We start from the raw sequence: 57671 nt of genomic DNA, 5'->3' as shown, positions 1-57671 counted from the left end.
TTGATTTTACTATTACTAGCAGGTGTCATTGGTTTGAAATTAGTAACAAAGGATAACGATCGGAAAGGGGCTGAATCCTAATGGCATGGTTTTCTTTAGTCTTGGCAGGGTTATTTGAAATGTTTGGTGTCGCTATGATAAATAAACTTCACAAGGACCGTAATTGGAAATCCCTTGCTCTATTAGTACTTGGATTTGGAGCAAGTTTCATATTTCTATCTCATGCAATGGAAACACTCCCTATGGGGACAGCTTATGCGGTATGGACAGGAATTGGCGCTTCTGGTGGAGCAATATTGGGAATGCTTTTATATGGTGAATCAAAAGATTGGAAAAGAATTGTTTTTATAGCGATGGTGTTAGGGGCTGCTATTGGTTTAAAGATAGTCTCATAATTAAGTGATGTAAGATTATCTTCAATAATAATTAAAGGTTTTTGTAATATAAGGTGAAATTAAAGGGAATATATCCAATGTAACAAACGATAACTTACCTAGACAGGAGGACAAGCATGCCGAAGGATATTTCTTATGGTGATGATTACAAATATATCCCTGCAACTTCAGTAAGTAGCGGGTTGGGTGTGGAAATGCTACCTGATTTATATTGCCACACGATTCAAATTGTTAATATTTGCCTAGTCGGAAATCCAGAAAATAATGATTTTGTTTTAGTAGACGCTGGGATGCCAGATTCGGCAAATAAAATTATTTCTGTTACCGAAGAACGCTTTGGCCCTAACAGTCGACCTAAAGCAATTATCTTAACTCATGGTCATTTTGATCATGTGGGAGCGATTGTTGAATTAGTTAAACATTGGGACGTCCCTGTGTATGCTCATGAGCTGGAGTTGCCTTTCTTAACTGGAATAAAGAATTATCCTGAGCCAGATTCAAGTGTTGAAGGCGGCTTAATTGCTAAGATATCTCCAATGTTCCCTAATGAACCGGTTAATTTGGGAGGTAATGTCAAGGCTCTTCCCGCTGACGGAAGTATCCCTGCTATGCCTGGTTGGCGCTGGATTCACACACCTGGACATGCACCTGGCCATATTTCATTATTCAGGGATGAAGATCATTCCCTTATTGCGGGAGATGCATTTGTTACCGTAAGACAAGACTCCCTTTATAAGGTTGTTACACAGCAAGAGGAAATCAATGGGCCACCAAGATATCTGACAACCGATTGGGATGCAGCCTGGGAGTCTGTTAAAAAGTTGCATAATCTTAAACCTAGTGTTGCTGTAACAGGTCATGGAATGCCAGTATATGGTCAAGAGCTTTCGAACGGCCTAGAGAAGCTAGTAAATGAGTTTGAGGAGATTGCTATTCCAGATTACGGAAAGTATGTAAATAAAAATAAACATACAAACTAATTCTCTTTGATAAATTTCCAGCTTTTTGCCAGTGATATAAATCTTTATTTACTACTGGTAATAAATGATAGGGGAAATCAATCTAGTCGGTCGTCACCGCCCAAGATTAATTTTCCCTATTTTTTTAATAGCAATGGAATGAGTACACAAATTTAATTATTTAAAAAAGGGGGCATTATATAATTTAAGGTAGGGTTATAAATTGCTTACCAATAAGGACCCATTTGAACAGCGTTTCATCGGTATTAAGATAATTGGGAAGTTATTGGTTTATGGTTTCCTTCGATTAGAATGAATAACAGTATTCATATTCTATCCCAAAAGCGATGTTGGGCGATGGCAGAGACAAATTCTTCTCCAAAGTTCGGATTGTCTATGGAAAATATGACACCAGCTAAATTATTATTCTGTGTCGGCTGAATAAAAGACTGTCCTGTTGAGGCTATGCCAATTGGTTTATAATGTGCATAGGCATTTTGTACAAAATTTGTTATGTCTTGATTGAATTTCCCCTGATTCTTAGAACTTCCACCAACGACGTAGAGTGAGTCAACGAGGTAAGGGCTTGAGGTAAGAAAGGTTTTGTCCACGTTGAGTACACTGCCATCATTACCGGTAACCGTACCAAGCTTATCACTTATAATGACAATAAAAACTCCATAATGCTGTAAGATGTTAAGGGCATTTATCACCTCATTACTGTAAAAACCATCGCCAATTAATACGCCTACTTTTTGCGTATAGGCATATTTAGGTGTATTTGCCTGGCTAAGAGAAGGATAGCTTATAGAAATGGGAACATGAGACCCACTCGGGGGATTGACACCAATATTGTCCGCAACCATATATGCCATTTCTGTATCAACGTTGACAAGTATATCCACTACTTGCTGCCGAACGGACTCACTCTTTACACTTCCTAGTTGATAGCTGAGTGCCTCGATAGTATGCTGTTTTTCTACAGGGTTCAAACTATTCCAAAAGATCCTTGGTTGGGAGAAATAATCTTTAAAAGAATCGCTCCTGGCTCTTATTTTATAGCCATCTACTTTCCCTGGATAATCTTTATAGCCGCCTTCTTCTGGAGGTACCGTATATGGTGTGTTACCTGCTAGTGAATTTTGATGATAGTTTACTTTGTCAATATCGATTCGTTGTCTCATAAAACCTCGTCGCTGATTATTATGAAACGGACACAATGGCTGATTAATAGGTAATTCAACGTAATTGGCGCTGCCAAGTCGATGTTGTTGGGTATCTCTATACGCCAATAATCTCCCCTGCAAAACGGGATCATTGGAAAAATCTATTCCTGGAACGACATTTGCAGGGTTAAATGCGACTTGTTCGGATTCGGTAAAGTAATTATCTATGTTCCTATTTAAAGTCAATTTACCTATCATTTGGGGAGGGATGAGCTCTTCTGGCCAGAATTTTGAAGGGTCAAGTATGTCGAAATCATATATAAATTCATCTTCCATTGGAATCAACTGAACGCCTAGTTCATATTCAGGATAAGCACCATTATCAATGGCCTCCCTGAGATCCCTTCTGTGAAAGTCAGGGTCGATTCCGCCTAATTTCAATGCCTCATCCTGCAGCAGGGAATGAACACCAAGGATAGGCTTCCAAACATACCTTACAAAGGTAGCTACATCGTGTTCATTAACAAATAGGTACGTATTTATAGACCATGATTCCATCATTCGATAGCTTCTTATTATACCTCGGTCAGACATAATCCACAGCACCATATGAAGTGCTTCATCGTTATTAGCCACATAATCCCAAAAACGATCATGAGCGCCGCTAGCTGTTGGTATATCATCCGCTTGCTTTGCTTGGTATGCATGCATTACATCTGGAAACTTCATCGCATCTTGATTAATTAAAACAGGCATTGCTATCGTCGTGAGGTCGACATTTCCTTCTTCTGTATAAAGCTTAACTCCTTTACAACGTAAGTCTCTTGCTGTATCGTAGGAGCCTTTAGCCCCTTGTACAGTAGAAAATCGGACAGTTAATGGCGTCTTTTTGCCTGCTTCCTGTAAAAACCCCGCTTTTGTCACATGTCTCATAGACTGATAACATTCAAACTCACCATGCGCGCTATAACCTCTTGCGTGAACCACTCTTTCTGGTATCTCTTCATGGACAAAATGCGACATCTTTTCAAAAAACTCATAATCTTGACGTAATGTAGGACCGCGCACACCGGCTTTTAATTGGTCTTGATCTTGTGATCTTTTTTTCCCCTCTTGTGTCGTCATTGGCTTCCCGCTATTTTGTACACGGTATTGATCCAATTGCTCCTGCTTAACATCTGGGTTAATAGGCTTTTGGTTTCTTGATGATTTCTTATCCATGTAATCACCTCTTTCCAGCGATCAGATTTAAGCTTTCATTTACATACTATGAATCTATTCTCTAGCTAGAACAAGACATTACCTGAAGCACTTCTTCCACAAAAAGTTGCCCAAAAAACTTCTCTTAATTGCTTTAGATCCTCGGTAAGCTACCCAGTCTTTCCTTAGTTGCCTGATATCCTAGATAGTTGGCTCTTTCCTTTTTACGCCGAACAACTGATCATATGAAACAAACGTTTGTTTGAACCTATTTAAGGCTTTACTGACTGAGTTATTATGGCTTTTCAAAAAGTGCACCGGTTAAAAGATCCCATTCAGAGCATAATTGTTTAAATTACCTCCCTATTGTTCTTAAATATTGATAAAATGTAAAATGGTGTTTCTAAAATACCACATAAAAAAGAGAAAGGTGGTATTTACGATGAATGGTACAGCTCACGTTTCAATTGGGGCAGCAACTGGATTTATTGTTGCTAATAGTGTTAATGCTTCCCCTGCTACGATGCTTATTCTAGTTGGTCTTGGAGGTGTCTCGGGATTGATGCCAGACCTTGATGTGGATGGAAAGTTACGTAGTAAGGTTACATTTTCACATAAGGTTATCAAAATGACTGCGCAGTTAATTGGTGTATTAATGATTATTTATAGTATTTATGAAGGAATGAGGGCAGATCGTTTTTTGGGAATAGGTATTGGTGTTGCCATGCTTATTATTTCATCGTTCCTTAAGCAAAAGCATATGTTAATCATTACTGGAATTGGAGTCATTGCAGGAGCATTGACATTAAAAGAAATGTGGTTACTTTTACTGGGAATTTATATTATAGTCGCATCGTTTGTTTCCCATCGAAGCTACACTCATTCTATTTTAGGAGTCATTTATTTTGGAGTCATTGCAGCAAAATTAGAGACATCGCTTGCAATAGATGGGGCGTTTGCAGCCTGTCTCGCTGGATATATTGGCCACCTTATTGCAGACAGCAAATTTTTACCAGTTAATAAACGCGGAGTTAAGATCTTTCTTCCCTTTTCATCAAAAGACTTTTAACAGAATTAGTCACTTCTTATTCTCAAGCAGAATAGGGAGTGACTTTTCTATTTATATGGGAATAGCAATTCCCTTGTTTATTTTGATAGAAGAAAATATATTTTCTTCTTGAAAAGTATTGCAAATTGTATATCATGCACGTATAGTGTGTATATACCGTATATATAGTATATATACTATTTCTAAAAGAGTATTCCGCATGCAAATTATTATTTTAGTTTACTGTATTATTTGTTTGATAAATACTAGAGAAAGAGTTGATCAAATGGGGGTTAAGATGAAGAAGGAGAATCAACATGTTCGATTTATAGGCTTTATTACGGCACTTGGGACTTTTCTAATAACGCAATTAGTGTTAATTTTTTTTAGTAATGTTTGGTCACCAAACTTTAGGGATTTGGACGGTACGTTGTTCGGCAGAATTGCCAATTCAAGCTTGTTTACCGAATGGTTTGCTCCCTATGACATGCCACTATATAACATGTTAACAGCCTTCTTTGCTATTACACTTATTCCAAGTGCACTCTTAAGTTTGTTTGGAAAAAAAGACCGATAATCACCATAGTCGTTTACAATCGAGAAACCAATACTTATTTACAAGGACAGAAAATGATGCGGGTAGTGTGGAATATGTGCTGTCTTTCAGTCCATGATATAATGAATCTACTTTAGTAACGTGCGAGGTGAAATTATAATGGCAAAGAAAAAATTTTATGTTGTCTGGGTTGGTAGAAAGCCAGGTGTTTATTCAAACTGGGCAGACTGCCAAGCACAGACGAATGGCTTCGACCAAGCAAAATTTAAATCCTTTGAAAGTCGCGAACAGGCAGAAAAAGCTTATCGTGAAGGATGGAAATTCCATTGGGGTAAAGGAAACGGAAAAAAGGGCATAGAAGGCCAAAAGAATAAAAAGCCAAATAGTGCAAGCGGTGTAACTTCAGATGAAATCGATTATAACAGCATTTCCGTTGATGTTGGTACACGCGGAAACCCTGGACCTGTTGAATATCAAGGTGTAGATACAAAAACAGGAGAAGTAATCTTCTCAAAAGGACCTATTAGTAAGGGTACCAATAATTTAGGCGAATTTCTTGCAATCGTACATGCGTTAGCGTACTTGAAGAAGATCGGCAGTAATAAAACAGTTTACACCGATTCGCGAAATGCTATGAAATGGATAAGAGAAAAGGCCGTTTCGACAACCCTTAAAAGAGATGCGTCCACCGCTGAAATATGGGACTTGATTGACCGTGCTGAACACTGGCTCAGAAATAATACTTATCAGAATAAAATACTTAAATGGGATACGAAAAAGTGGGGAGAAATAAAAGCAGATTATGGACGGAAAAATTAAGTGGGGCAGGATACAACTTATCTTCATAACTAATTAAATCTACTGAATCTCCGCCATCTTTTTTTAAGAACTAAAGGAAATCACAAAGGCATCGAATGGAGAAAGCAAAATGGATCATCAACTAACAGATTTTACTATTAACCTACAAGAAATTGAGTTACTGGCTCCTAAGTTGAATCGGGGTATCCAGGTCATTTTTGTTATCCACGGGGAGTTAACGATTGAAACAAATAGCCGTTATTATCACTTAAAAGAAAAAGATGTGCTGGTTATTAATCGGAATCAATTATACCAAGCGAAGGGAAGTAAGCAAAATCATGTTTTGCTGCTGCAAATTTCAGATCAATATATGCAACAAAATTATGAAGAATATTCAATGAGTCGTTTTGAATGCTTTTCTGGCGAAGTAGATTTGGGGAGAGAATCTGTTATCAATCGGATTCGCAGGCTTGTTGCGGAATTAATGATTACTTTCTTTCGCAGGGATTTGGGGTATCGGATTGAGATACAATCCTATATTAGCGATATCCTCCTTATTTTGATTCGCCGCTTCAAACAGGAGGGGACTATTCAAGAGAAAGTGGAGACTGGTGACCGACGCCTGATGCAAATTATTGACTACATGGAAAGAAACTATCAGCAGACATTGACATTGGACGATGTTGCGAAGAAATTTTATTTATCGCCCAGTTACTTTTCGCGATACTTTAAAAACAAAGTGGGAATTGGCTTCAATCGCTATTTAATGAAGGTACGACTGGAGCATGCTATGAAGGACTTACTATATACGCCGGATTCTATTTCAAATATTGCGATGAATAATGGCTTTCCGAATGTGAAATCGTTTGTGCAGTATTTTAAAGAAGTATATAAACAGACACCTAAATTATATCGAGAGGCAAACCAGGAAATCAGCATAGATTATACAAAAACATATGACTTACAGGATGCAGCGCATATCATACAATCATCCGATGTTTTAGAGGAGATAGGTGGACTGTTAACGGATACGGATGAAGGATACAGTAACACAGAAACGCAGTATACAGAATTGAATCTCGATATAAGGAAAGCTGCTGTTTCTAAACTGCATAGACCAAAACATAATCTTGCAATTGGGGAACTAAGTGAGCTCCTTAAGGAAGGAGTAAGACGGCAAATTTTAATGGCTAAAAAGGAACTGCGGTTAGAATATATTGGGGTACGTAAACTAATTGGAGGCTCCACATTTATGCCACCAGTGGAAACGGATGAGATTATTGCAACTACCTCGCCATATTATAATGCAGATTTTGCGTTGAACTTCTTAAGAAAATATCATTTATCCCTCTTTATTCGTGTAGATTATAAGGAAGTTTCTAATGATGAAGTGAACTTTTTTAATGGGATGGACGATTTCATCAAGCATTGTCTAAATGTATATGGAATTCCATTTGTTGAAAAATGGTATGTTATGTTTTATGAATCGTCTACTACTGTATCTGGAAGTGAGCTGGAACGGATTTATACGAAATTGTATCAATCACTAAAGAAAAGAGTACCCTCCATCAAAGTTGGAGCTTTTTTGCCATTTTCCTTTAAGGATGGAAAGACGGATAAAAATCATACGTGGCTTGTAGAGAAAAACCTTCCGATAGATTTCTTCGGTTATGAAGCAAACCAAAATGAGATCATTGACTTTGAAGAACTTGGAGATGATCGTATATCTATAGCGGAAGGTTATATAAAAGAAAAAACAGTTAAAGTAAAGGCTTATCTCAAAAAGCATGCAAAGAATCAGCATGTCAGTTTAGTAAGCTGGAATACACTTTCTGGAAACACCAGACATACGAATGGAACTTTCTTCCGAGGTGCGTTAATTTTACAGAACGCATTAGAAATAGCAGATGAAGTAGATTCGTTGGGCTTTTGGATTAATACGGAACAACATGAAAAGTCGGTCCGTGACAGAAAGATTCGCATGGAAGGTCTTGAGCTTTACCATTATTTTAATGGTAAGCGTCCTGCCTATTTTGCAATGCAATTTTTAGAAAGGCTAAATGGCAGCATTATTTGTCAAGACAGAGAGTATGTTATGACGAAAAATGAGCGTGGATATCAGCTCATACTAATGAATATTAATAATGTAAATCCGTATTTTACGGTGGAAGAAACCTTTTTGAAAAAATTAAACAAAGAGGTTCGGGTCACTATTTCAGGTTTACAGAATGGAGAATATCAGATTCGCAAACGAGTTTTTGATAAGGATTACGGAGCATTATATACAAAATGGTGGGAATTGAATAGTAAGTATGGAATGGATGAAGAAGTTATTCATTATATCAATGAAACGAGTAAGCCATCATTGGAATTATTTGATGAGAAGATTGAAGGCGATTGGTCATTTTACTCTTACATGACATTAAATGCGATTCATTTCTTTGATATTCGAAGGGCTTTTCACTAAATAAATAGGTAATATATTAAAGAAGTAAAAAATTAACGGTAAATTATTTACCGTTAATTTTTTATGTGAGATTATGAACATACTTTTTGGAAAATCATAGCAATGAAAGACTTATTGGAAAAACAAGTATCTTCTATAATAAACGTGTGAATAAGATGAGCTCAGGATAACATCACAACAATAGCAATATTATCCAGTTTCTATTTAAGTTTATGATTCATTAAAGATTGGTAACAATAAGTTGTAAGATTTTCTGAAAAGGAGATATTAAAAATGGATACAGCGTACAAAGGTACGAACAAATTGATTACAGGGATTGTATTTGGAGTCATTACATTTTGGTTATTTGCACAATCAATGGTAAATATTGTACCCGCCGTTCAGTCCGATTTAGGGGTTTCTTTAGGGACGATTAACGTGGCAATTAGTTTAACTGCGTTATTCTCGGGTATGTTTATTGTAGTAGCTGGTGGATTAGCAGATAGAATCGGGCGAAAGAAAATAACGTATGTTGGTTTAATTTTAAGCGTCCTCGGTTCTTTATTGCTTGTCTTAGCAAATGGTTCTATCTTACTTATTATAGGTCGTGTCCTGCAAGGGCTATCTGCAGCAGCTATTATGCCGGCAACCATTGCATTAATGAAGGAGTACTTTGAAGGTGCAGACCGCCAACGTGCACTTAGTTATTGGTCAATTGGTTCATGGGGTGGTTCTGGTATATGCTCTTTCTTCGGTGGTGCAGTAGCAACTTCGCTGGGATGGAAATGGATCTTTATCTTCTCCATCATCTTCGCTATTTTAGCAATGTGGTTAATTAAAGATACACCTGAAAGCAAAGCGGAATCAACTGGAACATTTAATTTTGATTTCGGTGGCTTAGGAATATTTATTGTAACAATGCTTGCTTTAAATATTCTCATAACGCAAGGTGCGAGCTTTGGATGGACTAGTCCGATAACGATAGGCTTGGCAGTAGTAACAGTCGTTGGGATTATTTTCTTTATTAAATATGAAGCAAAACGAAAAAATGCACTAATTGATTTTAAAATGTTTAAAAGCAGACCATATACTGGTGCAACTATATCGAATTTCTTGTTAAATGCAGTTGCCGGTACATTAATTGTAGCGAATACGTATGTACAGGTTGGACGAGGATTCTCGTCATTTCAGTCAGGAATGCTATCTCTTGGTTATCTTGTAGCAGTGCTTGCAATGATTCGTGTTGGTGAAAAGATAATGCAACGAACCGGAGCTAGAAAGCCTATGGTTTGGGGGACCATTTTAACTTTAATTGGTGTAGGTGTGATGGGACTTACTTTCTTGCCGGATCTGATGTATACCATTACCGTTTTTGTTGGATTCATCCTTTTTGGGATAGGGTTAGGAATGTATGCAACACCTTCAACAGACACAGCAGTAAGTTATGCACCAGAAAATAAAATTGGAGAAGCTTCCGGTGTATATAAGATGGCAAGCTCCCTTGGAAATGCATTTGGTGTAGCAATTTCGGCAACCGTGTATAGTACGATAACCGTATTTAGTAGCGTAGAAGTGGCAGCAACATCAGGAATTATAGTCAATGTCATCTTTGCAGTATTGTCTTTAATCTCAATCATCATGTTAGTACCACATAGTACTGGGGATATCGGTGACTCGCCGACGCCAGCATCTAGTTCACGACCAGCAAAGGCATAGAGCATTAAAAAAGGTAAGAAATGCTTTGAAAAAGGAGACGGTAGTAAATGAGAAGTGAATTAATGCAAATGTTAGAATCTCGTAAGGAAGAAATGATTGAAATTCGCCGATATTTGCATGAAAATCCTGAGCTTTCTTTTAAAGAAGAGAAAACTGCTAAGTACATTGCTGATTTCTACAAAGGTAAAGATGTAGAAGTAGAAACAAATGTCGGTAATGGGTATGGCATCATTGTTACAATAACTGGAGGAAAGCCAGGAAAAACAATTGGACTCCGGGCGGACTTTGATGCACTACCAATAACGGAAGAAGCAGATGTCCCATTTAAGTCTAAAAATGAAGGAGTCATGCATGCATGTGGACATGATGCCCATACTGCATACTTACTTGTACTCGCTGATTGTTTAATACAGCTAAAAGCAGAATTGAATGGTACGATTAAAATTATTCATCAGCATGCAGAAGAGGTGCCACCAGGCGGAGCTAAAAGTATTGTGGAATCCGGCAAGCTAGACGATTTAGATGCTATATTCGGTATTCATATACTCCCCATGGATCCAGCTGGTATCGTTGGATATCGCAGTGGTTATGCATTTAATGGCAGATCATTCTTTAAACTGAAAATACAAGGAACAGGTGGTCACGGTTCCTCACCGCATAAAGCGAATGATTCCATCGTAGCTGGTGCCCACTTTGTAACGGTTGTTCAAACAATTATTAGTCGCCGACTCAACCCAATGGATGCGGGTGTTGTTACAATTGGTTCCTTTGACGGTAAAGGCACATTTAATGTAATTAAAGACAGCGTAGAACTTGAAGGCGACATTCGCTACATGAGCACAGAAAGTCAACAGGTTATTGAAAAAGAATTCAAGCGGATTGTAAAAGGTCTTGAAGTGGAGTTTGGAGTCACATGTACATTAGAATATACTGCAGACTATCCGCCTCTGTACAATGATCCGGAACACACAGAACTGGTTGCGGAAAGCTTGAAAAATGCAAATGATAAAGATATTAAAGCAGTGAGAGAATATCCTGCGTTATCACCATCTGAAGACTTTGCTTATTATTTAGAAAAAATCCCTGGCAGCTATTTCTTTATTGGATGTACACCAAAAGGTGTTGAGCAGCCTTATTTCAATCACCATCCAAAATTTGATATCGATGAGGATGCAATCCTTGTCGCAGCAAAAGCAGTTGGTCATGTTGTTTGTGGTTATTTTGAAAAGAATTAAGCTCACTAAGTTAGAGCAATAGAAAGTAAAGCGAACCGATGTAATATGTTATTACATCGGTTTTTTATATGCAGAATAAATCTGAAACGTTCTCATAAGAGAATCGTATTACATCTTAAAAAGAAGGAGGTAAATCAATGAGTATCGCGACAAATCAAGGAGATTCAGTAACAGTAGTTTTTGTTTATCAGAAGGATGAACAATTTGAGGAAGTTAACCTTAATTCTGCGCAATTAACGGCATTATTAAATTCCAAGCAGGTATGGATTGAAAAATTCAGTAATAATCTAAAGATAGAGAATACCATTTGGTCATATGGAAAACATAAAATTACAGTACAGATATATTTGAAATAACAATTTCTAAAAAAATGCTACGGCTTCCCCACTAGGAAAGGGGAAGTCTTTTCTTTTGTTTAGAACCCTTTAAGTAGGGTATAACAATAGTAGGTTAAAAAAATGAACTGACTATTTAAAATGAACCAAAAGAGAAAGGGGAGAGCTTATGTTAAAGTATGATGCTATTATTATTGGATTTGGGAAAGCTGGGAAAACATTAGCAGGGGAACTTGGCAATAGAGGCTGGAAGGTAGCCATGATTGAAAAGGATCCAAAAATGTATGGTGGAACCTGTATTAATATTGCTTGCATTCCTACAAAGGTACTTGTTCATGATGGATTACATAACGTTCCATATAGTGAGGCAATTAATAGAAAAGATAGCGTGGTCGAGAAACTGCGGAAAAAGAATTATAAAAAGCTTGCTGATCATGATAATGTGGTGATATATGAGTCGGCGGCTAAATTCATTTCTGATAAAGAAGTGGAAATAGAGATAGCTGGCAAAAAGGAAGTCTTAACTGCAGAGCATATCTTTATTAATACAGGTGCACAAAGCAATATACCACCGTTGGAGGGCGATATAAAATCTGATAAGGTGTATACAAGTACAACCTTAATAGATAGGAAAGAGCTGCCAGAACAATTAGCAATTGTTGGTGCTGGTTATATAGGATTGGAATACGCCTCCATGTATCAGAGCTACGGTTCTAAGGTGACTGTGATTAGTCCCGATGAAGAGCTTATACCACAAGAAGATCAAGAAATCCGAACAGAAGTAAAGAAAGTTTTAGAAGAAAAGGGAATCCGATTTATCTTAGGTGCAAAAGCGGAAAAAATTAAGGAAGCAGATCATGACAAGGTTACGCTTACGTTATCCAATGAGGAGCAATTAGATGCTAATGCTGTGTTGCTGGCGACAGGAAGAAAACCGAATGTGGAAAATCTAGGGCTAGAAAATACGGCTATTAAGCTCACAGAAGATGGAGCCATTAAGGTAGATGAACATTTAGAAACAACAGTAGGCAATGTCTTTGCCTTAGGAGATGTGAAGGGTGGTATGCAATTCACCTATATTTCTTTAGATGATTACCGGATTGTAGTTGATTATTTATTTGGCAATAAAGAATATTCATTAAAGACACGCAAGAATGTACCGTATTCAGTCTTTATCGACCCTCCTTTATCAAGAGTTGGATTGACAGCAAAAGAGGCGAAAGAAAAGGGCTATGAAATTGCTGAAGGCAAATTAGCAGTAGCATCCCATCCTCGTGCACATGTAATTAATGACCTTCGTGGTCTTTTTAAAGTAGTGATTGATAAAAGGACAAATCAAATATTAGGTGCGAGCTTATTTGGACCTGAATCTCCGGAGCTTATTAATTTAGTAAAATTAGCAATGGATTTAGAAGCACCTTATACTTATTTACGCGACCAAATTTATAATCATCCAGTTATGAGTGAATCCTTTAATAATCTATTTGCTATTGATAAATAGAAATAGAATGGGGCTAGGACATAACTAAATGTTTTAATCCAAAAGACGAACGAAGCACCAAGTTAGTGGAGGAAATATACGTAGACTCCTGCGGGAAAAGCAACAAGCGAAGACCCCGCAGGAAGTGCCCTTCTTCCGAGGAGGCTGAGACGTTGCCCGCGGAAAGCGAAGTATATTTCCGGAACGGTATTTCTCCACTAAGCATTGTTCGGATTTTTCTTTTGATAAGACACTTTTGTCCCAGCCTCAGGGCAAAACAAGGCTGATAAACGTTCGTTTATCAGCCTTCTATGTTCTATTTAAAATAATTTCTTAAATATTTTATTAGCATAATTCGAAAAGGCTCGATGTTTAAACGTTTTTTTGCCCTTTAATAATAATTCTAGCTTTCGCTCTTCTTTTGATGTATCTTTATGCTGTCCATCTGTTGCGTAGTGCATCATATCGTGGAATTGGATCTTTTCTTTTTGTTTATCTGCTTCTTCGGGGATATAACCGGCATTTTTTAATATTTTATAGGCACTTCGTATTTCCGGAGAAAGACCCTGAAGTTCCTCCCTAAGTTGTAGACGCTTGCCCTTTCCAGGGAGATTATCAAAATCGCCATTATCCATAGATTCTTTAATTCTATCTTCTACGAAACGGTACATATCCAATCTCCTTTTTTAAAAATCTTAACATGATGGCTGCGGGGCTTTCACTTTATATTTTACATGCCTTTGTAAGCAATGTGAATAACATATTATAAGGAAAGACCATATAGCAAGTATTTTATTTTGTATATCGGTTAGCATAGCAGCTGGCAACAAAGGAGTCTGGTTTAATTTTTGGTTCAATTCCTAAAGATTCCATTCTTGCTACCATTTCATTAACAAAAATCCTTGTGCGATTTCGCTGTCCTGATCCAATATCTATATGTCCTTCAATAGTAAAGGATGCTCCTTTATAGATGTTTGGCAAAACAATATCAATAAGCTGATTCTTCCTTTCCTCTGTGAACATCGATACCACTTCTTCGGTTAGAGTCGTTTCATAAGAAATTCGCTCATGCAGGTTTGTCATCTTTCTGGGGACGACAATTTTCCGTATGCAAGCCCATGCGCCTTTGCTTTCCCGTTGAATAACAATACCTGTAATAAATTTTGTATAGTAGCTGTGAACCTGTGAGTCTGTACCGAACATGAGACGGTAATTACCATTAGGATCTTGTTTCATGAAATGAACAATATGCTCAAAGACGCTCTCAAATGACATCTGCTTTTGACTAAGGTTTTGAAATGAATAATTGTATACTTTAAGTTTTGACATTGTTCCCTTCCTTTTATAGAGAGTATGAAAGCGGGATGTACAATAAATATCTGTATAACAAACATTGAAAAGGGAAGAAAAGTGTCCCCAGTCAATGAAGTTTCACTTTATTAAAGTATATTCACTACTATTAACTTACGATTGAATGGATATAACATTCCTAATAATTTATTAAATTAGGTGCTTAGCTAATTTGACTAAGATATCGACCGGTTAAGTTATTTACTATATGCTCTTATGCCGACGCTGTCATCCAATTCCAAAAGCCATTTTTGGTATGTAACTCCAACATAATAGAGCTCCTTTACATACATGGTTTCTACTATATTTTTCGCTTTTTGTTGAAAAAAATACCCTTGTCCTGTTAAATCCCTCATACTTGAAGGGATTTTAACTGGATTAGACGAATATAGAATTGAAAATAAAAGGGGGTTAATATCTTGAATAGTCCAATCCAAAATCGGATGAATACTGTATTCGTGCATGTTAAAAATCTTAAGGATTCTGTAAAATGGTATACTAATCTGTTAGGTCAGCAGTACGTTGAGAGTGAGGTAAGTCTCCCTGTCTATAATATTCAAATCAATCACCATACCGGCTTAACCCTGGATGCTGGTCCTACTTCAGGTAAAAAAGTTACACCTCAAGAATATCCACTATTTAACTTTCATACAGACGATATCAAAGCGGCATATCACTATGTGCAAACTTTAAACTATGATATTACATCCGAAATCACTGAATTTGATGATTTTTCCTTTTTCACTATCGGCGACCCTGATGGCCACCAGATAATGATTTGCACAGGTTAAATACTTAAAACAACAATAGAGAGAACTTCAGAAATAAGTGGCTTATCTCTGCGTGTTCTCTCTATGTATTAAACGGGCTGTGACTGTTTGTGTTTTTCCATTTCCTCTAAAATATGAATTATTTTATAAAGCTGATCATTAACTGGCGTAGGAATATTATATTTTTGTCCTAATTCACATACCTTCCCAGCAAAATATTCAACTTCGGTTTTCCGGCCTGCAAGTATGTCTTGCAGCATAGAAGTTTGCCCATCTGGAGATAATTTTTGCAAAATCGGGCGATACTGTTTGACATCTTCTTCTGTTAAATGAACGCCAACGTGCTCTGAGATGCGAACAACTTCATACATTGCCGATTCCATCCACTCATGAAGAGCAGGGATATTTTGAAAATAGTCGTACGGTGCTTTTAAAACAGCAGAAGTTTGGTTGATTCCCACATTGAACATGAACTTAGCCCATAGTGTATGCCAAATATCCTCTGAAATTTCACAAGGAACTCCTGCTGTATCAAATAGCTCCTTTACACGTAGGACATCTTCCGAGACGGATTTATCACGTTCACCATAACATATCTTTCCAAGACTTGAATAACGGATGGCAGTATTGTTCCTTACTGCATCTATCCCAACACACATGCTGTAAAGAATATGTTTATTATTTGTTGCCTCATAGATTTCCTCTTCACTAGAAATTCCATTTAGCAGGGATAGAATAATCGTGTCTTCTCCAATATGGTATTGTGCTTCTTCCATTGCGTTCCTTAATTCTGCATTCTTGGTGGCAAAGATAACTAAATCAGCAGGTTCCACTTTTGTCTCAGGTGTGACATAATGGAAAGCTGGCTGTTCTTCCCCATTAATAGTAAAACGGCTCTCTCTGTAACGATGAATACGTTCTTGATTGGCAATCACACGAAACTGATCGCCTAATAACTGGTTTAACTTGCTGCCATATGAGGCCCCGATGGCTCCCAGCCCAATCAACGATACGGTTTGAATTTTTTGCATTGCATCCACCACACTTATATTGTTTTAGTATATAATAACATAAAACACTAATTATCTGACAATACAAAGTAAAGAGGAAGCTTATGCAGGAATATTATTACGACAAATTACTAAATATTAAAACGAGGGAAGACAGGAATCAGCCTTCTGGCCATTCTATTCATTATCACCCATATGAACCGACACCTTATCAGGCGCTGGAAGTATTTTGCAAACAGTATGACGTGAAAGCAACCGACCATATTGTTGATTTTGGAAGCGGTAAAGGAAGATTGAACTTCTTTATGCATTATTTCCATCAGGCAACGGTTACTGGAGTAGAGAAAGATGAACGTCTTTATCGGGAGGCCCTTAAAAATCTTGAAAACTACCATAAGAAAACAAGAGTAGAAGGGCATGAGCTGCATTTTCATTGCTGTTTAGCAGAAGAATATGAAATTAACCCTACAGATAATCGTTTTTATTTCTTTCATCCGTTTTCTATTCAGATTTTCCGTAAGATTGTTGATCGGATTATCCAATCCACTGAAGAAAAGATGCGCGACGTGGAGATTATCCTTTACTATCCGCATGAAGAATATATTTATTTTCTGGAGCATGAAACGGTATTTAATCTTATAAAGGAGATCAAACTTCCGGGACTGTATGAACGAAATTCTTATGAGCGTTTTCTGGTTTACCGTTTAGGTCCATCAGCATAACGGTTGTAAAGAAACAGCGTAAGAAGGACAGAAATAAGCAGGTGCAGTTATAGATATTAGAGCAAGAGAAATAGTACATGAAGGAATACAGAAGGAGTACATAATGGAAAATATAACGTTCAAGAATATAAATGTCATTGGGAATGTCGCCATAGAGAATGATTTATATGCTATATTGCATTATCCAGAGATGCTTAATCGTTACGATAGCAATTTTATGCAATTTAAAAAATCACCGAGTTTCGCTGAATTCCGAGAAGCTGAAATTGCATTAAAGGAGTTTCATGTGAAGAATGGGCAAAATCACTTGAAATTCTGTTTTGTAGAAAATGAGAAATTAGCGACAGAGGTAGAGGAATACCTGAAAGAAAATAAGTATGATATAGGGTTTCTAGAGCTCTATGCGATAAAACCGGAGTGCTTTCCTATCACAGCCTCCACAGGTAGTATCGAAATAAAAGTGGTAACCGAGGATACGTTGGAAGATTATTTATCGTTAAATTTTGAACATGATTTAGAGTATGGAGAGAGCTTTGCTAAGAAGAAAATCGACCTAAATAAAAATCACTTTCGAGATGCTGGTATCGTGCAGCTCTTAGCGTTTAAGCAGGGAAGTGCTGTAGGATATGTGGATGTTATTCTTGCAGATAAGACAGTTGAAATCGATGGCCTGCAGGTGAAGAAGGAATTCCAAAGGGAAGGAATTGGTACAGAGCTTCAAAAGTTTGTTATGGAGACTTTTCCGGAGCACACGGTGATTCTTGTAGCAGATGGAGAGGATACTCCACGTGAAATGTATCAAAAGCAAAACTATCAGATGCTAGGTTTTAGATATGAAGCATTAAAGGTAGAATAATAAAGAGGCTGGACAAATGTGTTTGCTTTAAAGAAAAAACTAACAAAATAGCGGAGGTAACCGCTACGGAAATATACTTCGCTTTCCACGGGCGGCTGCTGAGCCTCCTCGTGCTAACGCACTGCGGGGTCTCACCTAGGCCTATCCTCCCGTAGGAGTCTACGTATATTTCCTCCGCTAAAATAGCACAATGTTCGTCTTTTTTGTTAAGCAGTTTAATTGTGTCCCAGCCACTTTATGGTTTAAGAAGGAATCATGGTCGCGCTATAATCTGCTTCAACTGTATCAGGGATTCCTTCTGGCATGTGGAGAAAGTCTTGAAGTTCTGCTGCTTTACTCTTTGCTTCCTGGTATCCCTCTTCATATAAATAGATTAATTTATCAATGCTCTTTTCGAAGCGTCCGGCTTGTAATGGTAACTCAGGCTGTATGATAAATACCTCGTTGCGCTTTTCCATTTCATATAGTAACTCCATCGTATGATTATAAGTTAGATGGCGTTCGCGTAATAATTTTATCAGTGCGGGTTTTTCTCTAAAGTGTCGCTTGAAAAACCAATTAAGCTTTGTGCCCTTCTTAATATACCCTCGGTTTCGTGTGAGGACTACAACGTGTTTTTTCAGGCCTGACTTTATAAGAGGTTGAATTGGAATTGGATCAGAAACACCGCCATCTACTAATTCATAGCCCTTATATAACATACTAGGTGCCAATACAGGCAAGGAACAGGAAGCTCTAGTAATGGTGAAGAGGTCATCCGTTGTATCGTAGTGATCAAAGTAGACAGGCTTCCCTGTGTTTACATCTGTTGTACCAATAATCAGCTTTGTTGAGGATTCGGAGAACGTTTCAAAGTCTAATGGAACAATTTCACGAGGAAGCTTGTCAAAAATATAATCCATTCCGAAGATTTCTTTTTCTCGTATCATTCTCTTTAAAGAAACCGTTTCTGGATTACTCCCTAATTCTTCTATTAGTTTAAAATTACGCTCTCGTTGATTGGATAAGTAGGAGCTTCCAATCAACGTTCCAGCTGATGCTGTTGCAATCACAGGAAAATAAATGTTACTGTCTAAAAAGAAGTCCATAACGCCTGCAGTGTAAGCACATCTCATGCCACCGCCTTCTAGTAAAAGGCTTGCGCTGTCTGTCAATTTCGTACACTTCCCTTACTATTCCCGTCATTGCCTGCAGTATATTCATCTCTTAAAGAAAGGATATACTGCCTTTTAAATGGCGAGTTTTAACTCCAATAAGAGAACGGGCATTTATAATCAAATTATAAATCTAGTATAGCATATTTGAATTAATTAAGAACAACGGCAAGGCAAGGTGAAGGCTTTTCATTCAAACAAACGTTTGTTTACAGATAAGAAAGTATAAAAACATTCTTATATGGATAAGTGTAACTAAGGCATTTACCCAAAGGTATGACGAGTGGCAAGTTATCTAATAGATTCAATCTTCTCTTAGTTAACGGGCATGTAAAATTCCTGTTGATTCGAGTTTCTCTTTAGGATCTACTTTTTTACGATTTTTTACAAATACAATTAATTCAAGGGCATTGATATCTGTATATTCACCTAGGATTAATGGCTTTGTATGGCGTTTTGCAATATCGTTGGAGACTGCGACCTGCCAGATGCCAGGAGATGGAAGGTGCAGGGAATAGCTGTTCTTGGTTGGATTAATATAAATGGAAAAGTCCTCTTCTACCCCTAATAAGGTAAAACCAAATACAGGATTCTTGGTGTCTAAAATATGCAGTCTTCTTTGGATGCTTTCTTTAGATGCTAATCGGAATACATGGTATTGCTTTCTTAATTGGATTAGCTCCCTCACAAAGTCGATATTCTCTGCTTCTTCTTCTCTTTTCTTCCAATCTAACTGATTTATTTCATCATCGGAAATGTAGCTGTTTTCCACTCCTTGTTTCGTTCTAAACCATTCTTGACCAGCATGAATAAAAGGAACCCCCTGGCTTAATAAGGTTATCCCAGTAGCCAGCTGATGCATTTTCTTTCTTGTTTGTTCACTATCATCCGGATTCGTAAGCATTAGTCTATCCCAAAGAGTATGGTTATCATGGCATTCCACATAATTAATGGTTTGGGAAACATCAGATACAATAGGAATTCCATATTGCTCTAAAGAAGAACCAGAAACTAGATGTGGCAACCTTTCTATAAACTTGCCATTACCATTTACAAATCCAGTATCCTCGTTGTAAAATAGATTTCCTTTTAATGTATCTCTGAAGAAGTCATTAAAGAAATGGATCTCTCTTAGCTGACTGGAATTTCGATTTGTTGCTTTTTGATTTGATGCCAAGGCAGTGTTAAGCTCCCAACCTTCCCCAAGAAGCATAATGGGTATGGGCTCTTTTCTGCAGCGCTCTGCAATTTGAGACATCGTTTCGATATCCATTGCTCCCATTAGGTCGAACCGAAATCCATCCACTTTATATTCGCGGAGCCATAAGTCAATGGTATCTAAGATAAATTTCCTAACCATTCTTCTTTCTGTCGCAATATCATTTCCAACTCCAGTTCCATTGCTAGGTATTCCATCTAAGTGATACCTGAAATAATACCCAGGAACGAGTTGCTCAAACGGCGATTCTTCCATAATAAAAACATGATTATAAACAACATCCAGTATGACGGATAAACCTTCTTGATGGAAAGCTTGAATCATTTCCTTACACTCATTTACTCTCACAATTGGATCCTCTGGAGTGGTAACATAGCTTCCTTCGGGTACTTGAAAGTATAAAGGGTCATATCCCCAATTATAGGATGGTTTTTTGGAAAGCTCATCTACACGGCCGAAATCATTAATAGGAAGCAACTGTACATGGGTGCAGCCTAACTCTTTAATATAAGACAGGGCTGTTGAGTATCCATTCTCAGTTGTGGTCTCCCTTTCTGTCAATCCAATAAATTTCCCCTTGTTTTTCACACCAGCATAAGCCTGAATCGTAGCATCTCTTACATGTAGTTCATAGATAATCGCATCTTGTAAGTTTTTAACAGATGGGCGATGATATGGCTCATTGAATTGTTTTGTTTTTGCGAAATTAAGAACGACAGCTTTTTTACTGTTAGCTAATAATGATTTTGCATAAGGATCATTTATAATTCTCGTCTCTCCATTAATCTGAGCTTCATACTGATAGGTGTATCCATGCCAGTCTCCTTCCAGAGTCAGCTCCCATAACCCTTTATCCTTCTTCACAAGGAAATGGCTCTTATTTTCTCCAATCAAAAGCTTGATGGAGGTTGCTGTAGGTGCCCAAATAGAGAAGATGGTTGAGGAGGGCAGACATGTTGCTCCTAATACTGCATCTATATTGGAATATTTCTCATCAAACCATTGGGTTCGCACAATTGCTCCAGGGTAGATTGGTATTTTAATGTCATCCCATATGAGAGCTAATTCCTCTCCTATTGGAAGTTCATCGTGATAGCGAATCTTTATTGTCGATTCATTTATCTTCTCATCTACATGTGCCTGGTAATATCTATTCTGTCCTTTAAAATAAATGACTGGATTATCCTGTTTATGATTCAGTGTTACTAAATCACCAATAACCGTTAACTCATGGATGTCATCTATCCATGCAATATGAGTGTTCACAGAAAGCAACTCCTTTGGGGTAGGTAATGTAATCAATATCAAATTAAAAGTGATTTTAATGGAATGGTAGGGACTTAAGTTTCAATATTCTCCTATCCCTGGAGCTCTTCGCCCTACCCTCTGTAGTATAGTATATGTTCCTGTTTAAATAATGGAAATATAATGAATTTGATATGTGTGAAAAAATGGCTTTTGAGCGAAACCTAAATTTTAATTAGGCAAAAAGATAGATTGCCTGCCTAAAAGAATGATAGCCGAATTTTCACTCTTTTAAACAAATATTGTTTGTAAAGAAATCTTTAAACGATTCGACAGAAAAGGTGTAAATTTGGAGAAAAGTGTAAGAATTGTCGAAAAAATTAGTACGATTCCGTATTGAAGTGAATAATTATTCAGATTATAATTAATTTATCTTGATTAAATTTATCTTGATTCAATATACATATATTTTGTTTACCCCACGAAAGGCAGGATGGATTAATAAAGGATAAACACTATGTTCGTTCCATGAAAATGGTTGGTAAGATCTTCACTTAATAGATAATGAAGGAGGTATGTCGCTAAGTGGCTTATCAAATTTCGGAGCAGGATATATATTTATTTCACCAAGGGACGAATTATCGCAGCCACCAGATGTTAGGGTGTCATTCCATTGAATATCAAGGCGTTAAAGGATTTCGTTTTGCTGTATGGGCACCAAATGCAAAAGAGGTATTCGTTGCAGGTGATTTTAATAACTGGGATGGTTGCATGCATGCTCTCGAGCGAATCACAAATGAAGGGCTTTGGGTGGGGTTCTTTACAGATATCGCTCCCAATATGCCTTATAAATACAGGATAATCTCCAAATCCGGAGAAGTAAGGATGAAGGCAGACCCTTATGCCAAACAAAGTGAGTTAAGACCGAAGTCAGCGTCGCTTACTCCAGAATTCTCTACTTATAAATGGGAGGATTCCGATTGGCAGGTAAGGAAAAAGCAATATAATCCGTATGAATCTCCTATTAATATCTATGAAGTTCATTTAGGTTCTTGGAAGAAAAAAGAAGATGGAGCTTACTATACTTATCGTGAATTAGCTGATGAGTTAATTCCTTATGTCCAAACACTAGGGTTTACGCATATAGAACTCTTACCTCTAGCGGAGCATCCTTTTGATCTTTCATGGGGTTATCAAATTACAGGTTATTTTTCCGTGACTTCGAGATATGGGAAACGAGAAGATTTTAAATATTTTATTGACCAATGTCATAAGCATGATATAGGTGTCATCATGGACTGGGTTCCAGGGCACTTCTGTAAAGATGATTTTGCACTTAGAGAATTTGATGGTGAGCCTCTGTATGAGTATGCAGATCCAAAAAAGGCAGAAAAAAGATCATGGGGAACATTAACCTTTGATTTTGGCAGGCCGGAGGTGCAAAGCTTTTTAATATCCAATGCTTTATTTTGGATAGAAGAATATCATGTAGACGGAATAAGAGTTGATGCAGTTGCAAGTATGCTCTATCTTAATTTTGATCGCCCTGACTTCGAAGAGAAGATATATAACTCATATGGCGGAGAAGAGAATTTAGAAGCAATCGCATTTATTCGTAAATTGAATGAAGTTGTGTTCTCCTATCATCCGAAAACCTTAATGATGGCAGAAGATAGTTCAGATGTTCCATTGGTAACCGCACCAACTTATTCAGGCGGTTTAGGGTTCAATTATAAATGGAATATGGGCTGGATGAACGATATGTTGAAATATATGAAGAAAGACCCTGTTCATCGTAAATGGCATCATAACTTACTTACATTCTCTTATATGTATACTTATTCAGAAAACTTTCTATTACCACTTTCACATGATGAAGTGGTGCACGGGAAGAAGTCTCTTCTCGATAAAATGCCAGGTGACCAATGGCAGCAATTTGCCAATTTAAGATTGCTGTTAGGATATATGATTGCACATCCTGGTAAGAAGTTATTATTTATGGGAGGTGAAGTGGGACAATACGCAGAGTGGAAAGACAAGGAACAAATTGATTGGCATCTTTTAGAATATCCTCTTCATCATGGAATCTACACTTATATAAAAACAATAAATCATTTCTATTTAGAGCATCCAGCATTATTTGAATTGGATCATGATCCCAACGGATTTGAATGGATAGATCCTCATAATGTAGATCAAAGTATCATTGCGTTTAGAAGAAAAAGTAATAAATCAAAAGAAGAACTTATTATAGTCTGTAACTTTACACCAAATGTTTACTATGACTATAAAATCGGTGTTCCAGAATCTGGATTATATCAAGAAATATTTAACTCTGATAAAGAGCAATATGGGGGATCAGGACAAGTAAATAAAGATCGTCATTTCAGTTTCCCGGAGAAATGGCATGGATTAGCCCAGCATATCAAAATAATGGTACCCCCATTGGCAATTACTATATTTAAAAAAATGAATGAGGAGGAGTCAATAGATTGAAGGAATGTGTAGGTATGTTGTTAGCAGGCGGAGAGGGAAAAAGATTAGGAGCATTAACACATCATATTGCAAAACCAGCGGTCCCCTTTGGTGGGCAATATCGAATTATCGATTTTACATTGAGTAATTGTGCGAATTCTAATATAGAAACACTAGGAGTTTTAACACAATACTCACCGCTTGAACTTAACAAGCACATCGGAAACGGGAAACCATGGGATATGGATCGCAGAAATGGTGGAGTGACTGTCCTTTCCCCATATACAGCTAAGAATGGCGGGGATTGGTACTCTGGTACAGCGGACGCTATTTATCAGAACATTCATTTTATCAATCAATATAATCCTAGATATGTTCTGGTCATATCAGGAGATCATATTTATAACATGGACTATCAAAAGCTATTGGAACAACATAAGCAAACAAAAGCAGATGCAACGATATCTGTCATTGAGGTGCCTTGGGCTGAAGCATCTCGCTTTGGGATTTTAAATACTTCGGATAGCTTGCGTATATATGAGTTTGAAGAGAAACCTGCCATCCCACAAAACAATCTAGCATCAATGGGAATTTATATCTTTACATGGGAGACGTTGAAGGCATATCTACTAATAGATGCGAAGAAAAAATCTTCTAGTCATGATTTTGGTAAGGACATCATTCCAGCTATGCTGGCAGATGAACTTCGTTTATTTGCCTACCAGTTTGAAGGATACTGGAAGGATGTAGGTACGATTCAAAGCTACTGGGAAGCAAATATGGATTTACTTGATGAAAATTGGGGACTAGCTTTGAATACGAATTGGAGAGTCTTTACAAAGGATTCGAATTATCCTCCACAACATATTAGTCAAAGTGCAGTTGTAAATGATTCACTCGTGAATTCCGGTTGTTTTGTTTATGGAACGGTGAATCGATCGGTCTTATTCCATAACGTGTTAGTGGAGAGAGACTGTCTGATTAACCAATCTATCTTGCATCCCAATGTGAAAGTAGGGAGAAACTCTGTGCTTGAGCGAGTAATCGTCATGGAAAATACAGAAATACCTGAGGGAACGAATATACGAATCAATGAGAAGGATGATCCTGTCGTACTAAATCAGGAAATTCTGGATGGAATGCTGGCAATGACTGGAGGCGGGAAGTGATGAACACGATGATGGGATTGATTAATCTTGAACATGAGCACCACATATTCAATGAGCTGACTTATTTTCGCAACAGTGCCTCGCTACCATTTGCAGGCAGATATCGATTAATTGACTTTACTTTAACAAATATGGTTAATTCCAATGTTCGTGAGGTTGCTATCTTCGCCCGTTCTAAATATCGATCCTTATTGGACCATCTCGGTACAGGAGAGAATTGGGATCTCGATCGCAGAAATGGTGGTTTGTTTATTCTTCCCCCTGATTGGAACGACCCGAGTGATGTGTCAAAGGGGGATTTACAATTCTTTCACAATAATCGTGACTACTTTCATAGGGGAAAATCAAATTATGTTCTTATTAGCGGCAGTCAATTTATTGCTAATACAGACTATAAAGAAGCCTTTCAAATGCATATAGATAGACAGGCAGATATAACGCTGGTTTCTACTAGAGTTGAAGAACAGAAGGATGAGCATACCCCCTATTTCCGTATTGAAGCGGACGATTTAGGTTGGGTGGAGAATATAACTAACGACAGAAAGAATCCAAATATCTTTACCGGAGTATATATTATAAATAAAGATTTACTCTTAGAGTTAGTAGATTACTGTATTGCGTATCACCATCCCCATTTCTTTGCTCATGGCATCAAAGAAAAATTAGGAGATTTAAAAGTTCAAACCTATCGTTATGGTGGATACAGTGCCTTTATCAATACAATTGAAAGCTATTATCACCATAATATGAAACTATTATCAGAAGATAATTATAGGGAATTATTTTTAAAACAAAACTTTGTAAGAACAAAGGTATCTAATAATCCTCCTGTTAAATATCATGGCAATGCCGAAGTAAATAACTCGCTGCTTGCAAATGGCTGCAGAGTTCAAGGAGAAGTAGATGGAAGTATCTTATTTCGGGGGGTGACGGTAAAAGGAGGTGCAAAGATAAAGAATTCTATTATCATGCAAAGATGTGAGATTGATGAGAATGTGTATTTGGAGAATGTGATTTTAGATAAGGATGTACACGTAACCAAGGGTCAAACGATTATTGGTACAAAGGATAAACCATATGTCGTCGCGAAAAGACAAACGATTTAAACCTTTAGAGGAAAGGGGAGATATGAGATGGAGAACGTATTGTTTGTGGCTTCAGAGTGTGCACCTTTTATCAAAACTGGAGGCTTAGCAGATGTGGTAGGGTCTCTTCCACAAGCTTTGAAACAGAATGATGGATTAGAAGTACGTGTTATCCTTCCATTATATGATGAAATATCTGAAGAATGGAAAAACCGAATGGAATATCTCACCTCTTTCGATGTAGAACTTGGTTGGCGTACACAGGAGACATCCATATACACGTTAAAATATAATCAGATTCTTTATTACTTTGTTTCCAATGACTATTATTTTACACGAAAGGGCATTTATGGTTATTACGATGATGGGGAACGCTTTGTATATTTCTCTCATGCGGTGGTGGAAGGGCTAAAGCATATCGACTTTAAACCGGATATACTTCATGCACATGATTGGCAGGCTGGAGTAAGTGTGATGCTTGCAAATATTTTAAAACCGATTGATGAAATGAAAACTGTTTTTACGATTCATAACATTAAATATCAAGGAATAATGCCACTAGACACTTTTGAAGACTTTTTTAATTTGGATAGAGAGCATATGGGTGGAATGGAATGGAACAGGATGCTGAATTGCTTAAAAGCTGCACTGTTTCATGCGGATAAGATTACCACTGTAAGTCCGACCTATGCGGAGGAGATTAAATACCCGTTTTATAGTGAAGGATTAGAGCCAATTCTATATCAAAGAAAAGCAGACATTGTAGGTATTCTAAATGGGATAGATACAAAGGATTACAATCCATTAACAGATCCCTATATTGCTGTGAATTATCGCTCAGCCCGATCCAAAAAGATAGAAAACAGGTTGGCTCTAGGAGAAAAATTATTATTTGATATGGATTTGGGTAAGCCTCTTTATATTATTGTATCGAGATTAGTAGAGCAAAAAGGATTACATCTTGTTCAGCATATATTGGATGAATTTCTCCAGAAAGAGGTACAGTTTATTATTCTGGGGACTGGGGAGCAAGAATTTGAAGCATACTTTTCGGATATAGCAAGTCGTTATCCAGACAAAGTAGCAGCGCTTTTAACGTTTGATGAGGGCTTGGCTCGTCAGTTATACGCAAGTGCAGATTTCTTTGTAATGCCCTCTAAATTTGAGCCTTGTGGACTTTCACAATTAATTGCCCTGCAGTATAAAACAGTGCCAATTGTAAGAGAAACAGGAGGATTAAAAGATACCGTAACTTCCTATAATGAATTAACAGGAGAAGGAAATGGGTTTACCTTTACTAACTATAATGCCCATGACTTACTTCATGTATTGAACTACTCTTTAAGAATTTATCATGAGCCAATTCATTGGCAGCAACTAATTAAAAATGTGAATAAGGGTCAGTTTAGTTGGAAGGATTCAGCTGCTCAGTACAGAGATCTATATGAACAATTAGTACCCACTCCAATATACGGATAAGGAGAGATGGTTCCTTGCAACAATTAACTAGTGAACGTTTAAAAGAGAAAATAGTTAATCGCTTAATCATTGAAAATGGAATAGATGTAAATGATGCAACAAATAAGCAAATTTTCTATGCTCTATCTTCCGTTGTTAACGAAGAAATTCTACCTAACTGGTTTAATACGAACAAGCATTATGAGAAGACGGGCTACAAACAAGTCTATTATCTATCAATGGAATTTTTGATTGGCAGACTGCTGGAAAGCAATTTACTAAACTGCGGAATGTTAGCTTCTGCAAAAGAAGCAATAAACGAATTGGGTTTCTCGCCGGAGGAAATATTTGCGGAAGAACATGATGCAGGATTAGGGAACGGGGGATTAGGGAGATTAGCAGCATGCTTTCTAGACTCCTTAGCCTCCCTGCGTTATCCTGGTCATGGTTATGGTATAAGGTACCGCTATGGTTTATTTGAGCAACGAATTATCCATGGAAACCAGGTAGAACTTCCTGATTATTGGCTTAAAGAACCATATCCATGGGAAATACGCAAAGAAGAAGAAGCGGTTGTAATCCAGTATCATGGAAAAGTACATATGTTTAAACGAAATGACGGCACGCTTGAATTTAAATATGAAAATACGGATAAGGTTATGGCAGTTCCCTATGATGTGCCAGTGGTTGGGTACAATAATGAAGTAGTGAATACGTTGCGTCTTTGGAGTGCGGAGCCCGCTTTTCAAGATGATGCAAGGTCGCAAGGTGACCAAAGTGCCTTTTACCATGACCTTGATCATCACCATTCTATCGAGCAGATTTCAGGATTCCTTTATCCTGATGATTCAAGCTACGAGGGTAAGGAACTAAGGTTAAAGCAACAGTATTTTCTCGTATCCTCCAGTATCCAAAACATTATTAAGCAATTTAAAAAGACAAACAAAATGCCAGTTAGTCGATTACCAGAGAAAGTCGTTATTCAAATCAATGACACCCACCCAAGTTTAGCAATCCCTGAGATGATGCGGATTTTAATGGATGAGGAACGTATGAGTTGGGATTCGGCTTGGGAGGTAACTACGAGAACCTTTGCTTACACAAACCACACTACACTAAGTGAAGCATTGGAAACCTGGCCTAAGGATATGATTCAAAATCTCATGCCCCGTATTTATATGATCATTGATGAAATAAACGAACGTTTTTGTAAAAAGATATGGTTTGATTATGAGGAGCTTCGTGATAAAATCCCTGAACTTGCTATAATTGCATATGATAGAATACATATGGCAAGATTAGCTATTGTTGGAAGTTTTAGTGTGAATGGTGTTGCTAGAATTCATACTGAAATTCTAAAGAAAAAAGAAATGAAGGATTTCTATACACTTTACCCGAAAAAATTCAACAACAAGACAAATGGAATTACACATCGCAGGTGGTTACTTCAAGCCAATCCACACCTTGCCGGCTTAATAACGGATGTGATTGGTCCGCAATGGATTAATCGGCCGAAACAGTTAATTCGCTTATTAAAGCATTCCAACGACAAGGCTTTATTAGAGAAATTTGATGAAGTGAAACGCAATAATAAAATCGCTTTAGCAAATTATATTCATCATCAAACAGGTATTCTAGTTGATGAGAAGTCGATTTTCGACGTACAAATTAAACGCCTTCATGAATATAAGCGCCAATTGCTAAATATCTTTCATGTTATCTATCTATACAATGAATTAAAGGATAATCCTAATCAAGATTTGACCCCGAGAACGTTTATCTTTGCAGCAAAGGCTGCTCCTAGTTACTATTTAGCAAAAGAAGTGATTAAGTTAATCAATACCGTTGCTTCGATTGTAAATTATGATAAAGAAATACAAGGCAAACTTAAAGTTATATTCTTAGAAAATTATAATGTTAGTCTTGCTGAGAAAATTATTCCTGCTTCCGATATTAGTGAGCAGATTTCCACGGCAAGTAAAGAGGCGTCGGGAACTGGTAATATGAAGATGATGATGAATGGAGCGCTTACGCTGGGAACTATGGATGGAGCAAATATAGAAATCCATGATTTAGTTGGACCAGAAAATATCTTTATCTTTGGGTTAACAGCTGATGAAGTATTGGATTATTATCAAAATGGGGGATATAATGCCCGCGATATTTATAATAAAGATGATCGTGTGAAGCGGATTTTAGATCAGTTGAACCAAGGAGAGTTTGGAATTCACGATATCGAATTTAAGGATATTTATTATAATATTCTCTTCCATAATGATTCTTATTTTGTACTAAAGGATTTTGAGCCATACCTAGAAACGCATGAGCTTGTTGATAGAGCCTATCGAGATCGATTACACTGGCTAAATATGAGTGTTATCAATATTGCACATTCCGGTAAGTTCTCGAGTGATCAGACAATAAAAGAGTATGCTACTGATATATGGAAGATTAATCAAGTGTAATAGAAGGAAGGAACAGCGAATAGCTGTTCCTTTTCTGTTTTATATACTTTCTAATAAATATAACTAGTAGAAGATTCGCTCTATTATTAAATTAATAAAAGATTTACACTAATATATTGCATTTTATTTGGGAAAATAGTATTATTGAACTCATCTAATATATTGCGTATTGCTTTTGGGAAAATTAATTGAATCAGGGGGAACTCAACATGAAGGACAAACTATCCTTTTCTTCATATTTGGCTATAGGCCTAATGTTATTCGCATTATTCTTTGGAGCGGGAAACTTAATCTTCCCGGCACAACTTGGTCAATATGCTGGAACAAATATAGTGCCAGCAGCATTTGGTTTTCTAGTAACTGGTGTGGGATTGCCATTGCTTGGAATTTTGGCAATCGGATTCTCTGGAAGTCGTGATCTTCAAGATTTATCCAGTCGTGTCCATCCAGCGTATGGAATCTTTTTTACTTCGTTACTATATTTAACAATTGGACCATTCTTTGCTATTCCACGTACTGCAACGGTAGGATTTGAGGTAGGGATTGCGCCAATGATACCTGGAGCGTCTTTACAGTGGTCCCTATTACTTTTTTCATTTTTGTTTTTTGCACTTGTTCTAGTATTTTCACTTTATCCTACGAAACTCGTTGATAACATAGGAAAAATCCTAGCACCAGCACTCGTATTGTTACTAGCAATTCTCTTAATTACAGCATTTGTAAATCCAATGGGAGTTATCCAAGCGCCAGAGGAAGGGTATACAAGCGGAGCTTTTATGAAGGGGTTCATTGAAGGATATAATACAATGGATGCACTAGCTTCCTTAGTATTTGCTATTATTGTGATTAACATCGTGAAATCCTACGGAGTTACTTCTAAAGGTGAAATTCTTAGAGCTACAGCGAAGACTGGGGTTATTGCAATTGTTATACTCGGTGCTCTGTATGTTGGTATTGCTTATTTAGGAGCTACAAGCACTGGTGTACTCGGATTATTTGATACTGGTGGTCCTGTATTAAGTGGTGCAGCTTCCCATTATTTTGGTAACTTAGGGTTGGTTCTGTTAGCAGTTGCCATTATCCTGGCATGTTTGACAACTGGGATTGGTTTGATTACAGCTTGTGGAGAATACTTCCATAAACTTTTACCTCAACTTGGTTATAAAACATGGGTTGTTATCTTTACAACATTTTCATTTGTGATTGCAAACTTTGGACTTGCTAATATTATTACTTTCTCTATTCCGGTATTAATGTTCTTATATCCATTAGCTATTGTTATTATGCTGCTTGCATTTCTTTCACCACTATTTAACCATGCACGTATGGTATATGTAGCAACGACTATTGTGACACTCTTAATCAGTATTGTCGATGGGCTGAAAGCATTATGTGATTCACTAGAAATCGCCTACTTTGGTTGGTTGGATTCAATCCTTACTTTCTATGGACAAGTATTACCGCTTTATAATCAAGGTTTAGGATGGCTAGCACCTGCATTAATAGTGATTGTTATTACTGGTATAGTAGCACGTATTCAAAAAGCCTTCTCAGTGCAAGAAGCATAGTTAAGAAAAACCCGGTCTCTAAAATGGAGACCGGGTTTTTCTTATGTAGTTCATTTTTAGTTAGCTCTAGGGAAAAATTCGATTGTCCGCAGCCAGTTATGCTTCATCGTATCTTGTAATTTCTTGGCATCTCCAGCTTGCATAAGCTCAATTATTTCCTGATGATCATCAATTGATTTATCTGTTAATACGATAGAGTTATGGAAGAACAATCGTCTAACATGCGCTTGTAACGATTCTATCATACGCTTGATGTATCTATTATTAGCGGTATCTACAATAAGCTGGTGAAACTGTTCGTCTATTTTTAATGCAGAATAATAATTTTCGGTGCGAATGGCTTCGGCAAATCGCTGGTTGATGCCTTCTAATACATTAATAGTTTCATCGTTAAGATTGGGGATAGCTAATTCCGCCGATAATGCTTGCAGGGCAGCAAGAGGGGGCAGAAGATCCTTAATGGCATCTTTCTCTACATCTGTTACCTGTGTCGCTTTACCTGGATACATTTTAACAAATCCCTGTACCTCTAATAATTGTAGTGATTCTCTAACAGGTGTTCTACTTACGCCAAGTGCTTCAGCAAGCTCTGTGTCGTTTAGTTTTTCACCTGGCAATAATGTACCATCAATAATCCACTGTTGAAGCTGGTTGAATGCGCTTTCTTTAGCTGATTTCCTAGTTGGTCTTGCATGATTTATTGGTACCGGCATAATGTTCACGCTCCCAGATAAGTTTACATCAATATGGCTTTTAAAATTATATAATAAGATGGCTAAATTTTAGCAATGAATATCCTAATATATATTATACTATAAAACTACTGGCAATGAAATATGCAATATATTAGTATATTATATTATTTTTAAAAACTTGGAAGACATTCTTCCTGCATTTATTGAAGATGCGTAATATTTACTTTCTAAATAAAAAGGAAAAACGTAGGTGATCGTTTTTCCTTTTCCCATTCTTTTATGCATGATTTTCGATAAGATTCATAAAATCCTTCCAGTTTGTCAAGCGGTGATGATGTGTGATTGACTGGTTATATGGCTGGTCCATCATGAAAAGGGTGATAGGTTCTTGTTCCAGTGTTTGTAAAACAGCTGGCTTGTCATCAATATAGAAATCAAGATGCAACGTTTTAATGGTGTGTATTTTTTCGTTATCTTTCATCCCATAGTAAAACCTGGCGTCATCAATAGGGAAACCTAGATTCTTCATCCATTTCTTTGTTCTCTCCCCGTGTTCTTTTGGTCTGGCGGTAATATAATAAATTTCATGGTCTGCCTTAGCTAGTTCTTGTAGTGTTTCCACCGCATCAGGATAAGGGGGACAGTTTGTGAAGTAAATTTCCTCTAGTGAACGATTCCACATATCATTACCTTCTTTATCGGTAAGACCAAACGGCTCGTGAATCTCAACTCGATCAATAAGCTTAAATTGCTCTAGACTTACTTGCTTATTTAATTTTTTATTATAAATATGAAAGGCATGTTCTCTTAAGTTTATTAATGTATCATCAATATCAAAGCCGAATCTCATTTTAACTCCCCGATATCACTTTTCTTAACATAACCAGTAAATTTAAAGTCTTTACCAATTGGCTCCATGCTTGTATTTATCAGTTCAACAGCGTCCGCCATCTCGGAAATTCCAGCTCCTTCTAAAAAGGTTGGAGCTTCTTTGCCGCCGACTAATTTTGGAGCAATGTATAGTATAACTTTATCAATTAGTTTCTTCTCAAGGAAAGAAGCATTGATATTTCCTCCTCCCTCAATAAAGAGAGAAGATATGCCTAATTCACCTAATTTCTCAATCACTTCTTCAGGGTCAACCCGCTGTTCTGAATTGGTTACGAAAATAGTGATTCCCATTTCCTTTAGTGTATTTAGCTTGATTGGATCAGCATTTTTGGTCGTAAATATCCAAGTTTCTGCTAAATTATCCGTGATAACCTGATAGTCAAGCGGAATTCGTAATTGGGAATCCATAATAACTCGGATAGGGTTACGACCATCCTGGATTCTGGATGTTAGAGCAGGGTCATCTTTCATAACTGTATTGATTCCCGCTAAAATCGCCATATTCTCACTTCTTAGTTTATGAACATCGTATCTTGCTTCTTCAGAAGTAATCCACTTGCTGCTTAGCGTATGGGTAGCAACTTTTCCGTCAAGAGTAATTCCTGCTTTCAGAGTAACAAAGGGCTTCTTTTCAATAATATATTTATTGAATACCTCATTCATGTCAATGGATTGCTGCTCTAACACACCCGTAACAACCTCAATACCGGCCTTTTGCAAAATCTTTACACCGTTTCCAGCAACCATTGGATTCGGATCCAGAGTTGCAATGACCACCTTTTTAATACCGGCTTTTACAATGGCTTCTGCGCAAGGGCCTGTCCTTCCATGATGGGAGCAAGGTTCTAATGTAACGTAAATCGTTCCCCCTTTAGCTTTATCTTCAGCCATTCTAAGGGCATGAATTTCGGCGTGGGGTTCACCAGCCTTCAGATGTGTGCCAACACCGACAATGCGATTATCATTAACAATAACCGAACCAACTAGTGGATTCGGTTCGGTTTGTCCTTTCATCGCTCGAGCATTATTCAGGGCCAAATCCATATAAAACTCATCCTTAGTCATTGTGGCAGGCTCCTTCTTCCTCGCGAATATGGCCAGATTTCGTGATTTTTGTTTCTAGATATTTCTTATTATATTCCGAAACATCACCCCATAATGGAACGCGGCCAGAAACATAAAGCCCTGATTCAATTAAGGCATCTAATTTCTGTGGATTATTCGTAATAAGTGTCACTGGTTTTGCGCGTAATACCTTTAGAACTGCGATGGCATCGCTATAATCCCTTGAATCATTCACAAACCCAAGAGCTTCATTAGCCTCTACTGTATCATAGCCATTCTCTTGAAGAAGATATGCCATTGCTTTTGAAAACAAGCCGATTCCTCTTCCTTCATGATTTGCCAGGTAAAATAATGCACCAGTTCCATTCTCTACAATTTTCTTCATGGATTGCTTCAATTGGAAGCCACAATCACAACGTTTACTTCCAAAAATATCTCCAGTATGACAAATGGAATGCATCCGAATGAAAGCCTCATCTGCATTTTCAAAATCACCGTAAACTAGCACGCTGGATTGCTGTAATTCCGCAAGGTTCTCTGAGTTTAATTTTTCAATAATGTGTTCATAATCCTCTGTAACTTCCTCGCAATTTAACCAGCAATACCATTTGAATTCAACGGTTTCTCCATACAAATTAACTGGCAGTCGAATGGGGCCGACTAAATATATTGCACGACCTGTTGTAGTAGGTACAAGTTGTATTTTATCTTTTAGAATAGAGAAGATTTTTGACTCAAGCTTCATTTGTTCCATCTATAATGAGCTCCTTTCAATCTTGCTTCTACTTAGTATAGTTAAAAATCGGATGTTCATCAATCTTATTTACTCAAATGATGTAATGATTTCTTCGCAGGTTAACTAGCTGTAAACACCTTAACGAGAAATTATAAGTAGGGGCGGGAAGTAAACAAACCCCGATCCGTACACCATTCTCATACCCTTGTGGTACTTATGTGGTACTATCAATCAGCGGGGAGGAAGGAACCCCTACTAATTGAAGTTGCACTTTATAAATAGTATGAACTATAAATATGCTTTATATCACGATTTGGTGTGGGCAACCAATAGGCTCGTATCTGATTATTTCAAATGGGTCCTAGTGAAATTTAAAAAATTTTACTTGCTCCTTACGTAACGTTAGGTTATATGATAGAGAAGAAATATAACTATTAAAGTAAAGGAATGATAGCATAATGGTGGGACGTTTTTCCATTGGGGAATTTTCTAAGCATACGAAGGTGTCAATACGTACATTACACTATTATGATGAGATTAGTTTAATAAAGCCTGTAAAGGATGTGCGTACTGGTCATCGAATATATTCTGAAGAAAATATTCAAACACTTCATAAGGTAATGACACTAAAAAGCCTCGGTTACTCGCTAGAGCAAATTAAAGAACTGATTTACCGTTCCAGTATGGATATGACTATAATTGAATCACTGCGTATGCAAAAGGAGAAGCTGGAAATGGATAGAGAAAAAATAGATACTTCTCTATCCACGTTAAGGAGAACAATTGCTATATTGGAAGAAGTAGGCGAAGTTGACAGTACTATCCTGATGAGTATTATCGCGGGGATGCAAACGGAGAAAGAGCAGCGAAGCTACGCAGAAAAACTAGTGGATAAGGATATTGTTGACCAATATTACGATGTGTCCGAAGATATTAAACTGGAATTAGAGAAAGCGTCCCTTAAGTTTTATGAAAGAGTGAAACAGTTAGCAGAAAAACCGATACATCACGAAGAAGTTCATGAGATGCTTCATGATTATTTTTCCCTGATATTTAAATTAACCGGAAAGGACGAATTTCAAGAGGCGCTTGCAGATGTTGTGTCAAAGATAGAAGATAAAGATGACGATTATCTAAATGAGATAGCAGATGAGTTGGAGCGTACTTTTCCATCTCCATTAACAAAAGAAGAGGAATCTTGGCTAGAACAGGCCATGTTGCACTACTTAAAATCAATAGATATTTTTTCTGAAGGAGAAGAGGAATGAAGGAAAAGCAAAGTGAATTAGGTGCATTTATATCTTTACTTCGGTCGGCGAATATACCGAAGTTGGCATTAATAGTTGGGTTAATTGGAAGCATTATTACCATGCTGGTAGGATTATCTATCCCCTTACTTACAAGGGAGTTGGTGGATGGGTTTGAGGTTGAGGCATTAAGTGCCACATTAATTATCATTATTGTCATTGTATTTATTTTACAGGCAGTTGTCGATGGGGCTTCCACTTATTTGTTAGCAGCTGTTGGTCAACGGATTGTTGCCCGTCTGCGAGAAATGATGTGGTTCAAGTTGCTCCGCTTACCGGTTAGCTACTTTGATAAACGTGCAAGTGGTGAATCGGTAAGCAGGGTTGTTAATGATACAGGTATTGTAAAAGATTTAATATCACAGCATTTTCCACAATTTATTACTGGACTAATTACTATCTTCGGTGCGATTATCATTCTCTTAATTATGGATTGGAAAATGACTTTACTTATGCTGGTTGCTGTCCCGGTTACCTTTGCGATTATGATGCCATTAGGAACTAGGATGGCTAAGGTTTCCAAAGGACTTCAAGATGAAACTGCTGCTTTTACAGGTGAGATTCAACAAACCTTAAGTGAAATACGGCTGATGAAAGCATCAACCGCAGAGCGGGTTGAGGAAGAAAAAGGAAAGGAGGGGATTAAAAACCTATTTGGCTTCGGTCTAAAAGAAGCCCGGATATTTGCATTGATTGGTCCACTAATATACACGATAATGATGCTAGTTATTGTTATTATTATTGGTTATGGCGGAATTCGGGTAGCGGAAGGGTCAATGTCAACTGGATCCCTTGTTGCTTTCTTACTGTACTTGTTTCAAATCATCTACCCTATCACCTCCTTTGCAATGTTCTTTACGGAGTTGCAAAAGGCGAAGGGTGCAACTACTCGAATTATTGAAATCCTGAATGTGCCAGAAGAAAGCGGTCAGGAAGGATTAGAGATGGATATAACGAATAAACAAGTACAGGTATCTCATGTATCCTTTTCCTATGGCGAGGAGCAGAAGGTACTTGAAGATATTACATTTGATGCAAGACCTGGAGAAATGATTGCCTTTGCCGGACCTAGTGGAGGAGGTAAGACAACATTATTTGGATTAATCGAACGCTACTATGAGCCGACAAAAGGAGAAATTAAAATAGGAGAAACTTCTATTCAGCAGCTTTCCCTTCGCTCATGGCGAAGTCAAATAGGTTATGTATCACAGGAAAGTGCGATGATGGCTGGTACGATTCGAGAGAATTTGACATACGGGCTGCCAGAATCAGAGAAGATTACGGATGAACAATTATGGAAGGTTGCGGAAATGGCCTATGCCGATACGTTTATCAGGACTTTTTCAGATGGATTAGATACAGAGGTAGGAGAAAGAGGGGTCAAACTATCTGGTGGACAGAGACAGCGAATCAATATTGCACGTGCTTTTTTGCGTAATCCTAAGATATTAATGCTGGATGAAGCAACTGCAAGTTTGGATAGTCAATCAGAGCATGCGGTTCAAGAGGCGTTATCCCGTTTAATGGAAGGAAGAACCACCTTTGTAATTGCCCATAGATTATCAACCATTGTTGATGCAGATAATATTATTTTCATTGAAAAAGGCAGAATCACTGGAATAGGAACACACCAGGAATTAATCCAGTCGCATGAATTATATCGCCAATTTGCAGAGCAACAGCTAACATAAAAGTAATATACAAGAGAAAGCCATTGAGATATTCCAATGGCTTTTCTTGTAATTACGTTAAACAACCGAAAAAATAGAGTCTTTGATATAATTAAATAAGGATCCTATCTTTAAAGGATTTTGTGAAAAAATTAACAAACGAGGAGATGACTGGAATGGAACGCGGTGTAACCTTATTCAACTTTGACGGGGGTTACAAAATGCAATCCTTCTATTCAAAAGAAAATACAGAATGGGTTGATTTAGAGAACATCCCTAACACGAACTTGTTATGTGAGAAAAATACAATAGAACAAATAAAGAAAAAGCTTAGAAAAAAAGAGCATCGAATTTCGTTTTTAGGCAGTGGAAATTACCATTATGCCTCCACTTTGTTTCTGACGGACATTCGGCGACCGTTTACACTTGTATTATTTGATCATCATCCTGATTCATTGCCAAGTCCCAATGATTCCTTAATATCCTGTGGATCTTGGGTTCTAGAGTCATTGAAAAAACTACCTTTATTAAAACAGGTAATAATGATTGGGATTAGTTCCAAAACATTAGAACATATTCCGTATTTGTATCGAAAAAAAATAAAAGTAATAACAGAGGAAGAATTGCCAAAAATGAATTCTACCTATATGAACACACTCGTTAGTCAGATTCCAACTGAGCTGGTTTATATTAGTATAGATAAAGACGTTTTGCATGAGAGAGAAGCGTTAACAGCTTGGGATCATGGGTCCATGTCACTTGAGCAAGTTTTGGCATTTACAAAACAATTAATTCGAAATAAAGAAATATACGGTCTCGATGTTTGTGGAGAGTTTCCAGTAAACCCTGCAAATGAATACCTTAAAGTAGTGAAAGCGGCTGTGAAGAAAAATAACCAGGCCAATCACTTTATCCTTACTCATGCAATGGATTGGATGCGCCGTAAGTATAAAACGATTGCTTAAAAGATATAGAAAGGTGTCACCGTTTATACTAGGGGGACACCTTTTTAAGCATGATTTATAATTGGCAACCTACCGCGCCTTAGCTGGCAGTAAGTTCCTATTCAAGCTTTGTTGAGGAGAATTACCCCCGGGACTGCACGAATACCTGTAGCGGAGGAAATATACCCGCGGGACAGTATCAAATACCTGGAGCGAAGTAGAATTACTCGCGGGATCGAACGAATACCCGTAGCAGAGAAAATATACCCGCGGCAAGGCATTAAATATCTGTAGCAGCGTAGAATTACTCGCAGGACCACACGAATACCTGTAGCAAAAGAGCTAAATCCGCTACACTGATTAAGTTTACTTTATAAGCTCTGATGTAATAGATGTAAAGCATCTTTTAATTGTTTAACAGCAATCTGTCCAGGGGCAGACGCTTGCTTTGCAGCACCAAACGTTAAAGCAGAGCCAAACACTTCTCCCGCTAACCGGCTTATAACGCCTTTGCCCGCCATGGACATTGTAATAATTGGCCTATTTGCGTGGCTCTCAGCCATTTCTCTTGTGGCATCTAAAAGGGTAATGACATCTGCTGTATTGTTTGGCATAACAGCAATTTTCGGTAAATCTGCACCAAGGTCTTGGGCTTTCATTAGACGGGAGACAATTTCGTTCTTATCTGGAGTCTTATCAAAGTCATGATTAGAAATAATAACGAGAACATTATTTTCGTGAGCGGCTGAAACGAGTGTTTTTATATTTTCCTCATCATTGAATAACTCAACGTCAATAATATCTACTTCTTTTGTCTTTAAAATCTCCAGATTTAAATCTTTGTAGTACTTGGAAGATACTTCTTTTTCTCCGCCTTCTCTAGCGCTGCGAAAGGTGAATATAAGAGGAGCCTTCGGTAATACACTGCGAATTTCTTTAAGGGCTTCTTTTACTTTTTCGATTTCTTCCACCTGTTCAAAAAAATCGACGCGCCATTCTACCACATCATAGTCTAAAGTCGTTAATTCTTTCGCTTCTTCTACTAATTGTTTTGTTGTTTTTCCAACCATTGGAACACAAATCTTTGGTATTCCTTCCCCAATAGCAAGATCTCTTACTTTAACAGGTTTAAACATATTTATTATTCTCTCCTTATAGAGGTGTGGTCCAGGTGAGCTTGTTGCTTACCAATACTTTTATGTATGTACAATCGTTATTGTATTGTGATTATTTTTTAGTCATTTTTTAGCGGACTTATTACACTAATAATAACACACTAAATGGGCGTTTGGATTAATGGTGGTGTCTTATTTTAGGATTAAAAAAGCCGCTTCTACGGCGGCTTCTAAACTATCTAATATGGATTTGCATCATGCCCTTTTTCAATGGCATCTTGTACGGCCTCTGCTGCATGGTCAGCACCAAGAGGATGCATTTCGGCACCGAATTCCGTCTTCGTGTTGTCAGACATCTTGCTTTTCTCTGCAATGCCTTCTCTTAAACGACGTCCGTATTCCTCGTCTGCTTCCTCAGCAAGAGCAATCATTTTATCTTGAATTCGTTTGTCACAGCCAGCTAAGTCGTTAACTAGATTGTTAATCAGTTCGTCCTTTTCCCACTGCTCAAAACGGCGATACGTCTCACCAGCTTGTTTGGTATTATCATTTCTTTCAATCGATTCGCGGACTAGATTGCCTTCTACGTGGGGAGTATATTCTTTTCCAACTTGTTCTGCCTCTTTAAGCCCACCTAGAGTAGATGGTTCATAATTAACATGTAGATTTTGGCCAGGGGCTTTGTCATTATGATAACGGAGCTGCCCGCCTTCTTGGTTGGTTGCTACTCGTTTCTTGGCTGCATTAATTGGCAGTTGCAAGTAGTTCGCGCCTACTCGGTAACGCTGTGTATCTGAGTATGAGAAGGTTCTTCCTTGAAGCATTTTATCATCCGAAAAGTCAAGCCCATCTACTAATACGCCGGTACCAAAGGATGCTTGCTCTACCTCATTAAAATAATTCTCTGGGTTTTTATTTAATACCATTTTTCCAACTGGCAGCCATGGGAATTGGTCCTCGGGCCATAGTTTTGTATCATCTAATGGGTCAAAGTCCAGCTCTGGATGCGGACCATCCTCCATAATCTGGACATGCAATTCCCATTCCGGGTAATCGCCTTTTTCAATGGCTTCATAAAGATCCTGGGTAGCATGGTTAAAGTTCTTACCTTGGATTTCTTCCGCTTCTTTCATGGTTAAGTTCTTAATTCCTTGCTTTGGTTCCCAGTGATACTTTACAAGTACCGCTTTTCCTTCATTATTTACCCATTTATACGTATTCACACCGGAACCTTGCATCATACGATAGTTTGCTGGAATTCCCCAGGGAGAGTAAACAAACGTTACCATGTGAAAAGATTCTGGTGAATTGGAACAAAAGTCGAAGAAACGCTCTGCATCTTGGATATTAGTTACAGGGTCTGGGCGAAATGCATGAATCATATCCGGAAACTTCATCGCATCTCGGATGAAAAAGATTTTTAAGTTATTTCCTACTAAGTCCCAATTTCCATCCTCAGTGTAGAATTTAACAGCAAATCCACGGGGGTCTCGAACAGTCTCAGGAGAATGTAAGCCATGAACAACAGTGGAAAATCTTACAAAAACAGGAGTCTGCTTCCCTTTCTCCTGAAAAACTTTCGCTCTCGTGTATTTGGAGACTGGTTCATCCCCAGCGGTTCCATACGATTCAAAGTAACCATGTGCCCCGGCACCACGTGCATGTACAATTCGTTCTGGTACTTTTTCGCGGTCAAAGTGGCTAATTTTTTCTATGAAATCATAGTTTTCTAATGTTGCTGGGCCACGATTACCTACCGTTCTGATATTCTGGTTATTGGTTACTGGATGGCCTTGTCTCGTAGTTAAAGTATCTTCATTTTCTATATTCGTTTGGTTTGTTGGGTCCTTTTTCATCGATTATCCCCTTTTCATGCGTATTTTACATCATTACATATACTCTCCTAATTATGTTCTCTCATTCATAATGGAATAAAAATATGCATAGGAAAGTAGGGATGGTAAAATAAGGAAGAACAAATAGAGAGGAAGATCTTAATGAATACCTTGGGGATTGCCCAAAAAATGACGCCATCCAATGATCCGTGGGAGGCGTATTTAGATGTAGAAGAATACGGGGAAATGACACTTTCGAATATTGAATTTACAACGACAACGATGTGTAATATGCGTTGCGCACATTGTGCAGTGGGATATACATTACAGGCTAGGGATGATGAAGCACTGCCAATGAAATTGATCATTCAAAGACTTGATGAAATACCGAAGCTCCGCACGTTAAGTATTACGGGTGGCGAGCCCATGATGAATAAAAAATCAGTTAGAAACTATGTTGTACCACTATTGCAATATGCAAAGGAAAGAGGAGTTCGCACACAAATAAATTCCAACCTTACCTTACCATATTCTCGATATGAGGAAATCATCCCTTATTTGGATGTACTGCATATTTCTCATAACTGGGGGACTTCCGAGGAATTTGCGGAAACTGGTTTCGCATTAATGGAACGCAAGCCTACTTTAGAAAATCGTAAAAACTATTTTTATCAAATGGTAGAAAATGCGCAACGCCTCTCGGAAGCAGGGGTTATGGTATCAGCTGAAACGATGCTTAACAAAAGGACATTTCCATACCTAGAGCATATCCATGATCATGTATTAGAAATGGGTTGTACACGTCATGAAATTCATCCAATGTATCCAGTCGATTTTGCAAGCAACCTGGAGATTCTAAGTTTAGACGAGATGCGTATAGCCATACATCGACTGCTTGATCACCGAAGCAAAGAGGTATGGATGTTATTCGGAACGCTGCCATTCTACGCTTGCAGTTCCAATGAAGAGGATCGTAAGTTACTGAAACGGCTTTATAAGGAAAAAAATGTTTCACTTAGAAATGATCCGGATGGCCGTTCTCGATTAAATGTAAATATTTTTAGTGGTGATGTGATAGTGACTGACTTTGGTGATGAAGAGCCATCATTAGGTAATATTCAAACTACTACTTTACCAGAGGCCTATGAACGATGGATGCAATCAAAAACAGCCAAAGCGTTAAATTGCCATTGTCCAGCAGTGAAGTGCCTTGGGCCAAATATCTTGGTGAAGAACGCTTATTATCGAGATGTGAATTTTAAAGAAAGAGCAGCAAAAATAACCAGATAAATCAATTTGAAACCAATGTAACTACAGGTACCGTTTGCTAAAGTCAAACAAACATTTGTTTTAATAAAATATCTCAAAGTATATCTTTCACATTGGAAGGATTCATTTCCCTTTGGTAAACTATAGACTACTGCAACTAGATGACAATTAGATATTTAGTACGGAGGCCAGAATAGAAATGACATGGGAATACTTTCTATCCATAGAGCATTGGACTGAACTAGGTATTGCTTTCGGTATCTTTTTCTTATTTTTGCTATTTCGAAAGCTGTTTACGAAATATGTTTTTGTTTTATTTGTAAGGGTAATTAAAAAAACAAGAATTAACGTGCTATCCAATATTCTATATGCATTTGAAAAACCGATGCAGTTTTTCTTTATTGTTATTGGTTTTCACGTTGCAATTACCTATTATGGACTTAGTCTAGGGTACAATATCTCCTATTTAGAATTTAGTAAGATACTAAAGGTATCATTTATCATACTTGTTACTTGGGGGTTACTAAGGCTTTCTTCCTCATCGTCTTCCTTATTTAGAAAGATTAATGAGAGGACAGATCTAAATATAGATGAAATCCTAATTCCGCTGTTATCAAAAACACTTCAATTTATTATTTTCGCGATTGCTCTAACAATCGTCCTGCAAGAGTTTGGGTATAATATCCAAGGATTTATTGCAGGTTTAGGATTGGGTGGGTTGGCCATCTCCCTAGCCGCAAAGGATACTATTGGAAACTTGTTTGGTGGGATTATCATTATTTCCGAAAAGCCATTCACTATAGGGGACTGGATTATGACACCTAGTGTGGAAGGTACGGTGGAAGATATTACTTTTCGAAGTACGAAAATAAGAACCTTTCAGCAAGCGCTTGTTACAGTTCCAAATGCTACGCTAGCAGGTGAAAATATTACAAACTGGAGTAAGATGGGCAAAAGGCAAATTAACTTTAATCTTGCATTAGCATATGAAACACCGAAGGAAAAAATACAAACCGCTATTCAAAGTATAGAAGCCTTGCTTAGAGGCCATTCTGGTATAGATCAGGAAGCGATTAATGTAAAGTTTGATGCGTTTAATGTTAGCAGTCTGGATATCCTCATCAACTTCTTCACAAAGTCAACCGATTATGATGAATATATCGTGATTAAAGAAGAGATTAACTATCGTATTCTTGAGATTATTCGTGAAGAGGGCATACAATTCGCATATCCAACAAGGCGATTATATGTAGAAAGTGAAGGAGAAAGAGAAAACTCGCTGCGTATGAGAGATGAAAATTAAAAAGTGAATGGGTACAGATTGAGCTTAAGTATTACACCCCAAGTTAGAGTTGAAGCCTAACTTGGGGTGCTTTTTTAAGATAAATGAAAGTATAAACACTCATAACTTTATAATTGCAAATAAGCCGTTCGTCTAAAGACTAAGATGAATACCGATTATTTTATAGTAATATAGACAGTCTCAAAAGCATTAGCCTCGTAACAAGGAATAAGTCCGTGTCTTTTTATGTCTTCCATGTGTATTCGTTTTTGCTGAAGCTCGATATTTATTGAAGATTGAAAAGGGAAGGGGTCCAGGTGAACTGTTCCTTTATCATCCCATAATGGCATAAGTTTATCCTCTGTATTGGCAAATGGTAAGTGTATTCCTTCTCTAAAAAAGAAGTGAACCTCATCCTGCGAAACGCCAGGATCGTTTAAACAGAAATACAACGAAAGGCTGTCAGCGAATTGAAGAAGGGCATAGTGGTATTCAAACAAATGTTTGTTTATCCTGCCCAATTGATGCATTATTTTTTCTTGCCGTAATTTTTCTTTCTCTACAAAGATTTTAGCATCTACTTCAGAATCGCTCATTATAAATTTGGTGTAATGTACACTGCAGAGCAGTGCCGCATATAAATCCTTCTGCTCTACCTCATTGATGCCCATCTCGTAAACCATCACTTTAGCTGACAGAGGGAAATCAGTAAAATCATAAGGCTTATTCTCTTCGATATTCCAAAAGGGCTGTTTATCTACGTATCTCCATCCACAATCGTGTAAACGAACAGCTTCTAACAGGGATGCTTTGTATGTCTCATCTTTTACAAATGAATCTTTTAGATTTTTTATAAGTTCATAAGATACATATGCGTGATGATGCTGTTCGATAAACACAAATTCCTCACTATCTCTTTCTTTTATTATCATTTGCATCTCTCCTTAGTCCTACTATAACCCCTTTTTAAAAAAGAAAAACTTCACAATTTGCTAAAAGCAATTCGTGAAGTTTCTTTTTTTCTGCCCTATAAGAGTTTATCAAAATGAACTTGTTTATTCAGAGCTAATATTATTGGTATCCCTATTGCGAGTACTACGACCTCTCCTATAGCGGCAGTGTACCAAGAGAACATAAATGGCAAGTCAAGCGCTACATAAAGTTCGAAAGCAATGATAAACATATTAAATGAGAAAATAAAGGTATTGGCTACTAAAAGGACCATTACATTTTTAATATATCTGCCAAGCAGGATAACTAGACCTAATGAAACTGCTGAATGAAACGTCCCAAAGATAATATCATACAAGCGCATCGGGGAGAATAATAAATTGGCTATAAACACCCCTGTAATAATACCAAAAAAGAATTTTTTGTTGAATACAACAAGGTGGTTAAAGATTTCCGATACACGGAACTGAACATTTGTAAATCCAAACGGTGCGATTAAACCAGAAACCGCAACATATAGTGCTGCTAACATGGCATTCGCTACCAGTGATCTGTTTTTCATTTTCATCTCTCCTTAGTTTTTTTTCGTGGGATGGTCCCGAACCACGGGCTCTTAAAAAAGGCCAAAGAATAGTATAGTATATTTAGCTTAAAATGAGAAGGACTATTTCTTGGTTGATAAAGAATTGACAATAAGTATTCGTGATAGTATACTAAGTTACATAAAGTAACTAAGTAGAAAATAGTAATTATGAACATAATGGAATTGAAATTCAAATGGATAAATAATAAAGAGAAAAGAGGATACTATAGTGGAAAAGAAATTTTTTGAAAAGCCGAGTATATATGTAGGACAAGTAAATTTAAATGTAACGAACTTAGAAAGGTCTTTAGCTTTTTATCGAGATTTTATGGGATTTAAGGTGTTGGAAGAATCGAATCGCAAAGCGGTATTAACTGCAGATGGGAAAACCCCGTTAATAACCTTGGAACAGCCTGATAATGTTACATCAAAACAAGGTAGAACTACAGGCTTATATCACATGGCAATTTTACTGCCGAGTCGTGCAGACCTTGCAGCCTTCCTAAAACACCTGATTCAAGCAACGAATGGACAAATGCGTTTAGGTGCTTCTGACCACTATGTAAGTGAAGCGTTGTACTTTGATGATCCAGATGGTAATGGAATCGAGATTGCTCGTGACCGACATTCTTCCGAGTGGGAGTGGACTGGTGACCAAGTATCTATGGCTACCGTTGCATTAGATGGAGATGGCCTGCTTGCAGAAACAGATGAACCTTGGAAGGGTATGCCTGAGAATACCTTGATGGGACATATTCACTTACATGTTGCGGATCTTGAGAAAACCGAGAATTTCTATGTTAACGGACTAGGATTTGATGTTGTTACAAGATTTCCTGGTGCATTATTTACTTCTACAAATGGTTATCATCACCATATTGGATTAAATGTATGGAATGGCGTTGGGGCACCAAAACCAGCAGAAAATAGTGTGGGTATGAATTGGTTTACACTTATCTTCCCTGATGAAGCAGCAAGAGCTGAACAAATGAGGAAATTAGAAGGAATCGGTGCAACTGTAACAGAGTACATGAATGATTTTGTAGTTGAGGATCCATCTGGAAACAAGATTGTACTTAGCATTTCTGCATAACGAACAGAAAAATGCATGCATAAAGTAATATAGGATTAAGTGGGAAGGTGAATTCCTTCCCGCTTTGATTTGGAGGATTGAATATGAAGCAGCTAGAAGCATCACCATTTGAGATTGGCATTTATACACTTGGTGACATTGTAGCAGATCCGTTTACGAAGAAAGCAGTCAGTGCAAAGACAAGAATTCAGGAAATTATCGAAGCTGCTAAGCTTGCAGATGAAGCAGGACTAGATATTTTTGGCATTGGAGAGCATCATCGCCTGGACTATGCAGTATCGAGCCCGCAAATGGTCCTATCCGCAATTGCCCAATCGACAAAGCAGATTAAGTTAACAAGCACAACAACTGTTTTAAATACCACCGATCCTGTAAGACTGTTTGAAGATTTTGCAACACTTGATCTGATATCAAATGGAAGAGCAGAAATTACGGCAGGAAGAGGGGCGTTCGTAGAGTCTTTCCCTCTCTTTGGGTATAGCTTTGATGATTATGATGCATTATTTGAAGAGCACTTGCAGCTCCTTCTGGAATTAAATAAGAATGAACGTGTGACTTGGAGTGGGAAATTCCGTTCTCCTCTGCATCAATCTGAAATTGCACCTCGTCCAGAACAGGAGAGTCTTCCAATCTGGGTAGGTGTTGGTGGCACACCTTCAAGTGCCGAGCGTGCAGGAAGATACGGACTAGGACTGACAATAGCCATGATTGGTGGTACACATCCAAGATTTCTGCCATTAATTGATGCATATCACGAAGGAGCTGTACGTGCGGGTGTAAGTCAGGAACAGCTTCAAGTAGGAGTGACAGGGCACGGCTTTATTGCTAAATCAATGCAAGAAGCGAAGGACACTTTCTATCCTTACTACGCTAACTATATGGAATACATGAATAGATCTCGTGGCATTCATGCATCTATGCCTAGAGATGCTTTTGAAATAATGACAAGACCTGAAAGTGTTATGTTCATCGGTAGTCCTCAAGAGATAATAGAGAAGGTCCTTATTCAACATGAACTGTATGGACATAATCGATTTATGATGCAAATGGATATTGGTGGAATGCCATATAAGGAATTGGCCAGATCAATTGAACTTTTGGCAACGGAGGTAGCACCAGTTCTTAGACGTGAAATCGGGAAAAAAGTGCAAAAGAAGGTTCTTGGATAAAATTTTGAGTTTTTGAACACAGTACACACATAATTCATATATAGAATTGTGTGTGTATTTTTATCTAAGTATTGTTAAAAAAGAATCCCGCCTAACACAGCGGGATTCTTCTATTAGCTTTAATACCAAGCAGAAGCAGCCTTCACTTCACTCATTGTCAATTGATGACCGCGATTTTCCCAGTGTAATTCTACTTCAGCTCCTGCATTTTCTAATAAGGTGTTTAATTCCTCAGATTCTTCTGCCGGGCAAATTGGATCGTTGGTTCCAGCGGCAATAAATACTTTTTTACCTGATAAATCTGGAAGGTCAATGCCTCTTCTAGGAACCATTGGATGATGAAGGATGGCTCCTTTTAATGCATCTTTGTAATGGAAGAGGAGACTTGCGGCAATATTTGCACCGTTGGAATAGCCGATAGCAATGATGTTGCTGCGGTCAAATTCATACTTTTCAGCGGCCTCATCTAGGAATTCATTTAGTTCTTTCGTACGGAAGATTAAATCCTCTTCATCAAATACTCCTTCCGCTAAACGTTTAAAGAAGCGGGGCATTCCATTTTCAAGAATATTCCCCCTTACACTTAGTACGTTAGCATCTTGATCTATAATCTCCGCTAAAGGAAGCAAATCTTGCTCTGTTCCTCCTGTACCATGTAATAGTAATAGTGTTGGTTTTGATGAATCTGAACCTTTTTGGAAAATATGCTTCATTATTTCTCTCTCCTTATTTTTAGTTATTTTGGTCTTTCAATAGTAAATGCGTCCCCTATCTTGGCATAATCATGGCCGGCAAGGCGGCTAACAGCACCTAAAATGTCCTTGTTTATCCTGCCTGAATCATAAATGTTTTCAGCTATGTGGTATTGAACGATATTTCCAATAATTAGATCAGTGCCGGCGGGTTCTCCAAGGGTTATTGCCTTTTCTAAACGACACTCGAATCGAACTTTAGCTTCTTTAATTGCTGGAACTGCAACTGTCTCACTATCTACCTGGGTTAAATTAGTATAGTCTATTTCGTTTTCTGAAGGAGCTAGGGAAGCTGCTGTTTTATTAATCTCTTCTACATTTGATTCATCTACAATATGGACAACAAATTCTTTTGTTTCTTGAATATTGCGTGCAGTGTCCTTCAACACTCCGTTTTTCCGTTGAATAGAAACGGAAATCATGGGTGGGTTAGAAGAAACAATATTAAAATAGCTAAACGGGGCTGCATTTACTTTACCGTCTTTTGACTTACTAGTAACGAAAGCGATCGGTCTTGGAATGATACTTCCAATTAAAAGTTTATAATTTTCTCGCTCTGTTAAATCCTTTGGATGAAAGGAAAGCATTCTACTCCTCCTCCTGTAGTTACCTTAATTTTTCTGCCTTTTTACCTATCTGTTTTAATGAGTTGATCAATATTTCCTTTTCTTCGTCAGACACATCTTCGAATACTTCCTCAATGACTTTCTGATGTTTAGGGAAAATATCATCCATTAATGCTGTACCTTTATCTGTTAGACTAATATAAACCACTCTTCTATCGTCCTTGCAGGCAGTTCTTGTTAACAGCTCTTTCTTCTCTAGTTTGTCGATAACATAAGTAATGGAGCCAGTATTAATTAGTACTGCTTCCGATATTTGACGGATTGTTTGCTGTCCTTTGTGATATAATGCTTCTAGTACAGTGAAATCAGAGGTGCGCATTCCATAACTGCTGATGTCCTTTTTAATTAATTCCTCTAACGTTTTGTTGGCTTTTAATAAGACAACAAATGCTTTAAGTGATAAGTTTACACTCATTTTAAAATCCCCTTTAGATTTATATATATTATGAATTAAAGTATTTTTAATTAAGTATAATATACAAAATATCATACCGACTGTCAACTTTTAATATTCCCTATAGAAGATATAATAAATCTTGAGATTGGGAAAGGAATAGCTGATCCTACACTCAGATCAGCTACTGATATGATATTAATCCTTTTGACGCATTTTCAACATCTGCATCCTTGCATTAAATAAGGCGGGGTAAGATAGGTATCCCATCATGACACTTGTAACTACTGCGGCAGTCAGTAGTAAAAATAGAATCAGAAGCTGAAATTGCACGGCTTGAACGGGATCGGCTCCTGCTATAATTTGTCCACTCATCATCCCTGGCAATTGCACGAGTCCAATTGTTTTTTGACTTTCAATTGTTGGAATCGTACTAGCTTGAATAGAATTAATTAATTGTTTATGGATAGCCTGCTTGGGTGTTCCGCCTAAAGAAAGAATGAGTTCTGTCTCATCTTGGTGGCTCTCTACCTCTGCAGTAAATCGATTCAGGAACAAAATAGATAGTACCATCGAGTTTCCAATCATCATTCCGCTAATAGGGATAATATACTGAGGTGTAGCAGGTGTAATTTGAAAACCAAGTAGTATCCCTTGGGTAAGAATTTCTACAAAAAGGTATGTTACTACAAGCTTCCAGGTAATCCCTTTAATGGATGCTCCTTTTTTTCTAGCATTTTGGGTAGCAGCAGTAATCATTAACGCAATCATCAAAATAATATAGATGGGTTGTTCAGAATCAAAAACAAATTGCAGGACATAGCCAACGGCGAGCAATTGGATAATCGAGCGCACGGTAGCAATGAGCGTATCTTTTTCTAATCCCAAGTTTAACGTTTTCGATAATACGATTGGAATAAGTACGAAAATCAAAGCTAAAGATAATGTTAAGTAGGTCATTCCATATCCCCCCTAACAAACACCTTTACTCTTTCATCTGTTGGATTTTTAAGCAGACTACTTTCACCTGATTCAATTAATTCACCAGCCATCATTACCCAAGTGTACTGACCGATAGATAAAGCCTGTTCCAAATTATGGGTAATCCAAATAATCGTTGTACCGTATTTTTTATTAACAGCTACAATCAGCTCTTCGATATCTTGCTGGGAAACACGGTCAAGGGAAGAGGTTATCTCATCCAATAATAGCACCTTTGGTTGGTTGACTAAGGTGCGTGCAATGGAGACCTTTTGTCGTTGTCCGCCTGATAGATCTTTTACATTCCTGTGAAGAAAATCGCTATCTAAACCAACATCCAGCAATAACTCACGTGCTGTTTCCTCGTCTAATAACTCTCCTTGTAATGTGCGAGGGAGGGAAAGATTTTTATATACGGAGCCAGAAATCATGGTGGCGTTTTGTAATGCTAATCCAATCTTTCGTCGTAAGGTAGTTGGTTCATAATCTTCAATTGATTTCCCTTTAATTACAATATCCCCCTTATCAGGAGATATAAGACCGTTACATAATCGAAATAAGGTTGTTTTCCCTGCGCCAGAAGGTCCAACTAAGGTAGTGATTTTACCTTCTGGAAAGGATCCGGTGATGTTCTTTAATATAGGAACCTCATGATCTGAATAGGTAACGTTTGTTAGTTCAATAATTGGTGTGTAGGTATTCGCCATCTAGTTTCCTTCCTTTAATAGAATGATTACATCTTATACTATTATCGGTTATTCTCTAACTTGTTTCTATAAATATGCATAAGGGAAAACAAAACGGCAGATTATCCTCTGCCGTTTTCCATCGCTTTTTTCTGTTGTAGTAATGCCTTAAATTCGCTATCAAGTTCTGGTGAGGCTTCAAGGCTAAGTTTACTCAAAACCTCCGTAATCTTTGTTTCGATAACGAGTAAGTCTTCTCTTTGAATGGAAGGATTGCTAGGTTTTTGATATTCCTTTAGGCTTCCATCAAAAACAGTAAATTTCATATTTTTTAATTCTATAATTTTCGTTGCGACTTTATCTAAAAATCTTCTGTCATGGGAGACAAAGAGTACCGTTCCATTATACTCCACTAATAGATCCTCTAATGCTTCCATCGCCTCAATATCGAGGTAGTTTGTGGGTTCATCTAAGATTAAGGTATTTATATTCGAAACGAAGATTTTAGCAAAGGCGACTTTAACTCGTTCCCCTCCACTTAATACTTCAACCTTCTTATATACGTCTTCTTTTCTGAAATGAAGCCTGGCAAGGATGATCCGAATCATAGTTTCATTTTGAATAGAGGTAGATATAACGTTATCTAAAATAGACTGCCCGGGATCTAGTACATCTAAATTTTGGCTGAAGTATCCTATCTTCACAGAAGGAGAGAGCTTAATTCCTTTTGTTTCCTTCATTATTTTTTTAAGCAGAGTTGTTTTTCCAACCCCGTTCTCACCAATAATTGCTATCTTTTCCCCACCCTTGATAGCTAGATTTAAGGATTCCCACAATAAACGTGTTCCGATACGTCCTTCCAATCCCTCTAGTCTTATGATGGTTCTTCCATGGAGGAAGTCCTGGTTGGGAAGCTCCATTTTCAGTTGGGCAAATTCTATTGGTTTCTCTACTTTCTCCAGCCTTTCTAAACGAGTTTCTAATGCCTTTTTTGTCTTTTGCAGCTTCTTTTGCTTTTTCGCAAAATACGGCTTCGCACCGGTTATGCTCGCTTCCGATTTGCTTACATTCTTAGGCTTTTTGGTTGCCCTTTGCGCTTTTTGTTCCTTTATTTCAAGCGCATGTTCGAGTTGCTTTCTTTTCTGAATATATTGCTCATATGAATGTTCTTGCTTTTTTCTTAATGCCTCTCTTTGATGCAAATAATCGGAGTAGTTCCCTTTAAATTCATTTACCGTCTTATCGTCAATTTCCCATATTCTTGTGCAAATGGCATCAAGGAATGCTCTATCATGGGAGACAATGACTAAGGCTCCATGCCAATGCAAGAATTGTTTTTCTAGTTTTTCAATATGGAGCCGGTCTAAATTGGTCGTAGGTTCATCCGCAAATAGAATGTCTGCTTTCTCGCCTATAGCATGATTAATATGAGATTGCGTTACTTCTCCACCACTTTGTAATGTGTCCGTTTCTTTTAATTGTGGTATCAAAGTGCGGGACGATGCAGTTGAAATTGTTCCCTCATCTACTTGGCGTTTAGCGGCCAATATTTCTAACAAAGTTGTCTTTCCACTGCCATTTTTCCCTACTAAACCAATACGATCCCCTTTTTTTATTTGTAAAGATTCAAAGGAAAATAACAATCGCTCACGCACAGAATAACTGATATTGTTTGCTTCTAAAATGATCATTCTATATCTCCTTTCACTAATGGAGACAACAATAAAAATGCCTCCTAATCGTATCGCAGAATAGGAGGCATGACTCTAATCGGTAGATAGTAAAAGCACTGGTAAATATCTTATACGCAGCATCTGCTTATAATACACCTACCGGTTCCGTGTGAGCTATATACCAATCCTATTCTGAGTGTACTCGGTTAAAGGCATGATAAATAAAGGGCAGATAATGCTCCTAAATAAAAAACCTTTAACTGAATTCATTCGAAAAAATAGGATTAGTATTTCATTTTAAATGGCTCACCCTTTCATGTGTATTAACCTTATTATATGCTACCTTTCTTATTATTGTCTAATTATTTTAAAAGAAGCTTTACATCAAATTATTTTTTGTATATAGTTAAGATACCTAATAATTCTAGGTAGGTGAGAACATGTTTAACCGAGAATTGGTAAAGGGAAGTACTTCACTCCTTGTATTGCAGCTTCTTCAAGAACGGGATATGTATGGATATGAGCTAGTAAAAGAAATGGATCGACGTAGTAACCACAAGCTGCAGATGAAAGAAGGGACCTTATATCCTGCTCTTCATAAGATGGAAAAGCAAGGTTATATTGTAAGTTATAAAGAGGAGCAAGAAAAAGGGCCTGCTCGTAAATATTATCGCATTACAGATGAAGGAACGGACATATTGGCTGAAAGAACAAGTGAGTGGCATCGTTACGTTCAAGTAATGAATAACTTGATTGGACGAAGCGAGTCATGAATGACCCAGCCAAACATTACCTGGAACAGTTAGCTGAGGAAATTGGAGACCATCCTGATAAACAGGAGATACTCGCTGACTACCAAATGCATATTGAAGACTTGCTGGAAGATAGCAATATACCAAGGGACAAAGAGTACGAAGAGTTAGTATTAAGGTTAGGGGAGCCGAAAGATTTAGCAAGGGTTTGGAAGAAGACAACCTCTATTACGCCGAGGAAGACACAGTGGTTGTTTGTGTTTTGCAATATTTTTATTTTTGTCATGGGTATCGCTTTAACCGTACTGTACAATATATTTGAATGGGATTGGATAGAGCAATTGTGGACGGCTTTGACGGATATGCCTACCATTATTATTCTTTTGTACGTGATGTTCTGGGGGCTCCTTGGGTATGAAATTGGGAAAGAGTTTGGAAATCACGGGTTAAGTCTCCTAAGAAAGACTTTCTGGCTATCTATCGTACCGAATCTATTGTTAATGTACTTAGTGGTGTTTAAGCTTATACCACATGAATGGTTTGAGCCCTTACTCAGTGCTCCGTTTATTGTTGTTTGTATAGTGTTTACCATACTTTTATATCCAATAACGTGGCTGGGTTATAGATGGGGGCGAAGAGATTCGGTCTAGCTTCCAATCGAAAGTGGACTATTTTTTTATTTATATACATAGGGAAACTATGTACATAGAATATCTATCTAGGTGGGATGTAGATGAATATTGCAGGAAAGAGAAAAGAATGGATATTTCTTATAGTCTGTTTGGGTTTAGGCTGGTTAGCAGAAATTAGCTTCTTTCATGGAAGAATTGGAGTCTCCTACCCACTATTTATAGTGGTGTTTTACCTCTGTTTCTTTCTAAGGTATAGGCTTATGTTCCAGAATCGAAGAATTGGCGTGCTGCTTATGATCGTTATTTGGACACTTGCAGCTGGATATGCTGCCTATAATGGAACCATGTTTTATGTACTTAACCTGTTGATTATTCCTTTGTTAGTGTTTTTTCATCTTGTGCTTATTACAAGTCCAAAGTATTTGAAATGGGCGAGTCTATTATTTGTTTCTTACCTTTCTTCAAAATGGTGTGACGGAGTGAAGTATAGTATCCGTTTTAGTAAAACGATATTTAAAAAGCTTTCTAGAAATATGGACGCTAAAGCATTACAAGGGATAAAAAGAGTTCTTGTTGGCTTAGTCATTGGGGTTCCTTTATTAATGGTGATTACTAGCTTACTTATGTCAGCAGATGCTGTATTCAAAGAACTCGTCCTGTATATACCTAACTTTATCATGGAGGTTCAATTTCTAGAAGGGTTTATTCGTATGCTCCTGTCCATCGGTATTGGCTTTATGTTTTTTGGTTTACTTCAAGTGTTGCCTAGAAAGAAGGCCATAACCGCTCCAGCTAATTTAATGGAAAAAAGAATAACTTGGGATAGTGTAACGATATTAACCATCTTGATCATGTTAAATGCAGTCTACTTGGTCTTTGTGTTCGTGCAATTTCAATATTTCTTTGGAAAAGAATTGCTGGATGGATACACATATGCAGAATATGCAAGAAGGGGATTTTTTGAACTACTATTTGTTACCGTCATTAATTGGTCCATTATATTAAGCAGTCTTAAATTGGTGAAGGACTCAAATAGGCGTTTGAAACTTACATTAAAAATCATGTATTCCGTGCTTATTGTCGTAAGTGGAATTATGCTAGGTTCTGCTTATCAACGGTTGAGTATGTATGAAACAGCCTACGGATACACGCTTGATAGAATCATAGCACAAGCATTTATGGTTTTTCTTATGATCATTTTTGCATATACATTCATTAGAGTGTGGCTAGAGCATTTATCACTTCTGCACTTTTACCTTATAACAGGGTTAATGTTCTACACCGCATTAAACGTTATGAACATTGAAAGAATTGTCGTAGAGAACAACCTCGATCGATATGAGGAGACAGGGAAAATAGATGTGTATTATTTAAATTCTTTATCCTCAGCAGGAGTTATGGGTTTGATTGAATTATATGAAATGAATCGGGATTATCCAGAATTAAAGGGAATTCTCGAAAATCGAAAAGAGGAATTAGAAAATCAAAAGAACCAAACGTGGCAATCATTTAACTTTGCAAATGAGAAAGCGAAAGATGCATTAAGAGAATTAGAGCTTAAATAAAAAGTGAAATAGGAGGATGATAACAATGGTAAATTTTCCAAAACATATTGCGATTATTATGGATGGGAATGGAAGATGGGGGAAAAGTAGAGGTCTGACTCGAAGTGAAGGACATTATGCCGGTTCACAAGCTATGGAAAAAATTATCGATGCTAGCAACGAATTAGGAATACGATACCTCACTCTATATGCCTTTTCTTCGGAAAACTGGAATAGGCCCAAAGAGGAAGTGAACTATTTAATGCGTCTTCCTATTCGCTTCTTTAAACAAAAGCTTCCAAAATTCATCGAAAGAAATATACGTATTATGGTATCTGGAGATATAGAAGGACTTCCAAACACAACGAAAGAAGTGGTTCTGCGTGCTGTTCATGAAACAGAGAATAATACTGGGTTGGTAGTTAATTTTGCTTTAAATTATGGTGGCAGAATGGAAATCTTAAATGCCGTTCAAAAATTAATACACGAAGCACAACTAAAAGGTATTGAACCAGATAGATTAGATGAATCTTATTTAATGAAGTATCTATACACTAGTAATCTGCCAGATCCAGATATTATTATTCGAACAGGAGGGGAATGCCGAATTAGTAATTTTCTTTTATGGCAAGCTGCCTCAGCTGATTTAGTCTTTAGCAATACTTATTTTCCTGACTTCACTAAAGAGGAACTCGAAGAAATAGTTAATGAATATCATGTAAGGCTGTCGAATATATCGTAGGGAAAAATCCGGGTATATTTCTTGTTGACTTTCTGTTGCTAATAAGATAATATAAATGATGCTGTTCCGAAAAGGGACGAAAAAGTTGAATGAGACAATAAAAAAAGTTGTTGACAATTTCAACTCATAATGATATATTATAAAAGTTGTCGCTGAAAACAAACGAAAATAATTGTTGACATCGACAGAAAGAAATGATATATTAGTAAAGTCGCTGTTGAACGACAGCACACTAAAATTGCTCTTTGAAAACTGAACAAAACAACCAGTATGTTAGGACATGAAGAAAAACTCGTTTTTTCTTTTAAATAGAAGGTAACACTTCTAAAAGCTAAGACATAGAATTGATTGGTGTCAATTCTAACAAACTTTTTTGGAGAGTTTGATCTTGGCTCAGGACGAAC

51 protein-coding genes and 1 riboswitch (1 of these 52 running past the window's edge) are annotated in these 57671 nt (G+C 37.4%); of the genes, 31 read left to right on the top strand and 20 right to left on the bottom strand.

Features of this window, described 5'->3' with window-relative positions; genetic code table 11:
• The 3 genes from D8M04_RS17505 to D8M04_RS17495 form a co-directional block, all read left to right on the top strand.
• Nucleotides 1-81, top strand: the end of a protein-coding gene (locus tag D8M04_RS17505; protein ID WP_121524712.1) for a DMT family transporter. 261 nt of this gene lie to the left of the window's left edge; the window shows 81 of its 342 coding nt (coding positions 262-342); its start codon lies off the left edge, out of view; its stop codon occupies nucleotides 79-81.
• On the top strand, nucleotides 81-395 hold the full coding sequence (locus D8M04_RS17500; protein WP_121524711.1) for a DMT family transporter: 315 nt from the start codon (nucleotides 81-83) through the stop codon (nucleotides 393-395). Before D8M04_RS17505 ends, D8M04_RS17500 begins: the two co-directional genes overlap by 1 nt.
• 116 nt (nucleotides 396-511) lie before the next feature.
• On the top strand, nucleotides 512-1375 hold the full coding sequence (locus D8M04_RS17495; RefSeq protein ID WP_121524710.1) for an MBL fold metallo-hydrolase: 864 nt from the start codon (nucleotides 512-514) through the stop codon (nucleotides 1373-1375).
• A 305-nt stretch (nucleotides 1376-1680) separates the two neighbouring features.
• On the opposite strand, the gene D8M04_RS17490 is transcribed toward D8M04_RS17495, so the two are convergent.
• The gene (locus D8M04_RS17490; protein WP_121524709.1) at nucleotides 1681-3741 is read right to left on the bottom strand and encodes a catalase; all 2061 of its coding nucleotides are present in this window, start codon (nucleotides 3739-3741) and stop codon (nucleotides 1681-1683) included.
• Nucleotides 3742-4162: 421 nt separating this feature from the next.
• On the opposite strand from D8M04_RS17490, the gene D8M04_RS17485 reads away from it, so the two are divergent.
• From D8M04_RS17485 to D8M04_RS17450, 8 genes are all read left to right on the top strand, one after another.
• A complete protein-coding gene (locus tag D8M04_RS17485) occupies nucleotides 4163-4789 on the top strand; it encodes a metal-dependent hydrolase (protein ID WP_121524708.1) in 627 nt (208 codons plus the stop codon).
• 277 nt (nucleotides 4790-5066) lie between these two features.
• Nucleotides 5067-5345: a YfzA family protein gene (locus tag D8M04_RS17480; RefSeq protein ID WP_121524752.1), complete on the top strand. Its 279-nt coding sequence runs from the start codon at nucleotides 5067-5069 to the stop codon at nucleotides 5343-5345.
• A 138-nt stretch (nucleotides 5346-5483) separates the two neighbouring features.
• The gene (gene rnhA, locus D8M04_RS17475; RefSeq protein WP_121524707.1) at nucleotides 5484-6143 is read left to right on the top strand and encodes a ribonuclease H; all 660 of its coding nucleotides are present in this window, start codon (nucleotides 5484-5486) and stop codon (nucleotides 6141-6143) included.
• 109 nt (nucleotides 6144-6252) lie between these two features.
• Nucleotides 6253-8589: a helix-turn-helix domain-containing protein gene (locus D8M04_RS17470; RefSeq protein WP_121524706.1), complete on the top strand. Its 2337-nt coding sequence runs from the start codon at nucleotides 6253-6255 to the stop codon at nucleotides 8587-8589.
• A gap of 273 nt (nucleotides 8590-8862) precedes the next feature.
• Nucleotides 8863-10284, top strand: coding sequence for an MFS transporter (locus D8M04_RS17465; RefSeq protein ID WP_121524705.1), 1422 nt, complete (start codon nucleotides 8863-8865; stop codon nucleotides 10282-10284).
• A 47-nt stretch (nucleotides 10285-10331) separates the two neighbouring features.
• Entirely contained in the window at nucleotides 10332-11519 is a 1188-nt protein-coding gene (locus D8M04_RS17460) for an amidohydrolase (RefSeq protein ID WP_121524704.1), read from the top strand.
• Nucleotides 11520-11656: 137 nt separating this feature from the next.
• Entirely contained in the window at nucleotides 11657-11875 is a 219-nt protein-coding gene (locus D8M04_RS17455; protein ID WP_121524703.1) for a hypothetical protein, read from the top strand.
• A gap of 148 nt (nucleotides 11876-12023) precedes the next feature.
• Nucleotides 12024-13355, top strand: coding sequence for an FAD-containing oxidoreductase (locus D8M04_RS17450; protein ID WP_121524702.1), 1332 nt, complete (start codon nucleotides 12024-12026; stop codon nucleotides 13353-13355).
• Between the two features lie 299 nt (nucleotides 13356-13654).
• On the opposite strand, the gene D8M04_RS17445 is transcribed toward D8M04_RS17450, so the two are convergent.
• Entirely contained in the window at nucleotides 13655-14005 is a 351-nt protein-coding gene (locus D8M04_RS17445) for a DnaJ family domain-containing protein (protein WP_121524701.1), read from the bottom strand.
• 121 nt (nucleotides 14006-14126) lie between these two features.
• Nucleotides 14127-14663 (bottom strand): ribonuclease H-like YkuK family protein, encoded by a 537-nt coding sequence (locus tag D8M04_RS17440; protein ID WP_121524700.1) that lies wholly within the window; start codon nucleotides 14661-14663, stop codon nucleotides 14127-14129.
• Nucleotides 14664-15103: 440 nt separating this feature from the next.
• Between D8M04_RS17440 and D8M04_RS17435 the strand changes: the two genes are divergently transcribed.
• The gene (locus tag D8M04_RS17435; RefSeq protein WP_121524699.1) at nucleotides 15104-15475 is read left to right on the top strand and encodes a VOC family protein; all 372 of its coding nucleotides are present in this window, start codon (nucleotides 15104-15106) and stop codon (nucleotides 15473-15475) included.
• Between the two features lie 68 nt (nucleotides 15476-15543).
• Here the strand turns inward: D8M04_RS17435 and D8M04_RS17430 are convergent, their stop codons facing one another.
• Entirely contained in the window at nucleotides 15544-16485 is a 942-nt protein-coding gene (locus D8M04_RS17430) for a ketopantoate reductase family protein (protein ID WP_121524698.1), read from the bottom strand.
• An 83-nt stretch (nucleotides 16486-16568) separates the two neighbouring features.
• Here D8M04_RS17430 and D8M04_RS17425 point away from each other — a divergent pair, with 83 nt between their 5' ends.
• Together D8M04_RS17425 and D8M04_RS17420 are read left to right on the top strand one after the other, a co-directional pair.
• A complete protein-coding gene (locus D8M04_RS17425; protein WP_121524697.1) occupies nucleotides 16569-17186 on the top strand; it encodes an SAM-dependent methyltransferase in 618 nt (205 codons plus the stop codon).
• A 103-nt stretch (nucleotides 17187-17289) separates the two neighbouring features.
• Nucleotides 17290-18042, top strand: a complete 753-nt coding sequence (locus tag D8M04_RS17420) for a GNAT family N-acetyltransferase (RefSeq protein ID WP_121524696.1) — start codon at nucleotides 17290-17292, stop codon at nucleotides 18040-18042.
• A gap of 242 nt (nucleotides 18043-18284) precedes the next feature.
• Here the strand turns inward: D8M04_RS17420 and D8M04_RS17415 are convergent, their stop codons facing one another.
• Both D8M04_RS17415 and pulA read right to left on the bottom strand, forming a co-directional pair.
• Complete coding sequence (locus tag D8M04_RS17415) at nucleotides 18285-19196, bottom strand: patatin-like phospholipase family protein (protein ID WP_121524695.1); 912 nt, start codon at nucleotides 19194-19196, stop codon at nucleotides 18285-18287.
• Nucleotides 19197-19515: 319 nt separating this feature from the next.
• Nucleotides 19516-21681: a type I pullulanase gene (pulA, locus tag D8M04_RS17410; RefSeq protein ID WP_121524694.1), complete on the bottom strand. Its 2166-nt coding sequence runs from the start codon at nucleotides 21679-21681 to the stop codon at nucleotides 19516-19518.
• A 564-nt stretch (nucleotides 21682-22245) separates the two neighbouring features.
• Here pulA and glgB point away from each other — a divergent pair.
• The 6 genes from glgB to brnQ all read left to right on the top strand — a co-directional run bounded on the left by glgB (nucleotide 22246) and on the right by brnQ (nucleotide 31880).
• Entirely contained in the window at nucleotides 22246-24156 is a 1911-nt protein-coding gene (gene glgB / locus D8M04_RS17405; RefSeq protein WP_121524693.1) for a 1,4-alpha-glucan branching protein GlgB, read from the top strand.
• Entirely contained in the window at nucleotides 24153-25304 is a 1152-nt protein-coding gene (locus D8M04_RS17400) for a glucose-1-phosphate adenylyltransferase (RefSeq protein WP_281277140.1), read from the top strand. Before glgB ends, D8M04_RS17400 begins: the two co-directional genes overlap by 4 nt.
• Nucleotides 25304-26410, top strand: coding sequence for a glucose-1-phosphate adenylyltransferase subunit GlgD (gene glgD / locus D8M04_RS17395; protein WP_121524692.1), 1107 nt, complete (start codon nucleotides 25304-25306; stop codon nucleotides 26408-26410). The genes D8M04_RS17400 and glgD overlap by 1 nt, the downstream gene beginning before the upstream one ends.
• A 27-nt stretch (nucleotides 26411-26437) precedes the next feature.
• Nucleotides 26438-27868, top strand: coding sequence for a glycogen synthase (locus D8M04_RS17390; protein ID WP_121524691.1), 1431 nt, complete (start codon nucleotides 26438-26440; stop codon nucleotides 27866-27868).
• Between the two features lie 14 nt (nucleotides 27869-27882).
• Entirely contained in the window at nucleotides 27883-30312 is a 2430-nt protein-coding gene (locus D8M04_RS17385) for a glycogen/starch/alpha-glucan phosphorylase (RefSeq protein WP_121524690.1), read from the top strand.
• 209 nt (nucleotides 30313-30521) lie between these two features.
• Nucleotides 30522-31880: a branched-chain amino acid transport system II carrier protein gene (brnQ, locus tag D8M04_RS17380; protein ID WP_121524689.1), complete on the top strand. Its 1359-nt coding sequence runs from the start codon at nucleotides 30522-30524 to the stop codon at nucleotides 31878-31880.
• A gap of 56 nt (nucleotides 31881-31936) precedes the next feature.
• On the opposite strand, the gene D8M04_RS17375 is transcribed toward brnQ, so the two are convergent.
• The 4 genes from D8M04_RS17375 to D8M04_RS17360 form a co-directional block, all read right to left on the bottom strand.
• Nucleotides 31937-32593 carry a GntR family transcriptional regulator gene (locus D8M04_RS17375; RefSeq protein ID WP_121524688.1) on the bottom strand — a complete coding sequence of 219 codons (657 nt, stop codon included), beginning with the start codon at nucleotides 32591-32593 and terminating at the stop codon, nucleotides 31937-31939.
• Nucleotides 32594-32852: 259 nt separating this feature from the next.
• Nucleotides 32853-33425, bottom strand: a complete 573-nt coding sequence (locus tag D8M04_RS17370) for a 5' nucleotidase, NT5C type (RefSeq protein WP_121524687.1) — start codon at nucleotides 33423-33425, stop codon at nucleotides 32853-32855.
• Nucleotides 33422-34531: a bifunctional diaminohydroxyphosphoribosylaminopyrimidine deaminase/5-amino-6-(5-phosphoribosylamino)uracil reductase RibD gene (gene ribD / locus D8M04_RS17365; RefSeq protein WP_121524686.1), complete on the bottom strand. Its 1110-nt coding sequence runs from the start codon at nucleotides 34529-34531 to the stop codon at nucleotides 33422-33424. The genes D8M04_RS17370 and ribD overlap by 4 nt, the downstream gene beginning before the upstream one ends.
• Nucleotides 34524-35285 (bottom strand): GTP cyclohydrolase II, encoded by a 762-nt coding sequence (locus D8M04_RS17360; RefSeq protein ID WP_121524685.1) that lies wholly within the window; start codon nucleotides 35283-35285, stop codon nucleotides 34524-34526. The genes ribD and D8M04_RS17360 overlap by 8 nt, the downstream gene beginning before the upstream one ends.
• A gap of 440 nt (nucleotides 35286-35725) precedes the next feature.
• Here D8M04_RS17360 and D8M04_RS17355 point away from each other — a divergent pair, with 440 nt between their 5' ends.
• The 3 genes from D8M04_RS17355 to D8M04_RS17345 all read left to right on the top strand — a co-directional run bounded on the left by D8M04_RS17355 (nucleotide 35726) and on the right by D8M04_RS17345 (nucleotide 39209).
• Nucleotides 35726-36535 carry a MerR family transcriptional regulator gene (locus tag D8M04_RS17355; RefSeq protein ID WP_121524684.1) on the top strand — a complete coding sequence of 270 codons (810 nt, stop codon included), beginning with the start codon at nucleotides 35726-35728 and terminating at the stop codon, nucleotides 36533-36535.
• A complete protein-coding gene (locus D8M04_RS17350) occupies nucleotides 36532-38265 on the top strand; it encodes an ABC transporter ATP-binding protein (protein WP_121524683.1) in 1734 nt (577 codons plus the stop codon). The genes D8M04_RS17355 and D8M04_RS17350 overlap by 4 nt, the downstream gene beginning before the upstream one ends.
• A gap of 122 nt (nucleotides 38266-38387) precedes the next feature.
• On the top strand, nucleotides 38388-39209 hold the full coding sequence (locus D8M04_RS17345) for an arginase family protein (protein WP_121524682.1): 822 nt from the start codon (nucleotides 38388-38390) through the stop codon (nucleotides 39207-39209).
• Nucleotides 39210-39559: 350 nt separating this feature from the next.
• Here D8M04_RS17345 and aroD read toward each other — a convergent pair whose 3' ends face one another.
• Both aroD and D8M04_RS17335 read right to left on the bottom strand, forming a co-directional pair.
• The gene (gene aroD / locus D8M04_RS17340) at nucleotides 39560-40324 is read right to left on the bottom strand and encodes a type I 3-dehydroquinate dehydratase (RefSeq protein WP_121524681.1); all 765 of its coding nucleotides are present in this window, start codon (nucleotides 40322-40324) and stop codon (nucleotides 39560-39562) included.
• Between the two features lie 218 nt (nucleotides 40325-40542).
• Nucleotides 40543-42159: a catalase gene (locus D8M04_RS17335; protein ID WP_121524680.1), complete on the bottom strand. Its 1617-nt coding sequence runs from the start codon at nucleotides 42157-42159 to the stop codon at nucleotides 40543-40545.
• 141 nt (nucleotides 42160-42300) lie between these two features.
• On the opposite strand from D8M04_RS17335, the gene yfkAB reads away from it, so the two are divergent.
• Together yfkAB and D8M04_RS17325 are read left to right on the top strand one after the other, a co-directional pair.
• Nucleotides 42301-43428 (top strand): radical SAM/CxCxxxxC motif protein YfkAB, encoded by a 1128-nt coding sequence (yfkAB, locus tag D8M04_RS17330; protein WP_121524679.1) that lies wholly within the window; start codon nucleotides 42301-42303, stop codon nucleotides 43426-43428.
• A gap of 178 nt (nucleotides 43429-43606) precedes the next feature.
• Nucleotides 43607-44710 carry a mechanosensitive ion channel family protein gene (locus D8M04_RS17325; RefSeq protein ID WP_121524678.1) on the top strand — a complete coding sequence of 368 codons (1104 nt, stop codon included), beginning with the start codon at nucleotides 43607-43609 and terminating at the stop codon, nucleotides 44708-44710.
• A gap of 155 nt (nucleotides 44711-44865) precedes the next feature.
• Here the strand turns inward: D8M04_RS17325 and D8M04_RS17320 are convergent, their stop codons facing one another.
• Nucleotides 44866-45621 (bottom strand): DUF3891 family protein, encoded by a 756-nt coding sequence (locus tag D8M04_RS17320; protein WP_158595149.1) that lies wholly within the window; start codon nucleotides 45619-45621, stop codon nucleotides 44866-44868.
• Nucleotides 45622-45716: 95 nt separating this feature from the next.
• Nucleotides 45717-46202, bottom strand: coding sequence for a QueT transporter family protein (locus D8M04_RS17315; protein WP_121524676.1), 486 nt, complete (start codon nucleotides 46200-46202; stop codon nucleotides 45717-45719).
• A 6-nt stretch (nucleotides 46203-46208) separates the two neighbouring features.
• A riboswitch (PreQ1 riboswitch) is annotated at nucleotides 46209-46253 on the bottom strand.
• A 199-nt stretch (nucleotides 46254-46452) separates the two neighbouring features.
• On the opposite strand from D8M04_RS17315, the gene D8M04_RS17310 reads away from it, so the two are divergent.
• Entirely contained in the window at nucleotides 46453-47316 is an 864-nt protein-coding gene (locus D8M04_RS17310; protein WP_121524675.1) for a VOC family protein, read from the top strand.
• Nucleotides 47317-47399: 83 nt separating this feature from the next.
• Complete coding sequence (locus tag D8M04_RS17305; RefSeq protein ID WP_121524674.1) at nucleotides 47400-48485, top strand: LLM class flavin-dependent oxidoreductase; 1086 nt, start codon at nucleotides 47400-47402, stop codon at nucleotides 48483-48485.
• Nucleotides 48486-48604: 119 nt separating this feature from the next.
• Here the strand turns inward: D8M04_RS17305 and D8M04_RS17300 are convergent, their stop codons facing one another.
• The 6 genes from D8M04_RS17300 to D8M04_RS17275 form a co-directional block, all read right to left on the bottom strand.
• On the bottom strand, nucleotides 48605-49201 hold the full coding sequence (locus D8M04_RS17300; RefSeq protein WP_187695465.1) for an alpha/beta hydrolase: 597 nt from the start codon (nucleotides 49199-49201) through the stop codon (nucleotides 48605-48607).
• A gap of 20 nt (nucleotides 49202-49221) precedes the next feature.
• Nucleotides 49222-49824: a flavin reductase family protein gene (locus tag D8M04_RS17295; protein ID WP_121524672.1), complete on the bottom strand. Its 603-nt coding sequence runs from the start codon at nucleotides 49822-49824 to the stop codon at nucleotides 49222-49224.
• A gap of 19 nt (nucleotides 49825-49843) precedes the next feature.
• Nucleotides 49844-50278 carry a MarR family winged helix-turn-helix transcriptional regulator gene (locus tag D8M04_RS17290; protein WP_121524671.1) on the bottom strand — a complete coding sequence of 145 codons (435 nt, stop codon included), beginning with the start codon at nucleotides 50276-50278 and terminating at the stop codon, nucleotides 49844-49846.
• A gap of 177 nt (nucleotides 50279-50455) precedes the next feature.
• The gene (locus tag D8M04_RS17285; RefSeq protein ID WP_121524670.1) at nucleotides 50456-51217 is read right to left on the bottom strand and encodes an ABC transporter permease; all 762 of its coding nucleotides are present in this window, start codon (nucleotides 51215-51217) and stop codon (nucleotides 50456-50458) included.
• A complete protein-coding gene (locus D8M04_RS17280; RefSeq protein WP_121524669.1) occupies nucleotides 51214-51945 on the bottom strand; it encodes an ABC transporter ATP-binding protein in 732 nt (243 codons plus the stop codon). Before D8M04_RS17280 ends, D8M04_RS17285 begins: the two co-directional genes overlap by 4 nt.
• A 101-nt stretch (nucleotides 51946-52046) precedes the next feature.
• Nucleotides 52047-53615 carry a Vga family ABC-F type ribosomal protection protein gene (locus tag D8M04_RS17275; RefSeq protein ID WP_121524668.1) on the bottom strand — a complete coding sequence of 523 codons (1569 nt, stop codon included), beginning with the start codon at nucleotides 53613-53615 and terminating at the stop codon, nucleotides 52047-52049.
• A 422-nt stretch (nucleotides 53616-54037) separates the two neighbouring features.
• On the opposite strand from D8M04_RS17275, the gene D8M04_RS17270 reads away from it, so the two are divergent.
• The 4 genes from D8M04_RS17270 to D8M04_RS17255 all read left to right on the top strand — a co-directional run bounded on the left by D8M04_RS17270 (nucleotide 54038) and on the right by D8M04_RS17255 (nucleotide 57267).
• Nucleotides 54038-54370: a PadR family transcriptional regulator gene (locus D8M04_RS17270; protein ID WP_121524667.1), complete on the top strand. Its 333-nt coding sequence runs from the start codon at nucleotides 54038-54040 to the stop codon at nucleotides 54368-54370.
• A complete protein-coding gene (locus D8M04_RS17265) occupies nucleotides 54367-54999 on the top strand; it encodes an HAAS signaling domain-containing protein (protein WP_121524666.1) in 633 nt (210 codons plus the stop codon). The genes D8M04_RS17270 and D8M04_RS17265 overlap by 4 nt, the downstream gene beginning before the upstream one ends.
• 83 nt (nucleotides 55000-55082) lie before the next feature.
• Nucleotides 55083-56546 carry a DUF4153 domain-containing protein gene (locus D8M04_RS17260; RefSeq protein WP_121524665.1) on the top strand — a complete coding sequence of 488 codons (1464 nt, stop codon included), beginning with the start codon at nucleotides 55083-55085 and terminating at the stop codon, nucleotides 56544-56546.
• Between the two features lie 25 nt (nucleotides 56547-56571).
• Complete coding sequence (locus D8M04_RS17255; protein WP_121524664.1) at nucleotides 56572-57267, top strand: undecaprenyl pyrophosphate synthase; 696 nt, start codon at nucleotides 56572-56574, stop codon at nucleotides 57265-57267.
• Nucleotides 57268-57671: the final 404 nt, after the last annotated feature.

The organism is Oceanobacillus piezotolerans, from assembly GCF_003665065.1.
Classification (GTDB): Bacteria; Bacillota; Bacilli; order Bacillales; family Amphibacillaceae; genus Oceanobacillus; species Oceanobacillus piezotolerans.
This window is presented reverse-complemented; position numbering and strand designations above follow the sequence as displayed.

What these genes read in the sequence shown, in the direction of transcription:
- D8M04_RS17320 (WP_158595149.1), bottom strand. Translation starts at nt 45,621, where the DNA reads ATGATAATAAAAGAAAGAGATAGTGAGGAATTTGTGTTTATCGAACAG.
- D8M04_RS17275 (WP_121524668.1), bottom strand. Translation starts at nt 53,615, where the DNA reads ATGATCATTTTAGAAGCAAACAATATCAGTTATTCTGTGCGTGAGCGA.
- D8M04_RS17270 (WP_121524667.1), top strand. Translation starts at nt 54,038, where the DNA reads ATGTTTAACCGAGAATTGGTAAAGGGAAGTACTTCACTCCTTGTATTG.
- D8M04_RS17335 (WP_121524680.1), bottom strand. Translation starts at nt 42,159, where the DNA reads ATGAAAAAGGACCCAACAAACCAAACGAATATAGAAAATGAAGATACT.
- D8M04_RS17495 (WP_121524710.1), top strand. Translation starts at nt 512, where the DNA reads ATGCCGAAGGATATTTCTTATGGTGATGATTACAAATATATCCCTGCA.
- D8M04_RS17465 (WP_121524705.1), top strand. Translation starts at nt 8,863, where the DNA reads ATGGATACAGCGTACAAAGGTACGAACAAATTGATTACAGGGATTGTA.
- glgD (WP_121524692.1), top strand. Translation starts at nt 25,304, where the DNA reads ATGAACACGATGATGGGATTGATTAATCTTGAACATGAGCACCACATA.
- D8M04_RS17360 (WP_121524685.1), bottom strand. Translation starts at nt 35,285, where the DNA reads ATGGAACAAATGAAGCTTGAGTCAAAAATCTTCTCTATTCTAAAAGAT.
- D8M04_RS17420 (WP_121524696.1), top strand. Translation starts at nt 17,290, where the DNA reads ATGGAAAATATAACGTTCAAGAATATAAATGTCATTGGGAATGTCGCC.
- D8M04_RS17430 (WP_121524698.1), bottom strand. Translation starts at nt 16,485, where the DNA reads ATGCAAAAAATTCAAACCGTATCGTTGATTGGGCTGGGAGCCATCGGG.
- D8M04_RS17480 (WP_121524752.1), top strand. Translation starts at nt 5,067, where the DNA reads ATGAAGAAGGAGAATCAACATGTTCGATTTATAGGCTTTATTACGGCA.
- D8M04_RS17390 (WP_121524691.1), top strand. Translation starts at nt 26,438, where the DNA reads ATGGAGAACGTATTGTTTGTGGCTTCAGAGTGTGCACCTTTTATCAAA.
- D8M04_RS17440 (WP_121524700.1), bottom strand. Translation starts at nt 14,663, where the DNA reads ATGTCAAAACTTAAAGTATACAATTATTCATTTCAAAACCTTAGTCAA.
- D8M04_RS17445 (WP_121524701.1), bottom strand. Translation starts at nt 14,005, where the DNA reads ATGTACCGTTTCGTAGAAGATAGAATTAAAGAATCTATGGATAATGGC.
- D8M04_RS17280 (WP_121524669.1), bottom strand. Translation starts at nt 51,945, where the DNA reads ATGGCGAATACCTACACACCAATTATTGAACTAACAAACGTTACCTAT.
- D8M04_RS17485 (WP_121524708.1), top strand. Translation starts at nt 4,163, where the DNA reads ATGAATGGTACAGCTCACGTTTCAATTGGGGCAGCAACTGGATTTATT.
- D8M04_RS17315 (WP_121524676.1), bottom strand. Translation starts at nt 46,202, where the DNA reads ATGAAAAACAGATCACTGGTAGCGAATGCCATGTTAGCAGCACTATAT.
- yfkAB (WP_121524679.1), top strand. Translation starts at nt 42,301, where the DNA reads ATGAATACCTTGGGGATTGCCCAAAAAATGACGCCATCCAATGATCCG.
- D8M04_RS17370 (WP_121524687.1), bottom strand. Translation starts at nt 33,425, where the DNA reads ATGAGATTCGGCTTTGATATTGATGATACATTAATAAACTTAAGAGAA.
- D8M04_RS17470 (WP_121524706.1), top strand. Translation starts at nt 6,253, where the DNA reads ATGGATCATCAACTAACAGATTTTACTATTAACCTACAAGAAATTGAG.
- aroD (WP_121524681.1), bottom strand. Translation starts at nt 40,324, where the DNA reads ATGTTTAAACCTGTTAAAGTAAGAGATCTTGCTATTGGGGAAGGAATA.
- D8M04_RS17325 (WP_121524678.1), top strand. Translation starts at nt 43,607, where the DNA reads ATGACATGGGAATACTTTCTATCCATAGAGCATTGGACTGAACTAGGT.
- D8M04_RS17460 (WP_121524704.1), top strand. Translation starts at nt 10,332, where the DNA reads ATGAGAAGTGAATTAATGCAAATGTTAGAATCTCGTAAGGAAGAAATG.
- D8M04_RS17450 (WP_121524702.1), top strand. Translation starts at nt 12,024, where the DNA reads ATGTTAAAGTATGATGCTATTATTATTGGATTTGGGAAAGCTGGGAAA.
- D8M04_RS17305 (WP_121524674.1), top strand. Translation starts at nt 47,400, where the DNA reads ATGAAGCAGCTAGAAGCATCACCATTTGAGATTGGCATTTATACACTT.
- D8M04_RS17255 (WP_121524664.1), top strand. Translation starts at nt 56,572, where the DNA reads ATGGTAAATTTTCCAAAACATATTGCGATTATTATGGATGGGAATGGA.
- D8M04_RS17350 (WP_121524683.1), top strand. Translation starts at nt 36,532, where the DNA reads ATGAAGGAAAAGCAAAGTGAATTAGGTGCATTTATATCTTTACTTCGG.
- D8M04_RS17265 (WP_121524666.1), top strand. Translation starts at nt 54,367, where the DNA reads ATGAATGACCCAGCCAAACATTACCTGGAACAGTTAGCTGAGGAAATT.
- D8M04_RS17375 (WP_121524688.1), bottom strand. Translation starts at nt 32,593, where the DNA reads ATGCCGGTACCAATAAATCATGCAAGACCAACTAGGAAATCAGCTAAA.
- D8M04_RS17285 (WP_121524670.1), bottom strand. Translation starts at nt 51,217, where the DNA reads ATGACCTACTTAACATTATCTTTAGCTTTGATTTTCGTACTTATTCCA.
- D8M04_RS17295 (WP_121524672.1), bottom strand. Translation starts at nt 49,824, where the DNA reads ATGCTTTCCTTTCATCCAAAGGATTTAACAGAGCGAGAAAATTATAAA.
- ribD (WP_121524686.1), bottom strand. Translation starts at nt 34,531, where the DNA reads ATGACTAAGGATGAGTTTTATATGGATTTGGCCCTGAATAATGCTCGA.
- D8M04_RS17425 (WP_121524697.1), top strand. Translation starts at nt 16,569, where the DNA reads ATGCAGGAATATTATTACGACAAATTACTAAATATTAAAACGAGGGAA.
- rnhA (WP_121524707.1), top strand. Translation starts at nt 5,484, where the DNA reads ATGGCAAAGAAAAAATTTTATGTTGTCTGGGTTGGTAGAAAGCCAGGT.
- brnQ (WP_121524689.1), top strand. Translation starts at nt 30,522, where the DNA reads ATGAAGGACAAACTATCCTTTTCTTCATATTTGGCTATAGGCCTAATG.
- D8M04_RS17355 (WP_121524684.1), top strand. Translation starts at nt 35,726, where the DNA reads ATGGTGGGACGTTTTTCCATTGGGGAATTTTCTAAGCATACGAAGGTG.
- D8M04_RS17290 (WP_121524671.1), bottom strand. Translation starts at nt 50,278, where the DNA reads ATGAGTGTAAACTTATCACTTAAAGCATTTGTTGTCTTATTAAAAGCC.
- D8M04_RS17455 (WP_121524703.1), top strand. Translation starts at nt 11,657, where the DNA reads ATGAGTATCGCGACAAATCAAGGAGATTCAGTAACAGTAGTTTTTGTT.
- D8M04_RS17490 (WP_121524709.1), bottom strand. Translation starts at nt 3,741, where the DNA reads ATGGATAAGAAATCATCAAGAAACCAAAAGCCTATTAACCCAGATGTT.
- D8M04_RS17500 (WP_121524711.1), top strand. Translation starts at nt 81, where the DNA reads ATGGCATGGTTTTCTTTAGTCTTGGCAGGGTTATTTGAAATGTTTGGT.
- D8M04_RS17260 (WP_121524665.1), top strand. Translation starts at nt 55,083, where the DNA reads ATGAATATTGCAGGAAAGAGAAAAGAATGGATATTTCTTATAGTCTGT.